Source organism: Actinotalea lenta (genome assembly GCF_030586465.1).
Taxonomy (GTDB): domain Bacteria; phylum Actinomycetota; class Actinomycetes; order Actinomycetales; family Cellulomonadaceae; genus Actinotalea; species Actinotalea lenta.
Genome location: NZ_JAUQYP010000001.1, coordinates 2,368,027 through 2,425,697 on the forward strand (window position 1 = coordinate 2,368,027; position 57,671 = coordinate 2,425,697).

At 71.4% G+C, this 57,671-nt stretch carries 52 protein-coding genes and 4 tRNA genes (2 of these 56 only partly in view); 10 read left to right on the top strand and 46 right to left on the bottom strand.

All coding sequences use genetic code 11. The features are described 5' to 3' along the window. The 20 genes from aroC to Q6348_RS11420 form a co-directional block, all read right to left on the bottom strand. Positions 1-800 carry the 5' portion of a chorismate synthase gene (aroC, locus tag Q6348_RS11325; RefSeq protein ID WP_304601396.1) on the bottom strand. The gene continues 394 nt to the left of window position 1, outside the view, so 800 of the gene's 1,194 nt are visible here — the first part of the coding sequence; its start codon is at positions 798-800; the stop codon falls past the left edge of the window. A gap of 129 nt (positions 801-929) precedes the next feature. Beyond that, on the bottom strand, positions 930-1,763 hold the full coding sequence (locus tag Q6348_RS11330; protein WP_304601397.1) for an MreC domain-containing protein: 834 nt from the start codon (positions 1,761-1,763) through the stop codon (positions 930-932). Next, complete coding sequence (locus tag Q6348_RS11335) at positions 1,763-2,458, bottom strand: fimbrial assembly protein (protein WP_304601398.1); 696 nt, start codon at positions 2,456-2,458, stop codon at positions 1,763-1,765. Before Q6348_RS11335 ends, Q6348_RS11330 begins: the two co-directional genes overlap by 1 nt. Further along, positions 2,455-3,531, bottom strand: coding sequence for a type IV pilus assembly protein PilM (gene pilM, locus Q6348_RS11340; protein ID WP_304601399.1), 1,077 nt, complete (start codon positions 3,529-3,531; stop codon positions 2,455-2,457). Before pilM ends, Q6348_RS11335 begins: the two co-directional genes overlap by 4 nt. 40 nt (positions 3,532-3,571) lie before the next feature. Beyond that, a complete protein-coding gene (locus Q6348_RS11345) occupies positions 3,572-4,366 on the bottom strand; it encodes a prepilin peptidase (protein WP_350339665.1) in 795 nt (264 codons plus the stop codon). After that, positions 4,359-5,840, bottom strand: coding sequence for a hypothetical protein (locus tag Q6348_RS11350; RefSeq protein ID WP_304601400.1), 1,482 nt, complete (start codon positions 5,838-5,840; stop codon positions 4,359-4,361). Before Q6348_RS11350 ends, Q6348_RS11345 begins: the two co-directional genes overlap by 8 nt. Positions 5,841-5,845: 5 nt before the next feature. Next, positions 5,846-6,421: a PulJ/GspJ family protein gene (locus tag Q6348_RS11355; protein ID WP_304601401.1), complete on the bottom strand. Its 576-nt coding sequence runs from the start codon at positions 6,419-6,421 to the stop codon at positions 5,846-5,848. Next, on the bottom strand, positions 6,421-8,046 hold the full coding sequence (locus Q6348_RS11360) for a prepilin-type N-terminal cleavage/methylation domain-containing protein (protein ID WP_304601402.1): 1,626 nt from the start codon (positions 8,044-8,046) through the stop codon (positions 6,421-6,423). Before Q6348_RS11360 ends, Q6348_RS11355 begins: the two co-directional genes overlap by 1 nt. Before the next feature lie 103 nt (positions 8,047-8,149). Beyond that, entirely contained in the window at positions 8,150-8,560 is a 411-nt protein-coding gene (locus Q6348_RS11365) for a prepilin-type N-terminal cleavage/methylation domain-containing protein (RefSeq protein ID WP_304601403.1), read from the bottom strand. A 154-nt stretch (positions 8,561-8,714) separates the two neighbouring features. Continuing rightward, positions 8,715-9,944, bottom strand: a complete 1,230-nt coding sequence (locus Q6348_RS11370; protein ID WP_304601404.1) for a type II secretion system F family protein — start codon at positions 9,942-9,944, stop codon at positions 8,715-8,717. Then, positions 9,944-11,461 carry a type IV pilus twitching motility protein PilT gene (locus tag Q6348_RS11375; RefSeq protein ID WP_304601405.1) on the bottom strand — a complete coding sequence of 506 codons (1,518 nt, stop codon included), beginning with the start codon at positions 11,459-11,461 and terminating at the stop codon, positions 9,944-9,946. The genes Q6348_RS11370 and Q6348_RS11375 overlap by 1 nt, the downstream gene beginning before the upstream one ends. 78 nt (positions 11,462-11,539) lie before the next feature. Then, on the bottom strand, positions 11,540-13,204 hold the full coding sequence (locus Q6348_RS11380; protein WP_304601406.1) for a GspE/PulE family protein: 1,665 nt from the start codon (positions 13,202-13,204) through the stop codon (positions 11,540-11,542). A gap of 132 nt (positions 13,205-13,336) precedes the next feature. Then, positions 13,337-14,245: a shikimate dehydrogenase gene (locus tag Q6348_RS11385; RefSeq protein ID WP_350339666.1), complete on the bottom strand. Its 909-nt coding sequence runs from the start codon at positions 14,243-14,245 to the stop codon at positions 13,337-13,339. Next, positions 14,212-15,375 carry an endolytic transglycosylase MltG gene (gene mltG, locus Q6348_RS11390; RefSeq protein ID WP_304601407.1) on the bottom strand — a complete coding sequence of 388 codons (1,164 nt, stop codon included), beginning with the start codon at positions 15,373-15,375 and terminating at the stop codon, positions 14,212-14,214. The genes Q6348_RS11385 and mltG overlap by 34 nt, the downstream gene beginning before the upstream one ends. Then, positions 15,372-15,881 carry a Holliday junction resolvase RuvX gene (gene ruvX, locus Q6348_RS11395; RefSeq protein WP_304601408.1) on the bottom strand — a complete coding sequence of 170 codons (510 nt, stop codon included), beginning with the start codon at positions 15,879-15,881 and terminating at the stop codon, positions 15,372-15,374. The genes mltG and ruvX overlap by 4 nt, the downstream gene beginning before the upstream one ends. After that, complete coding sequence (alaS, locus tag Q6348_RS11400) at positions 15,878-18,538, bottom strand: alanine--tRNA ligase (protein WP_304601970.1); 2,661 nt, start codon at positions 18,536-18,538, stop codon at positions 15,878-15,880. Before alaS ends, ruvX begins: the two co-directional genes overlap by 4 nt. 58 nt (positions 18,539-18,596) lie before the next feature. Continuing rightward, positions 18,597-18,941 (bottom strand): hypothetical protein, encoded by a 345-nt coding sequence (locus Q6348_RS11405; RefSeq protein WP_304601409.1) that lies wholly within the window; start codon positions 18,939-18,941, stop codon positions 18,597-18,599. Continuing rightward, complete coding sequence (locus Q6348_RS11410; RefSeq protein WP_304601410.1) at positions 18,941-19,318, bottom strand: DUF948 domain-containing protein; 378 nt, start codon at positions 19,316-19,318, stop codon at positions 18,941-18,943. Before Q6348_RS11410 ends, Q6348_RS11405 begins: the two co-directional genes overlap by 1 nt. A gap of 119 nt (positions 19,319-19,437) precedes the next feature. Further along, entirely contained in the window at positions 19,438-20,064 is a 627-nt protein-coding gene (gene rpsD / locus Q6348_RS11415; protein WP_304601411.1) for a 30S ribosomal protein S4, read from the bottom strand. A gap of 333 nt (positions 20,065-20,397) precedes the next feature. Further along, positions 20,398-21,768, bottom strand: a complete 1,371-nt coding sequence (locus Q6348_RS11420; protein ID WP_304601412.1) for a replication-associated recombination protein A — start codon at positions 21,766-21,768, stop codon at positions 20,398-20,400. Positions 21,769-21,874: 106 nt separating this feature from the next. Between Q6348_RS11420 and Q6348_RS11425 the strand changes: the two genes are divergently transcribed. Next, on the top strand, positions 21,875-24,115 hold the full coding sequence (locus Q6348_RS11425) for an MMPL family transporter (RefSeq protein WP_304601413.1): 2,241 nt from the start codon (positions 21,875-21,877) through the stop codon (positions 24,113-24,115). 53 nt (positions 24,116-24,168) lie between these two features. Here the strand turns inward: Q6348_RS11425 and Q6348_RS11430 are convergent, their stop codons facing one another. From Q6348_RS11430 to Q6348_RS11445, 4 genes are all read right to left on the bottom strand, one after another. After that, positions 24,169-25,023 (bottom strand): GNAT family N-acetyltransferase, encoded by an 855-nt coding sequence (locus Q6348_RS11430; RefSeq protein ID WP_304601414.1) that lies wholly within the window; start codon positions 25,021-25,023, stop codon positions 24,169-24,171. After that, on the bottom strand, positions 25,020-26,840 hold the full coding sequence (aspS, locus tag Q6348_RS11435) for an aspartate--tRNA ligase (protein ID WP_304601415.1): 1,821 nt from the start codon (positions 26,838-26,840) through the stop codon (positions 25,020-25,022). The genes Q6348_RS11430 and aspS overlap by 4 nt, the downstream gene beginning before the upstream one ends. A gap of 106 nt (positions 26,841-26,946) precedes the next feature. After that, positions 26,947-28,299, bottom strand: a complete 1,353-nt coding sequence (gene hisS / locus Q6348_RS11440) for a histidine--tRNA ligase (RefSeq protein ID WP_304601416.1) — start codon at positions 28,297-28,299, stop codon at positions 26,947-26,949. Between the two features lie 19 nt (positions 28,300-28,318). Beyond that, entirely contained in the window at positions 28,319-28,996 is a 678-nt protein-coding gene (locus tag Q6348_RS11445) for an MBL fold metallo-hydrolase (protein WP_304601417.1), read from the bottom strand. 335 nt (positions 28,997-29,331) lie between these two features. Between Q6348_RS11445 and Q6348_RS11450 the strand changes: the two genes are divergently transcribed. Beyond that, complete coding sequence (locus Q6348_RS11450) at positions 29,332-30,984, top strand: DUF349 domain-containing protein (protein WP_304601418.1); 1,653 nt, start codon at positions 29,332-29,334, stop codon at positions 30,982-30,984. Positions 30,985-31,035: 51 nt separating this feature from the next. Here Q6348_RS11450 and Q6348_RS11455 read toward each other — a convergent pair whose 3' ends face one another. From Q6348_RS11455 to pdxT, 10 genes are all read right to left on the bottom strand, one after another. Then, positions 31,036-33,351, bottom strand: coding sequence for a RelA/SpoT family protein (locus Q6348_RS11455; protein ID WP_304601419.1), 2,316 nt, complete (start codon positions 33,349-33,351; stop codon positions 31,036-31,038). A gap of 63 nt (positions 33,352-33,414) precedes the next feature. After that, positions 33,415-33,939, bottom strand: coding sequence for an adenine phosphoribosyltransferase (locus Q6348_RS11460; protein WP_304601420.1), 525 nt, complete (start codon positions 33,937-33,939; stop codon positions 33,415-33,417). Next, positions 33,936-35,057 carry a protein translocase subunit SecF gene (gene secF, locus Q6348_RS11465; protein ID WP_304601421.1) on the bottom strand — a complete coding sequence of 374 codons (1,122 nt, stop codon included), beginning with the start codon at positions 35,055-35,057 and terminating at the stop codon, positions 33,936-33,938. The genes Q6348_RS11460 and secF overlap by 4 nt, the downstream gene beginning before the upstream one ends. Further along, positions 35,057-36,733, bottom strand: a complete 1,677-nt coding sequence (secD, locus tag Q6348_RS11470) for a protein translocase subunit SecD (RefSeq protein ID WP_434061988.1) — start codon at positions 36,731-36,733, stop codon at positions 35,057-35,059. Before secD ends, secF begins: the two co-directional genes overlap by 1 nt. Before the next feature lie 34 nt (positions 36,734-36,767). Beyond that, complete coding sequence (yajC, locus tag Q6348_RS11475) at positions 36,768-37,307, bottom strand: preprotein translocase subunit YajC (protein ID WP_304601422.1); 540 nt, start codon at positions 37,305-37,307, stop codon at positions 36,768-36,770. A 110-nt stretch (positions 37,308-37,417) separates the two neighbouring features. Further along, positions 37,418-38,455 carry a Holliday junction branch migration DNA helicase RuvB gene (gene ruvB / locus Q6348_RS11480; protein ID WP_304601423.1) on the bottom strand — a complete coding sequence of 346 codons (1,038 nt, stop codon included), beginning with the start codon at positions 38,453-38,455 and terminating at the stop codon, positions 37,418-37,420. After that, complete coding sequence (gene ruvA, locus Q6348_RS11485; protein ID WP_304601424.1) at positions 38,448-39,044, bottom strand: Holliday junction branch migration protein RuvA; 597 nt, start codon at positions 39,042-39,044, stop codon at positions 38,448-38,450. The genes ruvB and ruvA overlap by 8 nt, the downstream gene beginning before the upstream one ends. Positions 39,045-39,117: 73 nt before the next feature. After that, the gene (gene ruvC / locus Q6348_RS11490; protein ID WP_304601425.1) at positions 39,118-39,684 is read right to left on the bottom strand and encodes a crossover junction endodeoxyribonuclease RuvC; all 567 of its coding nucleotides are present in this window, start codon (positions 39,682-39,684) and stop codon (positions 39,118-39,120) included. A gap of 148 nt (positions 39,685-39,832) precedes the next feature. Then, a complete protein-coding gene (locus Q6348_RS11495) occupies positions 39,833-40,594 on the bottom strand; it encodes a YebC/PmpR family DNA-binding transcriptional regulator (protein ID WP_304601426.1) in 762 nt (253 codons plus the stop codon). Positions 40,595-40,596: 2 nt separating this feature from the next. Next, complete coding sequence (pdxT, locus tag Q6348_RS11500) at positions 40,597-41,202, bottom strand: pyridoxal 5'-phosphate synthase glutaminase subunit PdxT (RefSeq protein WP_304601427.1); 606 nt, start codon at positions 41,200-41,202, stop codon at positions 40,597-40,599. A gap of 138 nt (positions 41,203-41,340) precedes the next feature. On the opposite strand from pdxT, the gene Q6348_RS11505 reads away from it, so the two are divergent. From Q6348_RS11505 to Q6348_RS11515, 3 genes are read left to right on the top strand one after another with little or no spacing between them, the layout of a single operon-like run. Next, positions 41,341-42,708 carry a sugar porter family MFS transporter gene (locus tag Q6348_RS11505; RefSeq protein WP_304601428.1) on the top strand — a complete coding sequence of 456 codons (1,368 nt, stop codon included), beginning with the start codon at positions 41,341-41,343 and terminating at the stop codon, positions 42,706-42,708. Between the two features lie 9 nt (positions 42,709-42,717). Beyond that, positions 42,718-43,941 carry a kynureninase gene (gene kynU, locus Q6348_RS11510; RefSeq protein WP_304601429.1) on the top strand — a complete coding sequence of 408 codons (1,224 nt, stop codon included), beginning with the start codon at positions 42,718-42,720 and terminating at the stop codon, positions 43,939-43,941. Between the two features lie 14 nt (positions 43,942-43,955). Beyond that, complete coding sequence (locus Q6348_RS11515; protein WP_304601430.1) at positions 43,956-44,189, top strand: hypothetical protein; 234 nt, start codon at positions 43,956-43,958, stop codon at positions 44,187-44,189. A 9-nt stretch (positions 44,190-44,198) separates the two neighbouring features. Here Q6348_RS11515 and Q6348_RS11520 read toward each other — a convergent pair whose 3' ends face one another. The 9 genes from Q6348_RS11520 to Q6348_RS11560 all read right to left on the bottom strand — a co-directional run bounded on the left by Q6348_RS11520 (position 44,199) and on the right by Q6348_RS11560 (position 52,004). Then, positions 44,199-44,747 carry an NUDIX hydrolase gene (locus Q6348_RS11520; RefSeq protein WP_304601431.1) on the bottom strand — a complete coding sequence of 183 codons (549 nt, stop codon included), beginning with the start codon at positions 44,745-44,747 and terminating at the stop codon, positions 44,199-44,201. Beyond that, positions 44,744-45,643, bottom strand: a complete 900-nt coding sequence (gene pdxS, locus Q6348_RS11525; RefSeq protein ID WP_304601432.1) for a pyridoxal 5'-phosphate synthase lyase subunit PdxS — start codon at positions 45,641-45,643, stop codon at positions 44,744-44,746. Before pdxS ends, Q6348_RS11520 begins: the two co-directional genes overlap by 4 nt. Positions 45,644-45,700: 57 nt before the next feature. Beyond that, positions 45,701-46,309 carry a hypothetical protein gene (locus Q6348_RS11530; RefSeq protein ID WP_304601433.1) on the bottom strand — a complete coding sequence of 203 codons (609 nt, stop codon included), beginning with the start codon at positions 46,307-46,309 and terminating at the stop codon, positions 45,701-45,703. Further along, positions 46,306-47,472 carry a glycosyltransferase family 4 protein gene (locus Q6348_RS11535; protein WP_304601434.1) on the bottom strand — a complete coding sequence of 389 codons (1,167 nt, stop codon included), beginning with the start codon at positions 47,470-47,472 and terminating at the stop codon, positions 46,306-46,308. The genes Q6348_RS11530 and Q6348_RS11535 overlap by 4 nt, the downstream gene beginning before the upstream one ends. After that, positions 47,469-48,425, bottom strand: coding sequence for a phosphatidylinositol mannoside acyltransferase (locus Q6348_RS11540; RefSeq protein ID WP_304601435.1), 957 nt, complete (start codon positions 48,423-48,425; stop codon positions 47,469-47,471). Before Q6348_RS11540 ends, Q6348_RS11535 begins: the two co-directional genes overlap by 4 nt. After that, a complete protein-coding gene (gene pgsA / locus Q6348_RS11545) occupies positions 48,422-49,048 on the bottom strand; it encodes a phosphatidylinositol phosphate synthase (RefSeq protein WP_304601436.1) in 627 nt (208 codons plus the stop codon). Before pgsA ends, Q6348_RS11540 begins: the two co-directional genes overlap by 4 nt. Before the next feature lie 4 nt (positions 49,049-49,052). Beyond that, entirely contained in the window at positions 49,053-49,616 is a 564-nt protein-coding gene (locus Q6348_RS11550) for an HIT family protein (protein ID WP_304601437.1), read from the bottom strand. Positions 49,617-49,618: 2 nt separating this feature from the next. Beyond that, positions 49,619-51,619: a threonine--tRNA ligase gene (gene thrS, locus Q6348_RS11555; RefSeq protein WP_304601438.1), complete on the bottom strand. Its 2,001-nt coding sequence runs from the start codon at positions 51,617-51,619 to the stop codon at positions 49,619-49,621. A gap of 313 nt (positions 51,620-51,932) precedes the next feature. Continuing rightward, positions 51,933-52,004, bottom strand: a tRNA-Val gene (locus Q6348_RS11560). 134 nt (positions 52,005-52,138) lie between these two features. Here Q6348_RS11560 and Q6348_RS11565 point away from each other — a divergent pair. Further along, positions 52,139-52,567, top strand: a complete 429-nt coding sequence (locus Q6348_RS11565; protein WP_304601439.1) for an SsgA family sporulation/cell division regulator — start codon at positions 52,139-52,141, stop codon at positions 52,565-52,567. A gap of 42 nt (positions 52,568-52,609) precedes the next feature. Here the strand turns inward: Q6348_RS11565 and Q6348_RS11570 are convergent, their stop codons facing one another. Together Q6348_RS11570 and Q6348_RS11575 are read right to left on the bottom strand one after the other, a co-directional pair. Next, positions 52,610-53,455 carry an aminotransferase class IV gene (locus Q6348_RS11570; RefSeq protein WP_304601440.1) on the bottom strand — a complete coding sequence of 282 codons (846 nt, stop codon included), beginning with the start codon at positions 53,453-53,455 and terminating at the stop codon, positions 52,610-52,612. Positions 53,456-53,490: 35 nt separating this feature from the next. Further along, positions 53,491-54,540 carry a chorismate-binding protein gene (locus Q6348_RS11575; protein ID WP_304601441.1) on the bottom strand — a complete coding sequence of 350 codons (1,050 nt, stop codon included), beginning with the start codon at positions 54,538-54,540 and terminating at the stop codon, positions 53,491-53,493. A gap of 90 nt (positions 54,541-54,630) precedes the next feature. Between Q6348_RS11575 and Q6348_RS11580 the strand changes: the two genes are divergently transcribed. From Q6348_RS11580 to Q6348_RS11590, 3 genes are all read left to right on the top strand, one after another. After that, positions 54,631-54,703 (top strand) — tRNA-Gly (locus tag Q6348_RS11580). 37 nt (positions 54,704-54,740) lie between these two features. Then, a tRNA-Cys gene (locus Q6348_RS11585) sits at positions 54,741-54,811 on the top strand. A gap of 26 nt (positions 54,812-54,837) precedes the next feature. Next, positions 54,838-54,912, top strand: a tRNA-Val gene (locus Q6348_RS11590). A gap of 166 nt (positions 54,913-55,078) precedes the next feature. Here Q6348_RS11590 and Q6348_RS11595 read toward each other — a convergent pair. Continuing rightward, on the bottom strand, positions 55,079-56,686 hold the full coding sequence (locus Q6348_RS11595) for a glycerol-3-phosphate dehydrogenase/oxidase (RefSeq protein WP_304601442.1): 1,608 nt from the start codon (positions 56,684-56,686) through the stop codon (positions 55,079-55,081). A 364-nt stretch (positions 56,687-57,050) separates the two neighbouring features. On the opposite strand from Q6348_RS11595, the gene Q6348_RS11600 reads away from it, so the two are divergent. Then, a protein-coding gene (locus tag Q6348_RS11600) for a MurR/RpiR family transcriptional regulator (protein WP_304601443.1) crosses the window boundary here: on the top strand, positions 57,051-57,671 show its 5' portion. The gene runs 99 nt beyond the window's last position; the window shows 621 of its 720 coding nt (coding positions 1-621); its start codon is at positions 57,051-57,053; its stop codon lies beyond the right edge, outside the window.

Below are 57,671 nucleotides of genomic sequence, written 5' to 3' on the forward strand. Positions count from 1 at the left end.
CCGTCGCCCACCTCGACGCCCTTGATCGCCTGGATACCCATGAGGGCCGCCGCGAGCCGGGCGTCCAGGCGTCGGTCCCAGTGCGTGTAGGTGCCCAGGCCGGACGGCACGTGGTACGCGAGCACCTCCACGACACCGCCCAGGGTGTCCCCGGCCTTCTGCGTGGCGTCGATCTCCGCCACCATCGCGGCCGACGTCGCCGCGTCGAAGCACCGGACGGGATCCTCGTCCAGGGCCGTGACGTGGTCGGGCGTCGGCGGAAGGGCGTCCTCGGGGACGCCCACCGTCCCGATCGCCACGGTGTGGGACACGAGGCGCACGCCCACGGCCTGCTCGAGGAAGGCTGCGGCGACCGTCCCGAGGGCGACCCGGGTGGCGGTCTCGCGCGCCGACGCCCGCTCCAGCACCGGCCGGGCGTCGGTGAACCCGTACTTGCGCATACCTACCAGGTCCGCATGCCCGGGGCGGGGGCGGGTCAGGGGCGCGTTGCGCGCGCGCTGGAGCTTGGCCGGGTCGTCCACCGGGTCGGCCGCCATGACGTCGACCCACTTGGGCCACTCGGAGTTGGCGATCTCCACCGCGAGCGGGCCGCCCTGCGTGACACCGTGCCGCAGCCCGGCCAGCACGCGGACCTCGTCCGCCTCGAACGCCATCCGTGCGCCGCGTCCGTACCCCAGCCTGCGCCGCGCCAGCGCAGCGCGCAGGTCGTCGGTGACGAGCGAGACGCCGGCGGGAAGCCCCTCGACGATCCCCACGAGCGCAGGGCCGTGCGACTCCCCGGACGTCAACCAGCGCAGCACAGTGCCCTCCCTGGGTGCGACCTCGGCGGTGCGCGCATCGCGCGTGCTGCGTCATCCTTCCACGGGCGGGACGGCATCCCCGCCCGCCGTCCGTGCTGCGGACCAGGACGTGGGTGCCCGGGTGAGCCCCTAGGTTCCCGGGAGCGGCACGAACGGGTTGCGAGCGCTCCCCGGAAGTGTCGGGGTACCCGTCGTATCAGGCGCCGGGGTGGCGTCACCTTGAGACTGCTCGTAGGTGAGGTAGTCCTGGCTCGGCGGCAGCACGTAGGCCCAACCGTCGACCGTCAGCTCGAGGTCGCCGTCCGCCGTCGCCGGGCGCCCCCCGGAGGCCACGGCCTGCGGCTGCCGGGAACCGTCGACCGAGACGGGCAGGAACAGCCTGTCGGTGCCGGTCTGGAGGCCCTGGAGGAAGGCGGTCGCGTTGGCGTACGTCCCGACCACGGTGATCGACATCGGCACCGCCGCCATACCGTCGAGCGGCTTTGACTGGGTGCCGTCGGCGGGCGTCGCCGTGGCGCCGGACGACCCGGGCTGGTCGGCGGTCGTCGTGCCGGCATCGCCGGACGCGCTCGGGTCCGGGGTCGGCGTCGCGGGCGCCGGCGGAGCCGGGGGCGTGACGGTCTGGGCCGTGGCCGGGTCGAGAGCCGTCAGAGTGACGCCTGCCTTGTCCGCCAGTGCCTGGACGGCGCGCGTGTAGGCACTGAGCTCAGCCGTCGCGGGGATCTGGGTGCGCAGCGTCGCGAGCTCTGCCCGGTAGTCGTCCAGCTTCGCGAAGTCGGCCTTGAGCTCGGCGACCTGAGCCTTGAGCTTGGCGTTCTGGACGCGGATGGACGCCGCCTGGTCGCGGGTCTGCGTCGCATCGTCGAAGCGCGGCTGCGCCGCCAGGAACCAGGTCCCCGCGAAGATCGCGATGACGAGGAAGATCGTTCCGGCGACCCAGCCGCCGGCGCGTGTCGACCGCATCAGTTCCCCTCCTCGAAACGCTGCGCATACGCATCGGACGTCAGGTTCACCGTCGCGGAGACCGTGTAGTAGACGGTCCCGTTGGCCTCGGTGACCTCTGCCGCGGTGAACCAGGCGTCCGACAGCCCGGGCAGCGCGTTGAGGGCGTCGATCCAGTCTGCGGTGTCCGGGACCGTGAGGGAGTCGGCCTCGAAGGTCAGCGAGCCGACGGACGGGCCGGCCAGCGGGTCGGTCGGGGTGCCGGGCTCCGTCGTCGGAGGTTCGACCGCAACCTGCACACTCTGGATCGCGATACCCGCGGGTGCCGTGGCGGAGATGGCGGCCAGGTACTTCGCGAGCTCGATCTCCGTCGACATGCCGAACGTCCGCGCCGCCGCCACGCGATCGATCTCGCCGCGCACGAGCGGGACCTCGATGTACTTCTGTCGCTCCGCCTGCAGACGGGTCGTGTCGGCCTGAGCTGTCGTGAGATCGGCCTGGGCTGCGCGCTGGGACTCCCACGCCAGCGCGACGACGCCGGCGGCGAGGACGACGGCGATCACGACGAGCACGCCGAGCCACCGTCGGACGATCCTGAGCCCACGGGCCGCCACGACCTCCGGCGGCAGCAGGTTCACCTGCGGGATGGCTGGCACGACGCTCGGTTCCCGCCGCGACCGCTTGGCCGGACGTCGCTTGACCTCGGTCTCCGTCACGCCGCCACCGCCTTCGCCAGACCGACCGGTACCGCGGCGACGCGGCCGTGGTCGCCGATGACAAGATGCTTGCCGCGCCGCACCGTGCTCAGCGCGTCCCCGACCGACACCGGGATACGGCTGGCACTGGCGAGGTACTGGCCGAGACCGGGCAGCATGGCCCCTCCGCCGGCCAGGACGACAAGGTCCACGGCCGCGCCAGGGTTGTTGCTCGCGTAGTACACGAAGGTGTTCCGGATGGACTCCACGAGCGGCCGGGCCGTCTCCAGAACGGCGTTACCGACCGCCTGGAGCTCGCCGGGCACCTCCATGCCGAGTCCGACCTTCCGCTTGAGGTCCTCGGCCTCCTGGAAGCTGACGCTCAGCTCCCGGGCCACGGCCTCGGTGGTGTGGTTGCCCCCGAACGGCAGGATGCGGACGAACCGCGGAGCCCCGGACGCCACGACCACGACCTGCGTGATCTGCGCACCGATCTCCACCACCGCGACGGTCTTCGTGGCCGCCTCGCCCCCGATCAAGGCCCGGAGCAGGGCGAACGAGCTGAGGTCCACCATCTGGGGGCGCAGACCTGCCGACTCGACGGCGAGGATGTTCGCGCGCACGGTGTCGCGCGTGGCCGCGACGAGCATGCCGTGCAGCATCCGGCCCTGCGGGCCGTCCACCTCGGCCGTCGGCAGGAAGTCGAGGAGGGCCTCGTCCGCCGGCATGGGGAGGAGCTCGCCCACCTGGAAGGGAAGCGACTGCTTGAGCTGCGCGAGGGGCAGCCACGGGAGGTCCAGCTCCCGGACGATCACGCGCTGGTTCCCGACGCCGATGTTCACGTCGCGGGTGGCGAACTTCCCGACGGACCAGAGCTGGCGGATGGCCGCGCTCACGGTCGCGGCGTCCTCGACCTCGCCGTCCCGCACCGTCCCCAAGGGGAGCGGGACCTCCGCGTATCGCGTCAGCGTCGCGGACCCGTTCGCGGATGACTTGCTCACCTCGGCAGCGCGCACGCAGGTGGCTCCGATGTCCAAACCGATCACACCAGCCTTGGCCACTGGCCGTCCCCTTTCGCGCGGTGTCCACGTCATCTATCGGCCCGGCCTGAGACAACCTTGAGGGCGAAGCGCGTTACGCCAGCACTCCGAGGTAGGCGCCCCAGAGTGCCTCGCCCCACGCGGCTCCGACGGCCGCGCCGAGGACCATCCATGGTCCGAACGGGATCGCGCTACGGCGTCCCGCGCGGCGCGACACGAGGAGCCCGAGCGAGAAGATCCCGCCCAGCAGGAACGCGGCGAACGCACCGACCACCCAGCTGCCCCAGCCGAGCCAGGCGAGCGCCCCGCCCAGGACGCCGGCGAGCTTCACGTCCCCGAAACCCATCCCCCCGGGACGCAGCACCATGAGGGCGAAGTACAGCGTGAAGAGGCCCACCGCACCCACGAGCCCGCGCAGCAACGCCCCGGGCCCTGTCGTCCCGCCGGGCGCCAGGCTGGCGATCACCAGCACGACGCCGACCACCGGGTAGGACGGCAGCACGAGCGCATCGGGGAGGCGATGGACGTCGAGGTCGATGAGCGCCAACGCGAGGCCCACCGCTGCGAGATACCCGAAGGCGAGCGTCTCCCAGGCGACGCCGAACCGGACCACGGTGAGCACGAAGAGCACCCCGGTCGCGGACTCGACCAGGACGTACCGCGCGCTGATCGCCGCGCCGCAGTCCCGGCACCGGCCGCGCAACGCCAGCCACGACACCACCGGGACGTTGTCCCACGGGCGGATCCGGTGCTCGCACGCCGGGCACGCGCTCGGCGGGCTCACGACGGACTCGCCCCGCGGCACGCGCCAGATCACGACGTTGAGGAAGGAGCCGACGAGAAGGCCGAGGACACCCGCCAGGACGAGGACCGGCGTCACGTCACCCACCCGAGTAGTCGAGCCACAGCGACGTCGTGATGATGCTCGAGAAGGGCGCGTCCGAGTTCGGGTCGAAGTACACCGACGGGTTCTTGACCTCGGACGAGTGGATAGGTCCGGGGTCCGGTGACGAGCACTGGTTGGCGGAGATGACCGAACCCACCGCACCGGCGCTCGATGTCTCGAGCTGGATGTCGTCACCCGCGACGAACATGCCGCTCACGACCGGCGGCCCCATGCTGCCCGCCTGCCAGTTGGAGTGCGTCACGAGATCGCCGTCGGCCATCATCCACAGGTTGTGGTACGCAGGCTGGCCGAGATCGTAGTGGTCCCAGTTGATGTTGCCGTACTCCTTGTTGGAGCAGCTCGTGGGGTCTTCCGCCGACGCGACGACCGTGAACCGGGGGATGACCCCGTTCCCGGTGCCCACGTCGACGTTGGCGTGATAGGCGAAGTACGTCCCGCTGAGCGTGTTGCCCGTGGCTATCCACGTGTGCGCGCCGTCCCACTTCCAACCGCGTACCTGGGTGCTGCCCGACGCCGTGCCGATCGTCGTGGGTGCCGTGCAGGGCCCCGCGGAGGAGTACGGGCGGACGGTCCCGTCCGTGCACAGGTCGTACCAGTCGACGATCGCGTTGGGGTCGTCCGTGCTGGCCCGCAGGTAGAACAGGCCGGCGTCGACGGAAGGGATCGCCTCCGCGCCCTTGGTCTCGACGCTGCTGCTGCCCCAGTTCGTGACGTTGTACGTGAAGTTGTTCGACGACGCGCTCGAGGGGTCGGTCGAGGTCACGGGGCCTGTCACGGTCGGGTTGCCGTTGGTCGAGATCGTGCCGTTGGAGTGGACGCTGGCCTGGTCGTCGAAGGCCCCGGCGGCGCCGGTGACGGTCGTGCTCGAGTCGAGCAGCAGGTCGCCGGCCGTGAGGATCGCGTGCAACGGCTTGTAGGGCATGAAGACGTACTCGGACTTGATGAGTCGGGTCTTCGTCGCGTCGGCGAAGGACGGGATCGCGGAGAGCGCATAGACCTTGCCGTACTTGACGTGCGCCGACGGCGGCTTCAGCACCACGTACTGCCCACCGTCGCCGGACTGCACGCACGTCCCGGCGGACACCATGGCCTCGAGCTGGGACCTGGCCCAGGTGCGCTCCGCGTCCTCTGTCGAGAAGACACCTCCGGCTCCGTCACCCGACGTGGGGAAGCCGATCTCGGCGCCCGGGCACCACGTGGACGTCGCGGCGGGGACCGGATAGTCCGAGTTCGTCGCCGAGTACGCGCCCTGGACCTCGGAGAGCGTCCGGTCGACGCCCGCCTCGGCCACGGCGAGCGACGTCTCGAACGTCTGGCGCTGGTGGCTCTGCGCCATCGCATTGACGGCGATCGCCACCGCGGTCGCCGCGATCGCGAACACGAAGACCGAGACCCCGATCACCAGGATGAGACCGACGCCCGCGTCGTCGGCCACTCGTCGGCGCCATCTCATCACCGTGGTCACCCCTTGTTCCGCAGCCGTGCGCTGAACACGGCGGTGCGTTCCCTGGACCCCAGGTCCAGCTTCGAGTCATAGGTCAACGAGATGTCGATCTCGTGGGCGGTGGCAGCGGACGCCGCGCCCCCGTCGTAGGAGAAGATGGCGTCCACGATCAGGGAGGACGCCTGGATGTGCGTGGTCTGCGGCGTCCCACCGGCACCGGACCCGACGATCCTGACGACGTCGTAGTGCTGGAGGTCGGCGTCCTGGACGAGCTGCCAGGTGATGATCTCCGTCGGCTCCTCGACGTAGTCGGAGTTGGCGTCGATCCACACCTGCAGGTGCGACGTGCACGTCGGGTCCCAGGCCGCCCCGTCGCACACCGCGGATCGAGCCTCGCGGATGTCCCGGCCCAGCCGGTCCATGACGACCTTGGCATCGGCAAGGCCCGTGGCCTCGTCGTCGGTGCGGATCAGGACTCGACCGGCCTGCGACACCGCACCCACGACCAGCGTCGAGACGACACCCATGAGCACCATCGTGATGAGCAGCTCGATGAGGGTGAGTCCGCTGTCCTCCCGCCTGGCGGGCTTCATCACTTCACCCCGATCTGGAACGCAGCCGGCATCTGGCCGGGGACGTCATACCCGAGGCGACCGTTCCCGCCGGCGACCGCGATGCGGACGCCGAAGACACCATTCCTCGCGATCTGCGGCTGGGGGACGTCCGGCAATGTCACGTAGACCTCCTGGAACCCGCTGCAGCCGGTGGGAAGGGAGATCGACGTGTCGGCGAGAACGCTCCGGGACCCGCTTGCGGTCGACGCCGAGTACAGCACCACCTCGGCCTGGGTGGGGGCCGTCCCGCCATCCGCGGCGATCCACAGACGCAGGACACCCGTGCCGTCGAGGCGGGTGTTCGACTCCGCCGTCATCTGCCAGTCCGCGTACTGGTGCGGATCGGTCAGCGCGAGCGTCCCTGCCGCGTCGGGCAGCGCACCGGAGGCCTGGATGACCCGCCCCGTCGTGGTGGGTGCCACGTCGGTGGAGTACTCCGGGAGGTAAGGCTCGTCGGGCCCGGTCGAGTTGAAGTACATCTGCGCCTGGGTCGTCGACGGCCCCACGCCGTCGTTGTGGAGCGCGTACTCGCGGACCGAGTAGTTCCCGTTCCCGACCCCGGTGACGCTGCCGACCGACGGCGCTGCGCACGTGGTCTCCGTGGTGGGCGGCGACGTCGACGGGGTGGGTGTGGGACCTGGGGTCGGACCGATCACGCCCGTGGTGATCGTCGACGTTGCCGTCACCGATGCGGACGCGCCCGTCGCGGACGGCTGGCCGACCGAGGTCGCGGTGACCGTCGTGTCGAACGTCCCGAGTGCGGCGCCGGTGGTCGTGGTGCGGGTCAGGAAGAAGCGGAAGGTGGTGCTGGGGTCGACACGACCCGTGTCCGGCTGACCGTTCATCGTGGTGTCCGCCAACGGCGTGTCACCCGCAGACAGGGTCCCGTCACCGTCGGTGTCGGCGACCAGTGACCAGCCGGTGGACCACCCGGACAGGGTGATGTCCCACCGGTCGGGTGCGCCCTGGTTGAGCAGCGTGACCTCGTAGGTGAGCGTGCCGCCGGGGTTCACGGCCATGCTCGTCACGGGCATCTCGAGCTTGAAGCGCGGCAGTGGCAGCCCTCGCTGCGTGAAGGCGATCATGCTCGAGATCGACCGCTCATGGGGCGTACTGCCGGTGGTCCAGTTGACGAACACCGTGGCGCGGACAGCCTGGTCGACCGGCTGGTCCGAGGCGGTGATGTAGCTCGACACGGTGAAGGTGGTCCCGTTGACCGTCTGGTTGGCCACGCCGGCCGCCGTGCCGTCGTCCACGGTCTTGATGTGCGGGGTCACGGCACCGCCGGTGCCGAGCACGAGCGTCTCCGGCGTCCCGTCGACCATGAGGCACGGGGTGCCGCTGCAGTTGAGGATCCGCGGGTCCCCCGCCAGGTCCGTGGAATCCATCGTCAGTGAACCGAAGTCCACAGCTCGCAGGCGTTCCAGCTCCGCCGTCATGGCGTCGGTCGCCTGCTGGTTCTGCCGGCCGTACAAGGAGGTGCGCAGCCCGGCCACGAGGGTTGTCGCGAGGGCACCGAAGACGACACCGGCGATCAGGAGGGCGACGACCATCTCGATCAGGCCGAAACCGTCGTCCGGGCGGGCGGTCCGCTGCGGCGCCATCCTCATACTCCCTTTCGGAGTCATCCGGGGCGTTCAGGGAAGCGGCGCTCTGCGGGGAGGGCGGGAGCCCCCGCCCTCCCCGCAGAGGCGCATCAAGCTCAGATCACGGGCAGGTAGTCGGCTTGGTGGTCGTCGGCACGCCCGCCGTCGAGTCGTAGTACCACACCGTGGTGGACTTGGAGGTCACCGACATGCAGTAGCCGTCGGCGCCGGTGGTTCCCAGGGCCGTGGCCGCCCAACCGCTGTTGTCGGCCGACTCGTTGAAGCCCACGCTCTGAAGATCTGCGACGTTGTTCGTGTACGCGTTGTTGTCGGTGAGCCAGGTCTCCTCGGCCGTGGCCATGTTCTTCAGGTCGGACTTGGCCTGGGCATCCCAGCCCTTCTTCCGCTGGTTGAGGAAGACCGGGATGGCGATCGCGGCCAGGATGCCGATGATGATGATGACGACGAGGAGCTCGATGAGGGTGAAGCCCTTGTCCTTCTCCGCGACGGACTTCCGGATACGAGCGATCATGGCGCTGCCCTTCGATGTCGATGTCAGGTCCCCGGTGACCGGGGGTCATGCTGGGTGCTACGGGTGATGCATCGGGGCTCGTCGCGGCCGACTTGAGCGATGCCTGGCGGTTTGTCGGCCAGGTTCACCCGGTCGGCGCATTCGCCGTTCGGTGTCAGCCGATGAGGTCGAAGATCTTGAAGATCGGCATGTACATGGCAATGATCATGGATCCGATGATCGAGCCGATGACCACGATCATCAGGGGCTCGATGAGCGACGTCAGCGCCTCGGTGGTCGCCTCGACCTCCTGGTCGTAGAACTCCGAGATCTTGTCGAGCATGGTGTCCAGCGCACCGGTGTCCTCACCGACCGCCATCATCTGCACCACCATGGGCGGGAAGACCTTGTGCTGCGCCAGCGGCCCGGTGAGGGCCTGACCGGAACGCACCGAGTCGGCGATGTCCCGCGAGGCCCGCTCGATGACGACGTTGCCGCTGGTCTCCCCCACGACGTTCAACGCCTGCAGGATGGGGACGCCCGCGCGCACCATGGTGCCGAAGTTGCGCGTGAACCGGCTCACCGCGATCTTTTGGAACAGCGGCCCGAACACGGGGATCTTCAGCTTCAGCGGGTCGAGCCTCTCGCGGACGCCGCGGTCGTTCTTGTGCCGCCCCCACCAGGCGGCGAAGGCGACCGCGCCGACCGCCAGGACGGGGGCGATCCACTTCATGACGCCCGAGAGGAACACGAGGACCCGGGTCGGGAGCGGGAGCTCGCCGCCCAGTCCCTCGAACATCGAGGCGAAGACCGGCACGATGAACAGCAGCATGCCGATCGTGGCCAGGATGGCGAACACGAAGACCACCACGGGATAGGTCATCGCGCTCTTGATCGTCGAGCGCAGCTTGACCTCGGCCTCGAAGTTCTCCGCGATGCGCAGCAGGACGGAGTCCAGGAAGCCGCCGACCTCGCCCGCCTTGACCATGTTGATCATCAGCGGCGGGAACACCTGCGGGTGCTTGGCGAGCGACGCGGACAACGCCGAGCCGCTCTCCACGTCGGTGCGCACCTGACCGACGACCTTCGCGAGCGCCTTGTTCTCGGTCTGCTCCGCGAGGATCGACAGCGCCCGGAGCAGGGTCAGGCCCGCGTTGATCATCGTCGCCAGCTGACGGGACAGGATCGCGATGTCCTTCAGCTTGATGCGGTCACCGAACCCCGGGATCTTCAGCTCCCGCTGCAGCCCCGCGTTCTGCACCTCGCTGATCGCGATCGGCGCGAGGCCCATGGTGCGCAGCCGGTTGGCGACCGCCGCCTGGTTGCTCGCCTCGATCCTGCCCTTGACGACCTTCCCGCCCCGGTCACGGACGGAGTACTCGAACGTCTTCGTGGCGGTCGCCATCAGTACATCCCTCCAGCGGGTGCACCGCCGGCGAGGGTCACCGCACTGAGCGGGTCACCACCCGTCATCGACCCGAGGGCGCTGCCCCCGCCGCCCGAGCCGATCCGGCCGGTCAGCCTGTTGAAGTCGGCGACGTTCTGGCACTTCTCCACGCCGGTCTCGTACGTGATCGCCTGGGCGCGGACCAGCTCGGCGAGGTGCTGGTCCATCGTGTGCATGCCCTGCTGGAGGCCGGCCTGCATCGCGGAGTAGATCTGGTGGGTCTTGCCCTCGCGGATCAGGTTCCGGATGGCCGGCGTGGCGAGCAGGATCTCGGTCGCCACGACGCGGCCCTTGCCGTTGGCCCGCTTGCACAGCGTCTGGCACACGACGCCTTGGATCGCGGCCGCGAGCTGCGTGCGGATCTGGTCCTGCTGGTGCGCCGGGAACACGTCGATGATGCGGTCGATCGTCTGGGCGGCGTCCTGGGTGTGCAGGGTCGCGAAGACCAGGTGACCGGTCTCGGCGGCCGTCAGCGCCACGGAGATCGTCTCGAGGTCACGCATCTCGCCGACCAGGATCACGTCGGGGTCCTGGCGCAGCACGTGCTTGAGCGCGTTGGCGAACGAGTGCGTGTCCGACCCGACCTCGCGCTGGTTGATGAGCGACCTCTTGTGCCGGTGCAGGAACTCGATCGGGTCCTCGACCGTCATGATGTGCTCGTTGCGGCTGCGGTTGGCGAGGTCGATCACCGCGGCGAGCGTCGTCGACTTGCCCGATCCGGTGGGACCGGTGACGAGCACCAGACCGCGCGGGAGGTTCGCGAAGTTGGCCACGACCGGCGGGACCCCGAGCTCCTCGAGCGGCTTGATCTCGTAGGGGATCATGCGGAACGCCGCCCCGACGGAGTCTCGCTGCCGGTAGAGGTTCACACGGAAGCGCGAGACGCCCCTGACCGCGTACGCGAAGTCGAGCTCCAGGTTCTCCTCGAAGGTCTCCCGCTGCTTCTGGGTGAGCACCGCATACAGGGTGCGCTGCAGCGAGTCGGGGTACATGGTCGGGAATCCGTCGAGGGGCCGTAGTCCCCCGTCCAACCGGATCATCGGCTGCGAACCGGACGTCAGGTGCAGGTCGGACGCGCCGGCGGCGACCATGGCACGCAACGCCGCGTCCAGGTCGACGTCCCCCTCCTGGCTCGCCTGGGGCATCCCGACCCGGCGCGCCGCGGGGGGCGCCGACCGTTCGGGCGTCGCCGACCGCTCGGGAGCTGCCGCACGCGCAGGACCCCCCGGCGACGTGGCGGGCCCAGGACCTGAGGTGGGCCGGACCGGCGGGGCTGCGGCGGCGCCACCCGCGACGCGCCCGGGAGCCGGGGCGCTCTGGCCCGTGGATGGTGCGCTCTGGGCACGCGCCGCGTCGGGCCCGTAGCCGGCCGGCACACCTGGCGCGGTCGGGATGTCGTGCCGCGGGGCGCCGGGCTGCCGCTCGGGCAGCGGGCTCCACCGCTCGGGTGCTCCGGGGTCGGGGGTCGTGTTCACGGTGGACCTCTCACATCGGCGGCGCGCTCGGGGCGCTCGGATGGTGTATCGACGGCGGGACGCTGCGGCTTGAGGCGGTCATGCCACCACCCGGAGCACCTCCTCCAGGGACGTCTGGCCGAGCATCACCTTTGCCCAGCCGTCGTCACGCAGAGTGGTCATTCCCTGCTCCCGCGCGGTGTGGCCGATCTCGGCCGACGACGCGTGACCCACGGCGAGCCGTTCGATCTCCTCGGTCACGCGCATCACCTCGTGGAGCGCCATCCGACCCTTGTAGCCGGTGTGGGAGCACGCCTGGCACCCGGTCGGCCGGTACAGCGTCGGCACGTCGTCTCCGGGACTCCACGGAAAGCGTGCGGCGATCAGCTCGACCTCGCTCGGCGTGTACGACTCCTTGCACTTCGAGCACAGCCGGCGTGCCAGGCGCTGGGCGACGACGCAGTCCAGCGCGGAACCGACGAGGAACGGCTCGATGCCCATCTCGACGAGCCGGGTCACCGCACTCGGCGCGTCATTGGTGTGCAGCGTGGACAGCACGAGGTGGCCCGTGAGCGCCGCCTCGATCGCGATCTGCGCCGTCTCGTGATCACGGATCTCGCCCAGGAGCACCACGTCCGGGTCGGAACGCAGGATCGAGCGCAGCGCCCCCGCGAACGTCAAGCCGGCCTTCGGGTTGACCTGGACCTGGTTGATCCCGGCGAGCCGGTACTCGACCGGGTCCTCCACGGTGATCACGTTGATCTCGGGCCGCGACACCGCGTTGAGCGTCGCGTACAGGGTGGTCGACTTGCCGGAACCGGTCGGCCCCGTGACCAAGATCATCCCGTACGGCTTCTGGTACGACTCCGCGTACACGTCGAGGTTCTCGTCCAGGAAGGACAGCTCGCGCAGGTCGAGGCTCGCGGTGGAGTTGTCCAGGATTCGCATGACGACCTTCTCGCCCCACACCGTCGGCAGCGTCGCGACCCGGAGATCGACCTTCCGCCCCTCGTGCACGACCGACATGCGGCCGTCCTGGGGCTTGCGTCGCTCGGCGATGTCGATGTCGCTCATGATCTTCAGGCGCGAGATGATGCCGGCCTGGATGTTCTTCGGCGCGTGCTGCATCTCGTGCAGGACCCCGTCGATCCGGTACCGCACCCGCATGTCGTCCTCGGCGGGCTCGATGTGGATGTCGGACGCCCGGTCGGTGATCGCCTGGGTCACCAGGAGGTTCACGAAGCGCACGATCGGGGCGTCGTCCTCGACCGCTTCGCCGACCGAGACGTCCTCGGCCTCGGCGGTGTCCTCGAACGAGGACGCCAGGTCGTCGATCTCCTCGTCCGCGCGACAGTAGCGAGCGATCGCCTGCTCGAGCTCGTCGCGCGTGGCCACCACGGTCTGGACGGGCATCCGCGACAACGTGCGCGCGTCGTCCACCGCGATCACGTTCCCCGGATCGGCCATCGCCAGGTACAGCACGCCCGCGTGGATGGTGATCGGCAGGATCGTGTACTTACGGCACACTGCCGCCGGAAGCGTCGCCACGGCCGCCCGGTCCACCGGGTACTCGGCGAGCTCGATGAACTCCATGTCCACCTGGGCGGCCAGCGCCTTGACCAGCTGCGCCTCGGTCACGGTGCCCATCTCCACCAGGACCCGGCCCAGCGACTGACCCCGGATCACCTGTTCGTCGAGGGCCGCCATCAGCTGCGCCTCGGTCAGCAGACCGTTGTCGAGGAGGATGTCGCCAAGCTGCTTCACGGGGGTCCTTCCGCCAGGCCGAGCACGTTGCCGCTGCTCGACCTATCGGCACGGGGAGCGCCGGGCTGTAGCCCTTTCGAGCGAACCCGCACCGTGGGGCCGGGGGCGGACGGCGCCGGGCCGTCACCCCGGTCAGCGCCCGCCGGGCTCCTTCGACGCGGTGCCGAGAGCCGCATGCAGGGCGCGGTCCATCGCGTCGAGCGGCGCCGGGTGCCCGGTCATCAGCCGCACCTGCTCCGCGGCCTGGTGCAGCAGCATCCGCTCCCCCGGCACGACCGTGCCGCCGCGGTCTCCCCACGCCCGACCGAGGGGCGTAGGTCGCGGGTCGTAGGCGCAGTCCAGCAGCACGCCGCCCGCCTCGGCGCCCGCGTCCCGCAGCGCATCGGCGAACGCGTCGCCCGCCCCCGGGGGCAAGGTCACGACGACGATGCCGGCCTCACGCCAGCTCGCCACCGCCCGCTCCGCGGTCCCGAGGGCGGCGACCCGCGGTGCCAGCCCCATCCGGTGCGCGGCGCGCACCGTCGCCCCGGCCCGCGCCGGGGACCGGACCTGCACGGTCGCCTCGGTCTGGCCGACCTGGGCCAGCGCCGCGAGCGCGGACGCCGCGGTCGCTCCCCCGCCGACCACGACGGCGGGACCGTCCAGGGGACGCTGCGACTCCCGGAGAGCGGCGAGGATCCCGGCGACGTCGGTGTTGGCACCGACCAGGGACACCGGCTCCCCGGGCTGCACCAGGACGGTGTTCACCACCCCGAGCAGCTCGGCGAGCGGCTCGACGTGGTGCAGGTGCGCGAGGATGGCCGTCTTGAGCGGCATCGTCACGCTCAGGCCAGCCCACTGCTGATCCACCGCCGCGACCACCTCGGGCAGTCGTTCGAGGGGCGTGTCGATCGCGTCGTAGCGCCAGCCGTCCAGGCCGAGGGCGGCGTAGGCGGCCCGGTGCAGCACAGGTGACAGCGAGTGTGCGATCGGGTGCCCGAGCACCGCCGCCCGGCGCGCCGCCCCCGTCATCCGCTGCTCGACGGGTGGTCGGCCTGCCACTGCCGCAGCTTCGCGATGTTCTTCTGCTGCTCCGGGTACGTCTCGGCGAACAGGGTCTCGCCCGTCTCCGGGTTGACCGTCACCCAGAAGAGCCACGGGCCGTCCGCAGGATTCAGCACGGCGTTGATCGAGTCCTCGCCCGGCGAGGCGATCGGCGTCGGCGGCAGGCCCGTGTGCAGGTAGGTGTTGTAGGGCGTGTCCTTGGCCAGGTCGGCCTTGGTGAGCTGCGTCCCGGAGATGCCCAGGCCGTACGCGACGGAGGCGTCGATGTCGAGCTTCATGTCGATGTCGAGCCGGTTCTGGATCGCACGCGCGACCTTGGCCCGGTCCTCGGAGGTCTTGGCCTCGCGCTCCACCAAGGACGCCATCGTCAGGATCCGCTCCCGGTCGGCGGGGGCGACGTCGTGGCTGTCGAGGACGCTCACCGTCTTGGCGACCATGGCCGCGATCATGTCGGTGGCGGTCTCGTCGGGCTGGAAGGTGTACGTGGCAGGGAACAGCCAGCCCTCGTACGTGCCGTCGGCCTCGGCGGGCAGGCCCGTCGCCGAGGTGTCCTGCATGGCTGCCTTGATGTCGTCCGTCGAGATCGTCGTGATCGAGGACAGGCGGTCCACGACCTGGTCGACCCGGAAGCCCTCCGGGATCGTCACCTTGGTCTGCACGCGGTTGGACGGGTCCAGCAGCGCGGTGACGGCGTCCGCGGCGGGCATCTCGAGGAGCATGCGGTACGTCCCCGGCTGGATGCCCGAGGCGCCCGGGTTGGCGGTGAAGGCCTTGCTGAAGGCGGTCGCGGTCCGGACCACTCCCTGCTCGGCCAGCAGCCGGCCCATCTGCGCGCCGGTCGCTCCCTTGGGGATCGTCACCTCGACGCTGCCGTGGCCGGGGCCGGGATAGTCCTCAGGGGCGGCCTGCGTGGGGCCCAGGTTGCCGAGCGCAGGCAGCACCCACTGCCACACGCCGATGCCGACGCCCCCGAGCACCAGCAACGAGATGACGAGAGCGGCCACCGTGCGGCGCCGGCGGGAGCGGCGTCGACGGTCCCGCTCCTTGCGACCGTCACGGCGGGTCCCCCGACGGGCGCCGTCGGCGCTCCCAGCGCCCACGATCTCGTCGAGGAAGTCGTCGTTCACCAAGAGTCCTCCGCTCGTTCCACGCCCCCGCTGCTGTCGTCCGTCTGCACCTGCTCGCCCACCCGTCGGCCCGCCGAACGCTCGGCGTCGAGGGCCGCCTGGAGGATCACCACGGCGGCGGCCTGGTCGACCACCGCACGATGGCGACGCCCCGGACGTCCCGACGCGTGCATCGAGCGGTGCGCCGAGACGGTGCTCATCCGCTCGTCGACGAGGTGGACGGGCACCGGGGCCACCGCACGGGCCAGACGGACACCATAGTTGCGCGCGGCCTCGGATGCCGAACCCTCGCGCCCGGACAGGTGTCGCGGTAGCCCCACGTACACGCATGCCACGTCCCGCTCTCGCGCGAGCTGTACCACCCTGCCCACGCCGGCGTCCGCGTACCGGTCGCACTGGACGGTCTCCACGGGTGTCGCGAGCAGGCCGTCCGGGTCGCTCGCGGCCACGCCGACCCGGACCGAGCCGACGTCCACGGCGAGCCGAGGCCCGCGCTGCACGGTCACCGGTCCGCGACCGCCGCCTGCAGCGCGCGCAGGGCGTCGGGCAGCCGGCTCGGGTCCGTGCCCCCGCCCTGGGCCACATCAGGCTTGCCGCCACCGCCGCCCCCGAGGGCGCCGGCAGCGGTCTTGGCCAGCGCCCCGGCCTGGAGCCCTCCGTCGCGCGCGGCGGCGTTCGTCACGACCACCACGACCGGACGTCCCCCGGCCACCCCACCGAGCGCCACGACCGCGGGCTGCTCACCGAGCCGTCCGCGGACCTCCAGGCTCAGCGTGCGCAGGTCGTCCGCACCGGACACCTCGCCGACGCTGTCGGCCACGAGGCGCACACCGCGCACGTCGGTGGCCGACGACGCCAGGTCACCGACCCGGCCGAGGAGTCGTTCGGTGCGGATCGCCGCGAGCTCCTTCTCGGCCTCCTTCAGACGCGCCGCCAGCCCGGCCACCCGCTCCGGGAGCTCCTCGGGCCGAGCCTTGAGACTCTCGCTGAGGGTCGCCACCAGGGCACGTTCCCGCGCGAGGTGGTGGAACGCCTCCAGCCCGACGAGCGCCTCGACACGGCGCGAACCCGAGCCCACCGACGACTCGCCCGTCAGGGCGACCAGCCCGATCTGGCTCGAGTGGTCCACGTGCGTGCCACCGCACAGCTCACGCGACCACGGCCCGCCGATCTCGACGACCCGGACCTCCTCGTCGTAGGTCTCGCCGAACAGCGCGATTGCGCCCCACGCCTTGGCCTCGGCGAGCGGCATGTACTGCCACCTCACACCGAGGTCCTCCCGGATGGCGCGGTTGGCGACGTCCTCGATCTCGGTGCGCGCGGACGCCGACAGGGCCTGGTTCCAGGAGAAGTCCAGCCGCAGGTAACCCGGCTTGTTGTAGGACCCGGACTGCAGGGCGTCGGGACCCAGGACCTCGCGCAGGGCGGCGTGCACGACGTGCGTCCCGGAGTGCGCCTGCCGAGCACCCAGCCGCCACTGCGGGTCGACCTGCGCGAGCACCTCCGCGCCCGACCGGATCTCCCCCTCGGCGACCCGCACGGTGTGCACGATCAGCCCCTTGACCGGGCGCTGCACGTCGAGCACCTCCAGGCGAGCGCCGTCGGAGGTGATGACCCCCGCGTCCGACTCCTGGCCGCCGGACTCCGCGTAGAACGGGGTCCGCTCGAGCACGACGTCGACGGTCTCGCCCTCGGCAGCGGCCGGCAGCAGCGTGCCGTCGCGCAGCAACGCTCGCACCGTGGAGTGCGTGGCGAGCTCGGAGTAGCCCGTGAAAGGCGTCGCACCGGCCTCCCGCAGACCGTGGAACACCGTCAGGTCGACGTGGCCGCCCTTCTTGGCCTTGGCGTCTGCCCGTGCCCGCTCGCGTTGGGTGCGCATGAGGTCCCGGAAGCCCTGCTCGTCGACCTTGAGCCCCTGCTCCGCGGCCATCTCCAGGGTCAGGTCGATCGGGAAGCCATAGGTGTCGTGCAGCGCGAACGCCTGCTCACCGGCCAGCATCGTGTCGCCGGCGTCCTTGGCCGTCCTGACGGCGGTGTCCAGGATCGTGGTGCCCGCAGCGAGGGTGCGCCGGAACGCCTCCTCCTCCGCGTACGCAGTGCGGCTGATCCGATCGAAGCCGCTCACCAGCTCGGGGTAGGACTGTCCCATCGCGTCGCGGGACACCGGCAGCAGGTGCGGCAGCGACGGCTCGTCGACCCCGAGCAGGCGCATCGCGCGCACCGAGCGCCGCAGCAGACGCCGCAGCACGTAGCCGCGACCCTCGTTCGACGGGGTGACACCGTCCCCGATGAGCATGAGCGCGCTACGCACGTGGTCCGCGACGACGCGCATGCGGACGTCGTCGTCGTGGTCCGCCCCGTACCGCCTCCCGGACAGCTCCTGGGCGGCACCGATCACGGGGAAGACCTCGTCGATCTCGTAGAGGTTGTCCACGCCCTGGAGCAGATAGGCGGTGCGCTCCAGGCCCATCCCGGTGTCGATGTTCTTCTTCGCCAGGTCCCCGACGATCCGGAACTGGTCCTTCGCGCTCACGTCCTCGATCGCGTACTGCATGAAGACGAGGTTCCAGATCTCCAGGAAGCGGTCCTCGTCGACCACCGGGCCGCCCTCCGGTCCGTAGGCCGGACCGCGGTCGATGTAGATCTCCGAGCAGGGACCAGCGGGGCCCGGCTGGCCGGTGTGCCAGTAGTTGTCCTTCTTGCCGCGCCGCTGGATGCGTCGCTCGGGCAGGCCTGCGACCTTGCGCCACAGCGCGGCGGCCTCGTCGTCCTCCTCGTAGACGGTCACCCAGACCTTGTCGGGGTCGAAGCCGTAGCACCCGTCGTCCTGGGAACCGGTGACCAGCTCCCAGGCGTACTCGATGGCGCCCTCCTTGAAGTAGTCGCCGAACGAGAAGTTGCCGTTCATCTGGAAGAACGTGCCGTGGCGCGTGGTCTTGCCGACCTCGTCGATGTCCAGCGTCCGCACGCACTTCTGCACGGACGTGGCGCGGTCCCACGGTGGGGTCTGCTGACCGAGCATGTAGGGGATGAAGGGGACCATGCCGGCGATGGTGAACAGCGTCGACGGGTCCGGGGAGATGAGCGAGGCCGACGGCACCACGGTGTGGCCGCGCTGCTCGAAGAAGGCAAGCCATCGACGCCGGATCTCGGAGGTGAGCATGGTGTCCTCGGTCTTCGTGCGGCACACGGCCGCGGTCGTGCGGGCGGGGGCCCAGGGGTCAGAAGTCGTAGAGCGGTTCGTCGTCGTCGACCCGGCCGGTCGGGCGAGCGCGCGTGGTCGGCGGGGCGCCCGGGCCCGGCGTCCGTCCACGGCGGAAGACGGCCGACGCGTCGCCGCCCTCGGGCTCGACCAGGAGCTGCGAGGTCAGGTCGCGCTCGCGGGTGCGGAAGGAGTCCGTGAAGGTGTCCACTGCGCTGCGCGCGGCCGCGACCAAGCCCAGGCTCGCCTGCTCCACCTGCTCCGCGACCCCCTCCGGGGTGTACTTGTGCCACGCCGTACGCAGTCGCTGGGCGACGACCACGGTCGCCGCGGCGCCGACACCCATCCAGAACAGACGTCGCATCAGCGCCGAACCTTCGCCGCGAGGTCGGCCATCGCCCGGCGCACGCCGTAGCTGAACGCAGCGACCTTGATCAGCGGTCCACCGACGGTGGCCGAGACGAGAGCGGTCAGTGCCGACACGTTCTGGCTGATCTCCGCCGCCGACGTGGTGACCTGATCCACCTTGCCGAGCTGCACGTTGGTCTGCGCGACCGTGCCGGCGGCCTCGTCGATCACCGGCAGGGTGTGCTCGGTGACATCGCGGATGGACTGCGTGGCGGCGTCGAACGTGCGGCCGAGCTTGACCAGCGGCACCGCGAGGAACCCGACGAGACCCGCGAAGACCACCGCTGCGATCAGACCGGCGATGGCACCGATCCACTGCACGACCTCGGACATGCGGCCTCCTGTGTCGACGACGTGACGACCCTACCCGTGCGGCGGCTCGGGCCGTACCCGCGTGCGAGGCACGAACGCCCCGCCACCCGAGGCGGGTGCGGGGCGTCCGTGAGGGTCGGTCAGCGCGAGTAGTACTCGACCACCAGCTGGACCTCGCAGGTCACCGGTACCTCGGCGCGCTTGGGCCGACGCGTGAGAACCGCGGTGAGCTTCTCGAGCTGGACGTCCAGGTAGCCCGGCACGGCAGGCAGCACGTCGCGGTGTGCGCCGGCGGCGGCCACCTGGAACGGCACCATCGTCTGGCTGCGGGGCTTGACCTGAAGGGTCTGCCCGACCTTGACCTGGGCCGACGGGCGGTCGACGATCTTGCCGTCGACCAGGATGTGGCGGTGCACCACGGCCTGGCGGGCCTGCAGGATCGTGCGGGCGAAGCCGGCGCGCAGCACGAGGGCGTCCAGGCGTGTCTCGAGGTTCTCGACGAGTGCCTCACCGGTCAGACCCGGGGTCTTGCGGGCCTCCTCGAACGCACGGGCGAGCTGCTTCTCCCGCAGCCCGTACTGGGCGCGCAGGCGCTGCTTCTCGCGCAGCCGCACGGCGTAGTCGGACTCGGTGCGGCGGCGGGCGCGGCCGTGCTCACCGGGCGGGTAGGGGCGCTTCTCGAAGTGCTTGACGGCCTTGGGCGTCAGGGCCAGGCCGAGAGCGCGGGACAGGCGCACCTGGCGGCGCGCACGGGTCACCTTGGTCATACGTGTGTTCGTCCTGTCGTTGTCGAGGCACAACCCGCGGCGGGCGGTTCCCGGCGGGCGTGGGACCGACCTTCATACTGCGGCTGAGGTCCCCAGGGCGTGCCCACCGCAGCGGGCAACCGCAACAGCGTACCGGATGTCACGGTGTCGCGAGTCCCGCCCGCTGCCGCACCGCCCCTGCACCGCCGACGTGGTCCCGGCGCCCCACGCGGCGAGGCGGCGCTCAGACACCCTTCCGTGCGGGGCGGTCCACCGTGTGGACGCTGATCCGTGGCTCCGACCCGCTTCGCCGCGTCGGCCGCCGCCACAGCGACGTCCTCACCCCTGCCGACCTCAGGTCCGGTCGAGGATCTCGCGGATCCGGGCCAGCCGTTCGGCGACCTGGCGCTCGAAGCCACGGTCGGAGGGCGTGTAGTAGCGCGCGTCACGGAGCTCGTCGGGCAGGTACTGCTGGGCTGCCACGCCGTGCGCCTCGTCGTGCGCATACCGGTAACCCTGTCCGTGCCCGACGCGCTCCGCCCCGGAGTAGTGGGCGTCGCGCAGATGCGCCGGGACGGTACCGACCCGGCCCGCCCGCACGTCGGCGATCGCCGCGTCGACCGCGGCGTACGAGGCGTTCGACTTCGGGGCCGTCGCCACATGCACCACCGCCTCCGCGAGCACGATTCGCCCCTCCGGCATGCCGATCAGCTGTACGGCCTGGGCTGCGGCGACCGCCGTCTGGAGGGCGGACGGGTCCGCCATCCCGACCTCCTCCGCCGCTGCGATGACGATCCGGCGCGCGATGAACCGCGGGTCCTCCCCCGCGACCACCATCCGGGCCAGGTAGTGCAGGGCCGCGTCCACGTCCGACCCGCGCATCGACTTGATGAACGCGCTCGCCACGTCGTAGTGCTGGTCCCCCGCGCGGTCGTACCGGACGGCGGCGACGTCGACCGCACGCTCCACCGCCGCCAGGTCGACCTCTGCGACGCGCGGGTCACCCGGTCCACGTGCATCGAGCAGCGATCCCGCCGCGGCCTCGAGGATCGTCAGGGCCTTGCGCGCGTCGCCGCCCGCCAGGCGCAGCAGGTGTTCCTCGGCGTCCTGGTGCAACGAGACCGCGCCGGCCAGGCCCCTCTCGTCGCTCACCGCGCGCCGCACCAGCACGCGCACGTCGTCGTCGGTGAGCGGCCGCAGGGTCAGGAGCAAGGATCGCGACAGCAGCGGGGAGACCACGGAGAAGCTCGGGTTCTCCGTGGTCGCCGCGACCAGGGTGACCCACCGGTTCTCCACGCTCGGGAGCAGCGCGTCCTGCTGGGTCGAGGAGAACCGGTGCACCTCGTCGATGAAGAGCACCGTCTCCGGGCCTCCGGTCGCGAGGAGCCTGCGGGCCTCCTCGACCACGGCGCGGACCTCCTTGACGCCCGAGGTCACGCCGGACAGCTCGACGAAGCGGCGCCCTGCCGCCGCGGCCACCAGGTAGGCGAGGGTGGTCTTCCCGGTGCCCGGGGGGCCCCACAGGACCACGGACGACGGCGCGGTCCGGCGGGCCTCCTCGCCCGGCGCGACCAGTCGCCGCAGGGGCGAGCCCGGCGCCAGCAGGTGATCCTGCCCGGCGACCTCGTCGAGCGAGCTCGGCCGCATCCGCACGGCCAACGGCGCACCGGCCCGCACGCCCGGCCGACCGTCAGGGGTCGTCACCGCGGCGTCGAACAAGTCCACGGAGCCAGCCTACGGCCGTCCAACCACACGCCGGTCCCGCCAACTGCTCCACGACGTTCGCCGGATAGATGTGCACCCAGCGGCGCTGACCTGGAAGGATGATCAGGTGTTCGACCACCTGGGACGGCGGATCGCTGAGCATCCGCGCACCACGATCCTGGTGTGGGTCCTGCTCGCCGGTGCCGCCTTCGTCATGACGCTCAGCGGTGCCACCGGGCAGACCCTGTTCGACCGGCTCAGCACCGGGGCGCCGGGGGTTCCGGGCTCGCAGAGCCAGGTCGGCTCGGACATCATCGCCGAGCAGTCCACCACCGGCCCGTCCCTGACGCTCGCGGTCAACGGCGTCGACCCCACCGACTCCTCGATCCCCCGCGTCGTGACACCGGCACGCCGGGACCTGTCCGCGATCGCCGGGGTCGCCTCGGTGATCGACCCGTACGTGGTGCCCGACGGACCGGCCAACCCCGCGGTGTCCGGCCTGCTGGCCCGCAACGGTCGCGGTTTCCTCATGGTCGTCGAGCTCCAGCACGGCCTCTCATCCGCTGCCGAGGACGTGGCGCTTGCCAAGGTGCAGGCCAGGCTCGAGGCGGTGCCCCCCGCGCTCACCGCCGCTGTCGGCTCCACGGTGACGGGGCAGGTCGGCGGCACGACCCTGATCGTCAAGGAGATCACCGACCAGGTCGAGAAGGACCTGCAGACCGGCGAGGCGATCGCGCTCCCCGTCGCCCTGGTGGTCATGGTGCTGGTCTTCGGGGGGCTGCTCAGCGCCGGCATGCCGCTCGCCGCCGCCGTCGCATCGATCGCCGGGGGGCTGGGCAGCGTCCTAGGGCTGTCCTACCTGCTCGAGATGGACGCCTCCGTCGTCAACGTCGTGACGGTGCTCGGGCTCGGCCTGTCGATCGACTACGGCCTGCTGATCGTCTCCCGGTTCCGCGAGGAGCTGCACGCCCTCGTCGACGCCGACGGCGGGCAACGCGTGCGCCGTCGCCGTGGCGACGGCGCCGTGCAGATCGCGCTGGAGCGCACCATGCACACCGCCGGCCGCACTGTCCTGTTCTCCGCACTGACAGTGGCGATCTCGATCGCGGGCCTCATGGTCTTCCGGCCGTCGATCCTGCGGGCGTTCGGCAGTGCCGGCGTCGCAGTGATCCTCATCGCCGTGGCCACCGCCACGACGCTCGTCCCGGCGCTCCTCGCCCTCGCCGGACGTCGGCTCATCAAGCCAGGCCTGGTCGGGCGCATCCCGGGCCTCGCCTGGCTCATCCGCCGGACCGGCGACGTCACGACCGAGGACGGCGTGTTCTCCCGCCTCGCCCAACGGGTGCAGCGGCGTCCGTGGCTCGTGATGCTGGGCGCGATCGCCGTGCTCGCGGTGCTCGCCTCGCCCGTGCTGCAGCTCCAGCTGCGCAACTCGACGGTCGAGCTGCTACCACTGCACTCGGGCCAACGGGCCTACCTGACCACGATCGCCGAGCAGTACCCGGCATCGGAGTCGGCGACAGGCTGGGTCGTGGCCGAGGGTTCGCTCGACGAGGTGACCGCCTGGAGCACTCAGCTCATCGACCTCCCCGAGGTCGCCTCGATCGACCCGCCGCAGCAGCTGGGGACGTCCTACGTCGTCGTCCCCTACCGGGTGGACACGGCGGACCCCGGCGGCCCGAAGGCTGTTGACGCGGTTCGGGCGGTCCGGGGCCTCGACGCACCCTTCGACACCTGGGTCACCGGACAGGCCGCCAACCAGCTCGACTTCCTCGACGCCCTCGCCGCGCGGATGTGGTGGGCGGTGGGCATCGTCGTCGCGGCGACGTTCGTGCTGCTGTTCCTCATGACCAGGTCGCTGGTGATCCCGCTCAAGGCCCTCCTGACCAACGCGCTGTCGCTGTCCGCGTCGCTCGGCGTGCTGGTCTGGGTGTTCCAGGACGGCCACCTCGAGGGAATTCTGAGCTTCCGGCCGACGGGCGGGATCGAGACCTACGTGATCGCGCTGGTCGTGGCGTTCGGGTTCGGGCTCGCCATGGACTACGAGGTCTTCCTGCTCTCCCGGATCAAGGAGCAGTGGGATGCGGGGGCCACCAACGACGAAGCCGTCCGCCGTGGGCTCCAGCGCTCGGGCCGGATCATCACCTCAGCCGCCCTGATCGTGATCGTGGTGTTCACGGGCTTCGTGTTCGGCAAGCTCTTGATCATCAAGGAGGTCGGGTTCTCCCTGGCGGTCGCCGTGCTGGTCGATGCGACGCTGGTCCGGATGCTCCTGGTGCCCGCGACGATGACGATCCTCGGCAGGGCGAACTGGTGGGCCCCGAGGTGGCTGCTGCGCGTCACGCGCCGCGCGACGATCCAGCACTGAGGCGCGCCAGGAGGGATCGACCGTGCCGCCGCGGCCCTCGTGACCAGGTGGCGTCAGCGGCGGGCGCCCGGGTGGGTCGCGGTCACCGCCCGATAGGAGGTGAAGCGCCCCTCCACCACGAAGCCGAGGCGGTCGTACAGTCGCCGCGCCGGGGCGTTGGCGGCGTACATCCCCAGGGAGACCCAGTCGGCACCGGCGGCGAAGCCGGCCACGGTCGCGGCGCTCGTCAGGGCCGCACCCAGCCCGGCACCGCGGGCGCCCGGGAGCACCCCGAGCCCGTGCAGGTGCCACGAGAGGTCCGCGCCCAAGGGGTCTCCCGCGCGCCGGGACGCGCCGATCACCCCCACGAGCCCGTCCGTGCCTGTCACACCGAACCAGGCCGCCTCGTCCGGCGCGACAGGGTCGGCTCGGGATCCCGGGTTCGCCGCGGCCAGGCACGCCCGGATCGCGTCGGCGTCCCCGATCGGGTCCAGGGCGTCCACGCGATCTCCGTGCGGCACGGCTCCGGGCGGGGTGGTCGTGGCGAACCAGTCCCATGCAGTGGCCGCCTCGATCCCCAGCGCTGTGCGGGTCGAGGCGGGAAGGTCGACTTCCGCCTCCAGCCACGGACCTTCGTGCTCGGGTGCCCCGGACACGCCAGCGGGGCCCGCCGCCAGCCGCGGCAGGGTTGCCCACCGCACGGGCCCGAGACCGGTCGCGCGGACGCCCAGCAGCCGCCGCACGCGCGCAGGGTCGCCTCGGCCCAGGAGGGTGCTGCGGTCTGCGACCCGCACCATCAGGAGCAGGGCGTCCTCCTCCGCGACGACGGTGCGCGCCGTCCCGCGCCGCCGGTCGGCGAGCAGCATCCGGTCCGCTCGCCACCGCGCCGGCAGGTCGGCCCCGGTCGCCTGCTCGGACGGAGCGCTCACGCCGGATCGCGCGGCGCGCCACCAGCGCGCGCGGACGAGCCCGCGGTCTCGACGGTCCCCTCCGGCGCCGGGGTCGCGTCGACCCCGGTCTCCTTGCGCTGCTCGGCGCTGATGGGTGCCGGTGCGCCGGTCAGCGGGTCGTACCCGCCGCCCGACTTGGGGAACGCGATGACGTCGCGGATCGAGTCGCTGCCGGTCAGCAGCATGACGATCCGGTCCCACCCGAACGCGATCCCGCCGTGCGGCGGGGCGCCGAACGCGAATGCGTCCAGGAGGAAGCCGAACTTCTCCCTGGCCTCGTCCGGCCCGATGCCCATGACCGCGAACACCCGCTCCTGGACGTCGCGCCGATGGATACGGATCGAGCCGCCGCCGATCTCGTTGCCGTTGCACACGATGTCGTAGGCGTACGCGAGGGCGTTCGCCGGGTCGGACTCGAAGGTGTCGATCCAGTCCGGGTTGGGCGACGTGAAAGCGTGGTGCACGGCGGTCCACTGACCACCGCCCACCGCCACGTCGTCGTCCTCACCCACCGGCTTGAACAGGGGCGCGTCGACCACCCAGACGAACGACCAGGCCGACTCGTCGACGACGCCGACGCGCCGGGCGATCTCCTGGCGCGCAGCGCCGAGCAGCGCCCGGGACTCCGATGCCTTGCCCGCCGCGAAGAACACGCAGTCGCCAGGTTCAGCGCCGACGGCGGCCACGAGGCCCTCGCGCTCGGCGTCGGACAGGTTCTTGGCGACGGGGCCGCCGAGCTCGCCGTCCTCGGAGACCGTGACGTAGGCCAGGCCGCGGGCGCCGCGCTGCTTCGCCCACTCCTGCCAGGCGTCGAACGTGCGCCGCGGCTGGGAGCCGCCGCCGGGCATGACCACGGCGCCCACGTACGGCGCCTGGAACACCCGGAACGGCGTGTCGGCGAAGTAGTCCGTCAGCTCCACGAGCTCCAGGCCGTAGCGCAGGTCGGGCTTGTCCGTGCCGTACTTGCGCATCGCCTCGGCGTACGTGATCCGCGGGATGGGGGTCGGGATCGTGTACCCGATGAGCTCCCACAGCGCGACGAGGATCTCCTCGGACACGGCGATGACGTCGTCCTGCTCGACGAAGCTCATCTCGACGTCGAGCTGGGTGAACTCCGGCTGCCGGTCGGCCCGGAAGTCCTCGTCCCGGTAGCAGCGGGCGATCTGGTAGTACCGCTCCAGCCCGGCGACCATGAGCAGCTGCTTGAACAGCTGGGGACTCTGCGGGAGCGCGTACCAGGAGCCGGGGGCCAGCCGCGCGGGCACCACGAAGTCCCGCGCACCCTCCGGCGTCGACCGGGTCAGGGTCGGGGTCTCGGTCTCGACGAATCCGTGCGCGTCCAGGACCCGGCGTGCCGCAGCATTGGCCCGCGCACGCAGGCGGAGCGCGGCCGCGGGCCCGGGACGGCGCAGGTCCAGGTAGCGGTGCCGCAGCCGCGCCTCCTCGCCCACCTGCTCGTCGAGCGCGGAGGACACCTGGAACGGCAGCGGTGCGGCCTCGTTGAGCACCACGACGTCGCTCGCGGTCACCTCGATCTCGCCCGTGGCCAGCTGCGGGTTCTCGTTGCCCTCCGGGCGGCGCCCGACCGCGCCGGTGACCTGGAGCACGTACTCGTTTCGCAGGCCGTGCGCGACGTCCTCGTCGCGGATCACCACCTGCGCGACACCCGAGGCGTCTCGCAGGTCGATGAACGCCACGCCGCCGTGATCACGCCGCCGGTCCACCCAGCCGGTGAGCGTGACGGTCTGGCCGGAGTGCTCGGCCCGCAGGGAGCCGGCGTCGTGGGTGCGGAGCACGGTCGATCCTTCGCTTGGGGGTGCTGCGCCCGATCGGACGCCGCAGGCGATCTTAGTTGGCCCGCGAGCCCCCTCGCGCGGCCGGCCCGGCGCGGGGGCTGAGCGGTCAGGAGGCGGCGATCACGCGTGGCATCAGGTCGTCCTCGCCCGGCCACCAGGAGCCGGGGTCGGCCGCGACCTGCTCGCCCGACCTGATGTCCTTGACCTCTCCGGCGTCGGGGAACCACACGTACGGGATGCCGCGCCGGTCGGCATGCCGGATCTGCTTGCCGAACTTGGCTGCGGTCGGGGCGACCTCGACCGGGATCCCCCGGGCGCGCAGCGCCTGCGCGACGCGGTCGGACTCCGCGCGCGACGTCTCGTCCGTCACCGCGACCAGGACCGCGCTGGGCACCGCGCGAGTGACCGTCACCAGGCCCGCCGACAGCAGGCGCGCCACCAGGCGGGAGACCCCGACGGAGATCCCGACGCCCGGGTACGTGGTTGCCCCGTCGCTGGCCAGGGAGTCGTACCGCCCGCCCGAGCAGATCGATCCGAGGTTCTCGTGGCCCACCAGCACCGTCTCGTAGACGGACCCGGTGTAGTAGTCCAGACCACGGGCGATCTTCAGGTCGGCCACCAGGGTGCCCGGCGCGGTCGCGGCGGCCGCCTCGAGGAGCTGCGCGAGCTCGGTGAGGCCGCTCTCGAGCAGCGCGTTGTCGGCACCGTGGTGCGCAGCGAGCTGTCGGACCTGGTCGACCACGACGACATCGGAGCCACGCAGCTCGGCCAGCGCCAGGAGCGCGACCGCCTGGTCGCCGGTCGCGCCGGCCTCCGAGACGAGCTGCTCGGTCACGGCCTCAGGGCCCACCTTGTCGAGCTTGTCGATCGAGCGCAGCACGGCCTCGACGTCCGTCAGGCCCAGCCCCGTGGCGAACCCCTCGACCACCTTGCGGTTGTTCACCAGGACCTGGACGGCAGGCATGCCGATCTCACGCAGCCGGGCGAAGGCCTCCGCGACGACGAGTGCCACCTCGACCTCGTAGTGGAAGGGCAGCTCGCCGGCGCCGACCACGTCGATGTCGGCCTGGCAGAACTCCCGGAACCGGCCGTCCTGCGGCCGCTCTCCGCGCCACACCTTCTGGATCTGATAGCGCTTGAAGGGAAACGTCAGCCGGCCGGCGTTCTCCAGAACGTACCGGGCGAACGGCACCGTGAGGTCGAAGTGCAGGCCGAGGCCCTGCTCCGGGTGGTCGGCTGCGGCGGCCTCGTCGTCCTGGAGCCGACGCAGGACGTACACCTCCTTGGAGGTCTCCCCCTTGCGCAGCAGCTGGTCGAGCGGCTCCACGGCACGGGTCTCGATCCCTGCGTACCCGTACAGCTCGAAGGTGTGGCGCAGCGTGTCCAGAACGTGCTGCTCCACGATCCGGCCGGCAGGCAACCACTCCGGGAAACCGGACAGGGGGGTGGGGCGGGCCATCTCGAGGTCCTTCCTGACGTCAGTGCGCAGCGCGCAGGAACGGGTTGCTGCGCAGCTCGGCAGCGATGCTGGTGCGGGGCCCGTGGCCGGGGACGACCTGGACCTCCCCGGGGAGCATGGCGAGACGACGCAGACTGTCCGCCATCGCTCGTTCGTCGCCGCCGGGAAGATCCGTCCGCCCGATGGTCCCGGCGAACAGGACGTCACCGGTCAGCACCGTCCGGACACCGTCCACGTGCACCAGGTAGGCGGTGGAGCCTTCCGTGTGGCCGGGCAGGTGCCAGGCCTCGAGCTGGTCGGTCATGCCCACGTCCAACGGCCTCGGCGCGTCCGGCTCGGCCGTGAACGTGGCGACCCGGGGCGGCTCGACGGGTCCGGGCAGGTCCGACATCGCACGGAGCTGCCCGCCGAGCGGGCCCAGCGTCCCGAAGGGCTCCGCGAGACGGTAGGCGTCGGCCTCGTGCACATGCAGCGGCACGGCCCACTCGCGGCACAGGCGGCCGGAGTCCCAGGTGTGGTCGACGTGCCCGTGGGTGGCCAGCACCCCGACCGGTGTCCAGCCCTCCCGGTCCACGATCCGCAGGATGCGTTCCGCCACGCCGCCTCCGGCGTCGACAACCGCGACCCGGGCGTCGGAGTCGACGACCAGGACGCAGGTCGCGCCGAGCAACGGCGCCTCCACGGTCCTCAGGAGCACCACCGCAGCCTAGTGGCGTCACCACGCGGACCCGTCGAGGGCGGCTGCCTAGACTGTGGGCTGCCCGCACCGTCGCGGGTCGGGCGGAAGGGGACCACTCGTGGCCAGCGGGCACGAACGGCAGGCCGCTCGCCGCGGGCGCGCGACACGGCTCCCACGCCGGCAGGCCCCGCGGCCACCCGGCGCCACCGCGCGCGCGAAGCAAGCCGGTACGGTGTCCGTGGCAGGAAGCGAGTGCGACGTGCAGGTCTCGGTCCACCCCGTCGGGGTGGCGGTGGCCGGCGCGACGCCGACCACCCGGTGATCCGGGCAACGATGGAGAAGGTGGAGACCCAGTGAGCGAGACCGACCCCGAGGCCACGCAGGCCGCGCCGGAGCCGGCCGCCCCGGCCGGGGAGACGACCGAGGCGACGTCCGCGCAGGAGACCACCGCCGAGACCGTCGAGGAACCCGAAGCGGCCCAGCCGCCCGAGACCGTCGAGGAACCCGAAGCGGCCCAGCCGCCGGTGGCCGCCGATGCGACTCCGGCAAGCCCAGCGCCGACGGGCACGGTCCGGCCGGCTGACGACCCCGTCGCCGCACCCGAGGCCCCGCCCGTGACGGCCGCGCCCGCACCCGAGGCCCGACCGGTACCGCGGCCGCCGCTGCCCACACCACGGCCCGGCCGTCCCACGCCCAAGACCGTCGCAGCCCCCACGCCCAGCGTCCCGGCACCCCCGGACCTGACACCCGCCGAGGAGGCGGAGGCGGCCGCGTTCGGCCGTGTCGACGCCGACGGCACGGTGTGGGTGCGCGAGTCCGCCGGTGAGCGGACCGTGGGCCAGTACCCCGGCGCGGACGCCGACGAGGCCCTCGCGCTGTACGTGCGGCGGTACGCCGACCTGCGAGCCTCGGTCCTGCTCTTCGAGGCGCGCCTGTCGACCGACCTGTCCGCGCGGGAGATCGACTCGACACTGGAGCACCTGACTGCCGAGCTCGCCGAGCCCGCAGCGGTCGGCGACCTCGACGGGCTGCGCGCTGAGCTCGAGCGGCTGCGCAGCCTGGCGGCGGAGCGCAAGGCGGCCGCAGAGGCCGAGCGCGCGGCGGCCAAGGCCCGCGCCGTCGAGGCGCGCACCGAGCTCGTCGAGGCTGCGGAGAAGATCGCCGCGACCGACCCGGCGAAGATGCAGTGGCGCCCCGCCGGGGACCAGCTGCGCTCGCTGCTCGACCAGTGGAAGGACGCCCAGCGCAACGGGCCGCGCATCGACCGTCCCACCGAGGACGCCCTCTGGAAGCGGTTCAGCCACGCACGTTCGACGTTCGACCGCGAGCGTCGCCGGTTCTTCAGCGAGCTGGAGAAGTCGAACGCGCAGGCCAAGGAGGTCAAGGCAGCGCTCGTGGCCGAGGCCGAGGCCCTCGCGGGCAGCACCGACTGGGGGCCGACGTCCGGGGCGTTCCGGGACCTCATGGCGCGCTGGAAGGCGGCAGGACGCGCCGGGCGCAAGGACGACGACGCCCTGTGGGCACGGTTCCGCGCGGCCCAGGACACGTTCTTCGCTGCGCGCGACGCTGCCAACCGCGCGACGGACGCCGAGTTCCAGGCGAACCTCGAGGTCAAGCTCGGGCTCCTCGAGCAGGCGGAGGCCCTCCTGCCGATCACCGACCTCACCTCCGCGAAGGCCACCCTGCGCGACATCCAGGCCAAGTGGGACGCCGCGGGCAAGGTGCCGCGGGGGGATCTGCAACGTGTCGAGGGTCGGCTGCGCGCCGTCGAGCAGGCCGTCCGGGACGCGGACCAGGCGCACTGGCGTCGCACCAACCCGGAGACCCGGGCTCGTGCCGAGGGCGCCGCCGCGCAGCTGTACGCCGCCATCGCAGCGCTCGAGGACGACCTCGAGAAGGCCCGCCGGACCAACGACGCGCGCCGCATCAAGGAGGCGACCCAGGCGCTCGAGGCCCGGCGTTCCTGGCTGGAGCAGGTGGAGCGAGCGGCCGCCGAGTCGCGCTGACACCCGCCTGCCGGCACGTCGGCGCACCGCGGGCGCCGGCGGGCCGCGCGACTACTCGGGCAGGTGTGCCGCGCCCGTGATCCGGTACACGTCGTAGACCCCGTCGACCTTGCGGACCGCGGCAAGCACCGAGTTCAGGTGGGTCGTCTCGGCCATCTCGAAGACGAACCGGGAGATGGCCACCCGGTCGCGGCTCGTCGACACCGTCGCGGACAGGATGTTGACGTGGTGGTCGGACAGGACCCGCGTCACGTCGGACAGCAGGCGGCTGCGGTCGATCGCCTCGACCTGGATCTGGACCAGGAACACCGTCCCGGCGCCCGGGGCCCACTCGACCTCGACGATCCGCTCGGGCTGGTCGCGCAGGCCCGCGAGGTTGCCGCAGTCGGCCCGGTGAACGCTCACGCCGGCACCACGGGTGATGAAGCCGATGATCTCGTCGCCGGGCACCGGGGTGCAGCACTTCGCGAGCTTGGTCCACACGTCGCCGACACCCTTGACGCTGACCCCGGACTCGCCGCCCCGCGAGGTGGTACGCGCCTGACCGGGGCGGGTGACCTCCGCCAGGTCCTCCTCGGCGGAGGACTCCCCGCCCAGCGACTGCACCAGCTTGTGCACCACGGTCTGGGCGGAGACCTGCTGCTCCCCTACCGCGGCGTACAGCGCCGACACGTCGGCGTAGCGCATCTCGTTGGCCAGCGTGACCAGTGCCTCGTGCGACAGGAGCCGTTGGATCGGCAGGTTCTGCTTGCGCATCGCCTTGGCGATCGCATCCTTGCCGTGCTCGATGGCCTCCTCGCGGCGCTCCTTGGAGAACCACTGCCGGATCTTGTTGCGCGCTCGGGGGCTCTTGACGAAGGTCAACCAGTCCTGGGACGGTCCCGCTGTCTCCGACTTCGAGGTCAGCACCTCGACGACGTCGCCGTTCTCCAGCTCGGAGTCCAGCGGCACCAGCCGGTTGTTGACCCTGGCGCCCATCGTCCGGTGGCCCACCTCGGTGTGTACCGCATAGGCGAAGTCCACCGGGGTGGACCCCGACGGGAGGGCGATGACCTCGCCCTTGGGCGTGAAGACGTAGACCTCCGACCCGCGGATCTCGAACCGCAGCGAGTCCAGGAACTCGTTGGGATCCGCGGTCTCCTGCTGCCAGTCCACCAGCTGGCGCAACCACGCCATGTCCGTCGCCGCGTCGGGCGCGCCGCCCTTGGGGTGCTTGGCCTGGTCCTTGTACTTCCAGTGCGCCGCGATGCCGTACTCCGCCCGGCGGTGCATGTCGTGCGTCCGGATCTGGATCTCGACGGGCTTGCCCCCCGGGCCGATCACCGTGGTGTGCAGCGACTGGTACATGTTGAACTTGGGCATCGCGATGTAGTCCTTGAACCGGCCGGGCACCGGGTTCCACCGCGCGTGCAGGGCGCCGAGGGCCGCATAGCAGTCCCTCACCGTGTCGACCAGCACACGGACACCCACCAGGTCGTAGATGTCGGAGAAGTCGCGACCCCGGACGATCATCTTCTGGTAGATCGAGTAGTAGTGCTTGGGCCGGCTGGTCACCGTCGCGCGGATCTTCGCGGTGCGCAGGTCGGCCGTGACCTGCTCACGCACCTGCGTGAGGTACTCGTCCCGGGCTGGGGCGCGCTCGGAGACCAGGCGCACGATCTCGTCGAACACCTTGGGGTACAGGGTGTGGAAGGACAGGTCCTCGAGCTCCCACTTGATCGTGTTCATCCCGAGGCGGTGCGCGAGCGGCGCATAGATCTCGAGCGTCTCGCGCGCCTTGCGCTCGGCGGACTCCGCGGACACGTACTTCCAGGTGCGTGCGTTGTGCAGCCGGTCGGCGAGCTTGATGACCAGGACCCGGATGTCGCGGGCCATCGCGACGACCATCTTGCGCACGGTCTCGGCCTGCGCCGCCTCGCCGTAGACCACCTTGTCGAGCTTGGTGACGCCGTCGACCAGCTTGGCGACCTCCTCGCCGAACTCGGACCGCAGGCGGTCCAGCGAGTAGTCGGTGTCCTCCACGGTGTCGTGCAGCAGCGCGGCCGCCAGAGTCGACGTCGTCATGCCGAGCTCGGCGAGGATCGTCGCCACCGCGACCGGGTGCGTGATGTACGGGTCGCCGCTCTTGCGCAGCTGACCCCGGTGCGCCGTCTCGGCGACCTCGTAGGCACGCAGGAGCACTCCGACGTCGGCCTTGGGGTGGTTGGCCCTCACGGCCTGCAGGACCGGCTCGAGTGCAGGCGGCGTCGGCGAGACGCTGCGGGCGACGAGCCGCTCCCAGCGCGTGCGGTTCCGCGACGCCGATGACGTCTCGGGGGCGGCTGCGGCCACCGGCACAGCGGGGCCGGCAACGTCCTGATCGCTCATCGGCCCTCCCCTCGCGCCCGGAACCTCGATTCTAGGTGCGCTACCTGGACGGGCCGCGACCGCTCAGTAGGTGAGCAGGGTCTGCACGACGTGGTCGGCCAGCCGGGAGCGCCCCTCCAGGAAGCTCAGCTCCATGAGGAACGACAGCGCCGCCACTTTGCTTCCCGCCTGCTCGAGGAGCTCCACCGTGGCCGCCGCGGTGCCTCCGGTGGCCAGCACGTCGTCGACCACGAGCACCCGTGCGCCGTGCGCCATCGCGTCCCGGTGCACCTCGAGCACGGCGCTGCCGTACTCCAGGTCGTAGGCACCGGACAGGGTCTCGCGAGGCAGCTTCCCAGCCTTGCGGACCGGCACGAAGCCCACCCCCAGGGCCACCGCGACCGGCGCTCCGAGGATGAAGCCACGTGCCTCCATGCCGACCACCAGGTCGACCTCGGGTGCCTGCTGCGCGAGGTGACCGATCACCGCAGCGAACGTCGGCCCGTCGCCGAGCAGCGGCGTGATGTCCTTGAACACCACGCCGGGCGTCGGGTAGTCCGGGACGTCGCGCACCAACGCCGCGGCGCGCGACGCGATATCGCCGCTCACGAGGCGCGCCCCGCGCCCCGGCCGCCCTTGCGCCGCTTCGGCTGCGCGGCGATGCCGAGATGCTGACCCGGGACGGCCGCACCGACACGGACCTCCACGGTCCCGTCCTCGCCGAGGTCGCCGGCCTCAACCGCCGCGGCGCGCGCGTCGAGCACCGTCCTGGTGTGCTTCGCCACGGCGGGCTCCCGGTTGCGCAGGGACACCTCCACCGGGGTGGCGATGAAGATCGAGGAGAACGTCCCCGCGATGATTCCGATGAACAGCGCCAGCGCGATGTCTCGCAGCGTGCCGGCACCCAGGAGGAACGCACCGATGAACAGGATGCCGCTGACCGGGAGCAGCGCCACGACCGAGGTGTTGATCGAGCGCACCAGGGTCTGGTTCAGCGCCAGGTTGGACAGCTCGGCGTGCGTGTACCGCTTCTGGTCGAGCAGCCGCGCGTTGTTCTCCCGGACCTTGTCGAACACCACGACGGTGTCGTAGATCGAGTAGCCGAGGATCGTGAGGAACCCGATCACGGTAGCCGGGCTGACCTCCCAGCCGACGCCCGCGTACATGCCGACCGTGATGATCATGTCGTGCACGAGGGCAACGAGAGCCGCCACCGCCATCCGCCAGTTGCGGAAGTAGATCGTCATCACGAGGGAGACGAGCACGAGGAACACCAGCAGACCCCGGACGGCCTTGTTCGTGACGTCGGCGCCCCAGCTCGGACCGATGAACTGGGAGGAGACGTTCGCTCCGTCGTAGGCCTTGGACAACGCGTCCGCCGCCTGGGTGGTCTGGTCCGAGCTCAGCTTCGAAGTCTGCACACGCAGCGACGGGCTCGACGACGCCACCCCCACGACGGAGACCCGAACCTGCTCGTCGGGCTTCACCGAGTGGACGGCGTCGATCGCCGGCTGCTGCTCCGTGCTGGAGACGCCCGAGATGATGAACTCCGAACCACCCCGGAAGTCGATGCTCGGGGTGATGCCCTTGAAGATCAGGAGCAGGGCGGACACGACGATGATCACGCCGGAGAGCGTGTACCACCAGCGGCGACGCTGGACGATCGGGTACGACTTGCGGCCGGTGTAGAGGTCGGCGCCCCAGCGGCTCATGCGGGTGCTGGCCATCAGGCGTCCTTCCCCTCGGTGGAACCGGAGCCGGCGTTCGCCGCGGCCCGTCGCTCGGCGATGGTCAGTCTCCGCTCGGGCTCGCCGCCCTCGGCGGGCTCGTCGGGGCCGACCACACGTCCACGGCCGACGTACCGGGTCCTCGCGCCCAGCGCCGACGGGTCGAGGCCGGAGAACCGGTGGCCCTCGGCGAAGAACCGCGTCTTCGCGAGCAGGGCGAGCACCGGGTGCGTGAGCATGAACACCACCGCCAGGTCCACGATCGTCGTCAGGCCCAGCGTGAACGCGAAGCCCCGGACGCCGCCGACGGCCAGGAAGTACAGCACCAGGGCTGCGAGGAAGTTCACCGTGTCGGACGCCAGGATGGTGCGCTTGGCTCGGGACCAGCCCTGGCTCACCGCCGCTGGGAGCGTCCGACCGTCCCGCAGCTCGTCGCGCACGCGCTCGAAGTACACGATGAAGGAGTCGGCGGTGATACCGATCGCCACGATCAGACCCGCGACGCCGGGCAGGCTGAGCCGATAGCCCTGCGTCCAGGACAGCAGCCCGATCAGGGCATAGGTGGCTCCGGCGGCGACCGCCAGGCTCAGGATCGTCACGAAGCCCAGGGCCCGGTACTGGAAGATCGAGTACACCACGACGAGCGCGAGGCCGATCAGGCCCGCGAGGATCCCGCGCTGCAGCTGCTCGGACCCGAGCGTCGCGGAGATCTGCTGCTCGCTCTGCACGGTGAAGGTCAGCGGCAGCGCTCCGAAGTTCAGCTGGCGAGCCAGCGTCGCCGCCGACTCACGCGTGAAGGACCCGGAGATCTCTGCCTGACCGTTCGGGATGATCGAGTCCATCCGCGGCGCGGAGATCACCAACCCGTCGAGCACGATCGCGAACTGGTTGCGCGGCGAGGTGAGGTCGACGAGCCGGGTGCTGGCGTCCCGGAACGCCGTGGTTCCGGAGGCGTTGAGCTTGAGGTTCACGACCCACTCGTTGGTGAGCTGCCCGGTCTGGGTGGTCTTCAGGCCCGAGTTCGCCGAGCTCAGGTCCTTGCCGTACACGTCCACCGGGCCCAGCACGTACTTGGTCGTGCCGTCCTTGCTGCAGGTCACCAACGGCTTGGCCGGGTCACCGCTCTGGTTGCCCGTGCCCGAGAGGTTCTTGGGATCGGTGCAGTCCAGGGTGGCGAACGTGTCCAGGACGTCCTGCGTCAGCCACGCCGGGTCGGAGTTGTTTGCCGGCGTGCCGAGGTTCGCTGCTGCCTTGTCCGGCGTGCCGGCGGCCGGGGCGCCGATCTTGAGGACAGGACGGAAGAACATCTGCGCGGACTGGCGCACCAGGTCCAGCGTCTCCTTGCTCGGAGTGCCCGGGAGCGCGACCACGATGTTGCGGTTCTGACCCGACCCCTGGGACGTGATCTGCGCCTCGGACACACCTGAGGCGTCGACCCGCTGCCGCATGATGTCGATCGCCTGTGTGATGTCCTGGTCGGTGATCTGCTGGTTGCCTCGGGTGACCGGCTGCAGGATCAGCTGAGTGCCGCCCTCGAGGTCCAGGGCGAGCTTGGGGACCAGCGTGCCGTTGGACCACTTCGCTCCGGCGAACAGTGCGCCGAACATCGCGATGATCACGACACCCAGGATGACCAGGGTGCGCGCAGGGCGTTCTCGGCGGGTCGATGTGGCCAACGGTCAGTCTTCTCTCGTGTGTTCTGGTGCTACGTCAGCGGCGCTTGCCGGGGGCGGCGTCGCCCTCGTCGCGCGTCTCGTCCTCGGTCTCGTGGGCGTCGTCGTCCGCACCCTCGGACTCGTCGACCTCCGCGAGGTCCTCGTCTTCGAGCTCGTCGTCCGCGACGTACTCGTCGTCCTCAGACTCCTCGTCCTCGAACTCTTCGTCCTCGAGGTCGTCGTCCGACGCCTCCTCCTCGGAGCGCTCCCAGTCCTGGCCGTCCCAGTCGAAGTCCTCGTCGAACTCCTCCTCGGCGCCCTCGGGCTCCTCGGGCTCCTCCTCGACCGGAGGCTCGACGAGCTTGGCGATGGCCGGCTTGTACCAGCGGCTCGTGACACCCGGGGCTGTCTCGAGCGTCACGGCATCGCCGTGCACCTCGACGACGGTTCCGTACATCCCCGAGCCGGTCATCACCTCCTGCCCGGGCTCGAGGTTGTCCCGGAAGGCGGACTGCGCCTTCTGCTGCTTGCGGTTACGGCTCGAGAGCCAGAACATCGCCGCGACCATGATCGCAAGGATGATGACGAGTTCCATGGGGTGTTCTCACGTCCTGTCTGAGGTAAGCCGCGCCGCAGTCTAGGTGACGGGCGCTCCCCCGCCCTAACGCCACGGCGGCGCCGCTGGTTCCGACCCTCCCACGGAGGTCAGTCGAACAGGGTCTGCCCAGCGTCGGGAGTCGCAAGGCCCAGGTGCTCGTACGCCCGCGGGGTCGCCACGCGCCCGCGCGGCGTCCGACCCATGAGGCCCTCGCGGACGAGGAACGGCTCGGCCACGGTCTCCACGGTCTCCGGCTCTTCACCGACCGCCACGGCCAACGTCGTCAGGCCGACCGGACCACCGCCGAACCGTTCGCAGAGCGCACCGAGGACGGCACGGTCGAGCCGGTCCAGCCCCAGGACGTCGACCTCGTAGACCTCGAGCGCCGCACGTGCCGCGTCGAGGTCGAGCCGCCCGTCCCCGCGAACCTGCGCCCAGTCGCGGACGCGGCGCAGCAGCCGGTTGGCGATCCGCGGGGTTCCTCGCGATCGCCCGGCGATCTCCACGGCCGCCGCGACCTCGAGCTCCACGCCGAGCAGCCCGGCGGACCGGACGAGCACCTGGCGCAGCTCGTCCGGGTCGTAGAACTCCAGGTGCCCGGTGAACCCGAACCGGTCCCGCAGCGGCGCGGGCAGCAGGCCGGCACGCGTCGTGGCACCCACCACCGTGAACGGAGGCAACGTCAGGCCGATCGCGTTCGCCCCGGGTCCCTTGCCGACCACCACGTCGACCCGGAAGTCCTCCATGGCCACGTAGAGCAGCTCCTCGGCCGGGCGCGCGAGCCGGTGGATCTCGTCGAGGAAGAGCACCTCGCCCTCCTCGAGCGAGGACAGCACCGCAGCCAGGTCTCCGGCGTGCTGGATCGCGGGACCGGATGTCACACGCACGGACGTCCCGAGCTCTGCTGCGATGATCATCGCCAGCGTCGTCTTGCCCAGGCCGGGCGGCCCGGACAGCAGGAGGTGGTCCGGCGCGCGCCCCCGGCCGATGGCGGCGTGCAGCACGAGCTCGAGCTGGTCGCGCACCACGCGTTGGCCGACGAACTCCGCGAGTCGCCGCGGCCGCAGCGCAGCCTCAGCCGCGCGCTCGACGTCGTCGGCCCCAGAGGCGACGACCCGTTCCGGGGCGACGTCCTCGTCAGGCACGGCTGCCACCAAGGCCGCGCAGGGCCGCGCGCAGCACGCCGGCGACGTCGGTCACCGGCTCGGAGTCGGGCACCGCCGTGTCGACCGCCAGCTGCGCGACCTTCTGCGGCCAGCCCAGGCCGACGAGGGCCTCCACGACCTCGCCGCGGCGGTCCTGCCGGGCGGGCTCGGGGACGGTGGCCGGGCCGGGCGGGCCGAGCCGGTCGGCGAGCTCGAGGACGAGGCGCTGGGCTCCCTTGCGGCCGATGCCCGGGACGCGCTGCAGCGCCGCGAGGTCCTCGCCGGCCACCGCAGCGCGCAACGCCTCAGGGCTGTGCACGGCGAGCATGGCCAGGGCGAGCCGCGGACCGATCCCGCTGACGGTCTGGACCTGCTCGAACACGTCGCGCTCGTCGTCGTCGGCGAACCCGAAGAGCGTGAGCGAGTCCTCCCGCACCACCATGGACGTCGCCAGCCGGGCCGGCTCCCCGTGCCGCAGGGTGGCCAGGGTCGCCGGGGTGGCCTGGACGAGCAGCCCGAGGCCTCCCACCTCGATCACGGCAGCATCCAGGCGCAGCGCCGCGACCCGGCCGCTCACCGTCGCGATCACCGCACACCTCCGTGAATCCTCGGACCCGCGCCGAGCCGAACACCTGTACGACGCACGCTAGCAAGCCTCAGGCTCAGCGGGCGCTCCGGCGCGCCGCAGCCTCGGCTGCTGCCCACGCGTGCTGGGCCGCCGTCCGCCCGCCCCCGCGCTGCGCGCCGACGCCCCCGCCCGCCGGACGCCACAGGTGGCAGATGGCCAACGCGAGGGCGTCCGCCGCGTCGGCCGGGGTCGGCCTGGCGTCCAGCTCGAGGATCCGGGTGACCATGGAGGTGACCTGCGCCTTGTCGGCGCGACCGCTACCGGTGACCGCTGCCTTGACCTCGGACGGGGTGTGCAGCGCGACCGGGACGCCCCGACGCGCGGCGGCGGCCATCACGACACCCGAGACCTGCGCCGTGCCCATCACGGTGCGGACGTTGTGCTGCGCGAAGACCCGCTCCACCGCGACCGCGTCGGGCGCATGCCGGTCCAGCCACGCCTCGACCTCTGCCTCGATCGCGACGAGCCGACGCGCGGGGTCCTCGCCCGCGTCGGACCGCGCGACCCCGACCTCCACGAGCCGCACCCGACGCCCGGGCATGGCGTCGACGACTCCGAGGCCGCACCGCGTCAGCCCCGGGTCGACTCCGAGCACTCTCACCGCGACAGTCTCCCCCGCAACCCCCGGGACCCCCGCGACCGACACCCCGACCCGCCCCACAACCCCGGTGGTCAAGGCACTCCGCCCCAGCCCAGGTGCGCGGTCCATTCAGGCCCGCGCCTCCCGTCGGCGGCCGGCCGGGGGTGGGTCAGTCCTCGTCGTCCAGGGCTGCCATGACGTCGTCCGAGGCGTCGAAGTTCGCGAAGACGTTCTGCACGTCGTCGCTGTCCTCCAGCGCATCGATGAGCCGCAGCACCTTGCGTGCGCCGTCGACGTCGACCTCGATCTGGGTGGCGGGCACGAACTGGGCCTCGGCCGAGTCGTAGTCGATCCCCGCGTCCTGCAGCGCGGTGCGCACCGCGACCACGTCGCCCGCCTCGCTCATCACCTCGAACACGTCACCGAGGTCGTTGACCTCGTCGGCCCCGGCGTCCAGCACGGCCGCGAGGATCTCGTCCTCGCCCACGCCGTCAGCCTTCGGGACGATGACCACGCCGCGCCGCGAGAACAGGTACGACACGGATCCCGGGTCCGCCATCTGGCCGCCGTTGCGCGTGAAGGCCACCCGGACATCCGACGCCGCCCGGTTGCGGTTGTCGGTGAGGCACTCGACCAGGACAGCGATGCCGCCGGGCGCGTAGCCCTCGTACATGATCGTCTGGTAGTCGGCCCCGCCGCCCTCGGCGCCCGAGCCCCGCTTGACCGCGCGGTCGATGTTGTCGTTGGGAACCGACGACTTCTTCGCCTTCTGGATCGCGTCGTAGAGCGTCGGGTTGCCGGCCGGGTCACCACCGCCCACCCGCGCGGCGACCTCGATGTTCTTGATGAGCTTGGCGAAGAGCTTGCCGCGGCGGGCGTCGATCACCGCCTTCTTGTGCTTGGTCGTGGCCCACTTGGAGTGACCGGACATGACTACCCCTCGACGATCTGGACGAACAGCCGGTGCAGGCGCAGGTCCCCGGTGATCTCCGGGTGGAAGGACGTGGCCAGCACGTCGCGCTCGCGCACCGCGACGATCCTACCGGCGGCGGGGCCCGCCTCGACCTGGGCGAGCACCTGGACCCCTGGACCGGCCTCCTCGACCCAGGGTGCCCGGATGAACACCGCGTGCACCGGATGATCGGCGCTGTCCGGCACCCCCGCGACCACGAGGTCGGTCTCGAAGGAGTCGACCTGGCGACCGAACGCGTTGCGCCGCACCGTCACGTCCAGCCCCCCGAGGGTCTGCTGGTCGGCGGTGCCGCCAACGATCCGGTCGGCCAGGAGGATCATGCCCGCGCACGAGCCGAACGCCGGCATGCCCGCAGCGATACGGGCCCGCAGCGGTTCGAAGAGGTCGAAGGCCCGCAGCAGCTTGTCGATCGTGGTCGACTCCCCACCGGGGATCACCAGCCCGTCGACACGCTCCAGCTCCGCCGGACGACGCACCGACGTGCTCGTGGCTCCGCAGGTCTCCAGCATCGCCAGGTGCTCACGGACATCGCCCTGCAGGGCCAGGACGCCGACGGTCGGTCTCACGGGGCGCGAGTCTACGGAACCCCGGACCGGTCCATGCCGTTGGGCCGGCTGCGCGGTCGCAGCCCTCTCTCTCGGGCCATACCGTGACAATTCGGGTTGCGTGTCCGCGCGCCCGTCGCTCGACGGAAGGGGGCCCTCATGTCGAGCTTCACCTCCGAGGCGTTCAGCGGGAAGAACCGCTTCCTGCTCCGCATCGCCCTGATCGCTGCCGTGGGCGGCTTCCTGTTCGGCTACGACACCGGGATCATCTCCGGCGCGCAGCTCTACATCACCAAGTCGCTCACGGTGAGCGACTCCCAGAAGCAGTGGATCGTGGGATCCCTCCTCGTCGGTGCGGTGATCGGTGCGTGGGTCTCGTCGTACCTGGCCGAGCGCATCGGCCGGAAGTGGACGAAGGTCTGGAGCGGCACGACCTACGTGGTCGGGGGCGTCGTGTCGGCCTTCGCACCGAACATCGCGGTCCTCCTGGGCGCACGGTTCGTGCTGGGCCTCGCCGTGGGCACGGCGTCCTTCGTCTCCGTCGAGTACATCTCCGAGCAGGTCCCGGCCCGGATCCGCGGCGGCGTGACGAGCTTCAACCAGCTGATGGTCACCAGCGGGATCCTGGTCGCATACCTGGTGGCAGCCGCGTTCCAGAACGTGTCCGGGACGTGGCGCTGGATGCTGGGGCTGTCCGTGGTCCCCGGTCTGGTGCTCGCCCTGGGCATGCTCACCGTCCCGCGGTCGCCGCGCTGGCTGATCGCGCACGGTCACGAGGACGAGGCGCGCGAGGTGCTGAGCCGTTCCCGCAGCGAGCAGGAGGTCGAGGACGAGGTCCAGCAGATGCAGGAGGCCGCCGGCAGGTCCCGCGACATCCGGTTGCGCTCGCTCTTCACGGGCCGGCTGCGCCCGCTGATGCTCGTCGGGCTCGCGCTCGCGGTCTTCCAGCAGCTGATCGGCGTCAACACCGTCGTCTACTACTCCGCCACGATCCTCAACGACACCGGGCTGAGCATCTCGGGTTCCGTCCTGCGCGCCGTGACGGTCGGCATCACGAACGTGGCGTTCACGATCCTGGCCATCGCACTCCTGGACAAGGTCGGCAGGCGTGCCCTGCTCCTGGTGGGAACCGTCGGCGCCACGATCTCGCTCGTGGGGCTCGGGCTGTGGTTCCAGCTCTCCTCGTGGCAGTCGGCGACCTGGCTCGCCCTCGTGTTCCTCTTGACGTTCATGGCGTCGTTCGCCGTCGGCCTTGGCCCGGTGTTCTGGCTCATGATCAGCGAGATCTACCCGCTGGGGGTCCGCAGTCGGGCGATGAGCGTGGCGACGATCGCGAACTGGGCCGCGAACTTCGTGATCTCGTTCTACTTCCTTGCCCTGGTGAAGTCGATCGGGGAGCCTGCGACCTTCTGGCTCTACGCCGGGTTCGGGGTCATCGCCACCGCGTTCTTCCTGGCCAAGGTGCCCGAGACCAAGGACAAGACCCTCGAGCAGATCGAGGCGGAGCTCGGGGCCGACAGCCGATAGCGTCGGGCCGTGGATCTCACCAGCCGGGCAGCGGCCCTGGACACCGAGCACCGCGACACGGACCTGCGGCACCTGTTCCGTCTGCCACCGGGGGTCTACCTGGACGGGAACTCGCTCGGCGCCCTGCCCGCCGCCGTACCGGGCGCTGTGCACGAGGTCGTCGACCGGCACTGGGGACAGGACCTCATCGCGTCCTGGAACCGGCACGGCTGGTGGTCGGCGCCGCAGCGGGTCGGCGACCGGATCGGTCGGCTCGTCGGCGCCGCCCCCGGCCAGGTCGTGGTGGGTGACACCACCTCTGTGGCGCTGTTCCAGGCGGTCTCGGCGGCCCTCACGCTACGGCCCGACAGGCGCGCGATCGTGATCGACCCCGCCTCGTTCCCGACCGATCTGTACGTCGTGGCGGGGCTCGCCGAGCTCACGGGCCACCACGTCGTGACCGCGTCGCCCGACGGGATCCCCGCCCTGCTCGACAGCCGTAGCGACGTCGCCGTCGTGGTGGCCTCGCACGTGGACTTCCGCACCGGCCGGTTGTGGGACCTCCCCACCGTCACGCGGGCGGCGCACCGGGCCGGCGCGATCACGGTGTGGGACCTCTCGCACAGCGCCGGGGCCGTCCCGGTCGAGCTCGACCGCCACGAGGTCGACCTCGCCGTGGGCTGTGGCTACAAGTACCTCAACGGCGGTCCCGGTGCCCCGGCGTTCACGTACGTCGGCCACCGCCACCAGGCCGGCTACGTCCCCGCGATCCGCGCGTGGCACGGTCATGCGGAGCCGTTCGCGATGGAACCGACCCACCGGTTCGCCGACGACGTGGCGCGGGCCCGCGGAGGCACCCCGCCGATGCTGTCGCTGCTCGCACTCGAGGCCGCGCTGGGCGTGTTCGACGGGCTCGACATCGACGACGTCCGACGGCGGTCGTCGTCGCTGACAGGGTTCCTCATCGAGGCGCTCGACGAGCTGGCACCCGAGGTCGAGGTGGTGACGCCACGCGATCCGGAGGCGCGCGGCTCGCACGTGTCAGTCGCGCACCCCCAGGCCTACGGCATGAGCCAGGCGCTGATCGCACGTGGCGTGACGGGCGACTTCCGTGCGCCCGACCTGCTGCGCCTCGGGGTCGGTGCGCCGTACCTCACGCACCGTGACGTCCTGCACGCCGTACGCCAGCTCCGTGCGGTCCTCGACGGCGGCGAGGCCGAGGCGCTCGACGGGCCGCGCCGGACCGTCACGTGACGGCGCGGTGGTGGGTGCCTGCAGCGGCGCTGCTGGTGGCCGGTCTCGCCCTGGTGACGGCGGCGGCTGTGCTGCTCGGCACCGGGGTGCGGGCGTTGGCCGCCGCCCAGGATGCCTCCTCGAGCGGGATGGGCGGGATCGCCCTCACGCTCGTGGCACTCGCCGTGCTCCTCCTGGGGGTCCTCAGCGGGGCCGCAGGGATCTTCTGGTGGTGGATCGCCTGGCGACGGCGCCGCCGAGCCGGTTGACCGCGGCCGTCAGGCCCCGTCCGGCAGCGTGCGCAGCACCCCGTCCCAGCCGTTCAGCAGTCCACGGACCACGGCCGGCAACCGTGCTGGGAACACCTCCAGATGCTGGGCCTCGAGGTCGTCGAGGTCCCACCACGCCAGCTCGTCCATGAAGTCCCGCTCGATGGCGGTCCAGCCGTCGGCAACCAGCTCGGGCGCGTCGGCGATCCGGGCGAGGAAGAACACCTCGTCCTGACGCACCGGGAGCGCCCAGAAGTCGAACACGGCGGCGCGGCGCAGCACCGGGCCCACGAGCCGTTCGGCGTCCAGGCGCAGGCCCGTCTCCTCGAAGAGCTCGCGAGCGGCGGCCTGCCGGGCCGACTCCCCCTCGTCGATACCGCCACCGACCGTGAACCACCACGAGCGCTCCGGGCGGTCCGCATCATGACCCCTGGCCAGGAGGAGCCGATCCTGCTCGTCCAGCAGCAGCACGCGCGCACCGCGACGGTGCCAACGGCCGTCCGCCCCGAGCGTCCAGTCCGGGCCCAGGAAGCCGGGCCGGCCCGCAGCCGCCGTCACCAGCCGCGCTCGGCCAGCCGGTGCGGCTCGGGAACCTCCTCGACGTTGATGCCGACCATCGCCTCTCCGAGGCCCCGCGACACGTCGGCGATCACGGCGGGGTCGTCGTAGAAGGTCGTGGCCTTGACGATGGCCGCGGCGCGACGTGCGGGGTCCCCGGACTTGAAGATGCCGGAGCCGACGAACACCCCCTCGGCGCCGAGCTGCATCATCATCGCGGCGTCCGCAGGCGTCGCGATGCCACCCGCGGTGAACAGCACCACCGGGAGCTTCCCGGTGCGTGCGACCTCTGCCACCAGCTCGTACGGGGCCTGCAGCTCCTTGGCGGCCACGAACAGCTCGTCCTCGGGCATCGACGTCAGCCGCTTGATCTCGGCCCGGATCTGCCGCATGTGCGTCGTCGCGTTCGACACGTCGCCGGTCCCGGCCTCGCCCTTGGAGCGGATCATCGCGGCGCCCTCGGTGATACGGCGCAACGCCTCGCCCAGGTTGGTGGCACCGCACACGAACGGCACGGTGAACGCCCACTTGTCGATGTGGTTGGCGTAGTCCGCCGGGGTCAGCACCTCCGACTCGTCCACGTAGTCCACTCCGAGGCTCTGCAGGACCTGCGCCTCGACGAAGTGCCCGATGCGCGCCTTGGCCATCACCGGGATCGACACCGTGTCCACGATCCCCTGGATCAGGTCTGGGTCGCTCATCCTGGCGACACCGCCCTGGGCACGGATGTCGGCAGGAACGCGTTCCAGGGCCATCACGGCCACGGCACCGGCGTCCTCGGCGATCTTCGCCTGCTCGGGGGTGACCACGTCCATGATCACGCCGCCCTTGAGCATCTCCGCCATGCCGCGCTTGACCTTGGCGGTGCCGATCAGCTGGCCGTTGTCGTCGCTCATGAGACCTCGATGTGAAAGGGATGGGGAGCCCGACGGCTCCGCTCGGGCCCTGCCATCCTAGCGATGCTCGCCGAGGGCGTCGGGCATCGCATCGTCGATCTCCACGGTCGCCGGGAGGGGTGCGCGGCCCTGGAGGCGCAGGACCCGCACCACGACCTTGCGACGGACGCGCCGCGTCTGGGCGACCGCCTCGTTGTGGAAGCGGCGCGCCAGCGTGACGCGGTACCAGGCTGCCTGCAGCGCGTCGAGGAGCTCCGCCCCGTAGGGTTCGGCCCGCAGCGCGGCGACCTCGTCCGGCTCCTCGAGGGCGGCGCGGACGGTCGCGGACAGCTCAGACTCCGCGAGGTCCCGTTCCGCGTGCTCCGCGTCGCCGAGGGGGACGTGCACGTCCAGACCACCGACCGGCGCGTCCGCGTCGACGGAACCGGCCAGCAGCGCGCGCCAGGCCGCCTCCCCGACGAGCACCGAGCTCACCGGGTCCATCAGCCCGCTCGCCGCGAGCTCCGCCGCCGCCGACGCCCGCCGGACCAGCTGGTTGTCGAGCGCGGCTCGCGAGGAGCCCACCTTGCGGTGCAGCCGGTCCAGCCGGCTGGCCTGCACCCAGACCAGCCACACCGTCACGAGGAGCGCGGCGGTGATGGCGACGGTGACCTCGGACCAGGTCACGTCGGTTCTCCGGGGCGACGCGACCGGGGATCCTCCGCGACCCTGGTGCCCGCCCCTGCGATCACCATCTCGTACACCGCGAGCACCTGGCCGGTGACCGTCGACCAGTCGTACCGGCGCACCGCCCGGGCGGCGTGGTCGACGGTCCGCGCCCGGAGCTCCGGGTCCCCCAGGACACGAAGGAGTGTCGCGGCGAGGTCGGTGGAGTCGCCGACCCGGAAGGTGACCCCTGCACGCCCGTCGTCGAGCACACGCCGGAACGCCCCCAGGTCGCTGGCCACCACCGCGGCACCTGCGCTCATGGCCTCGACCAGGACGATCCCGAAGCTCTCGCCACCCGTCTGCGGCGCCACGTACACGTCCACCGAGGACAGCAGCCGAGCCTTCTCCTCGTCACTGATGCCACCCAGGAACTCGACGGACCCGGCCAGGGGTCCGAGCGTCTGCCGTGCCTCCTGGGCCCCCGCGTCCCCGCGGCCTGCGACGAGGAACCGCGCCCCCGGGTACCGGTCGAGCACCGGCGCGACGGCGCCGGTCAGCACGGGCAGGCCCTTGCGCGGCTCGTCCAGGCGCCCGAGGAAGGCGATCGTCGGAGCGTCGGGGGTCCCGGTCCAGCGGGGGTCGGGAGCGGCGTCGGCGAACGTGTCGACATAGACCCCGTTCGGGATCACCACGGCGTCACCGCCGACGTGCTCGACGAGCGTGCGTCGGGCGTCCTCGGACACGGCGATCCGGGCCGAGATCTTCTCCAGGCTCGGTCGCACGATCGGGTGGGCCATCTGCAGCGCCCGGGATCGCAGCAGAGCCGTGTGGAACGTCGCGACGATGGGCCCCGACGCGATCCACAGGGCGAGCATCCCGAGACTCGGCGTCACGGGCTCGTGCAGGTGCAGAACGTCGAAGTCGCCTGCCGCGAGCCACCGGCGTACCCGGCGGGCACTGACCGGGCCGAACGTCATCCGGGCGACCGCGCCGTTATACCGGACGGGCACGGCCCGGCCGGCCGGCACCAGGTAGTCGGGCACAGGAGTCTCGTCGTCCGCCGGGGCGAGGACGGACACCTCGTGACCGAGCCGCTGCAGGGCCTCGGCGAGGTCGCGTACGTGGAACTGGACCCCGCCGGGCACGTCGAACGAGTACGGGCAGACGATCCCGATCTTCATCGCGCACCCCCGCCCGCGCCATCGACCGACGGGAGCCTGCTGGCGTCCAGGTCCGCGACGAAGACCCGCTGGAGCATGTGCCAGTGGCCGGGGTGTGCGGCGATGTCCGCTCCGAGCACATCGACCCACCCCTGGGTCAGCACCCGGACGAGCTCCGCCCGGGGCGTGCCGGCGGGCGCCTCCACGCGGGTGAACTCGATCCTCAGGCCCCAACGACTCCTCGCCGAGCGCCGCCGTGCACCGTGCAGACGCTCGTGCCGCAGGGCTGCCGCGTACAGCGGCACCCCCGTGGCGACGGACAACGCCGCAGGTCCGGCCGCGACCCGGGCGCGCCGGCCGCAGAGGTCGACCTCGACGCCGCGTTCGGTCAGGTCGCGGTCCGCCAGCAAGGGGATCAGGTACCCCCCGGCATGAGCGGTGCGGACCAGTTCCCGGAACACGTCGTGGCCGCTGTCCAAAGGCAGGATGCGGAGTCCGATCGCGCCGCGCAGCCCGTAGAACGCGTCGTAGACCTCCGGTGGCTCGAGCCGTTCGGCCACGGTGGTGATCGGCGCGAGGTTCCTCGTGGCCCAAGCTCCTGCCAGGTCCCAGTTGCCCTGGTGCGCCAGCGCCACGGCCACCGAGCGACCGGCGGCAGTCTCCGCGAGGATCCCCTCGGTGCCACTGACCCGGACGCGGGCATCGATCTGAGCCGGGGTGCGCCCGGCGAGAGTGAAGGCCTCGGCGTAGTAGCGCAGGTAGTTCTGCATGCCTGCCCGGCTGAGCGAGCGGATCTGCCGGGGGGACAGGTCGGGCCGCACCGTCGCGAGGTTGGCCTCGAGGCGCCGGACCCCGTGCCCGCGGCGCAGCCACGCGGCGTCCGCACCCGCCGCGGCCAGCGCACGGACCAAGGCTTCGGGGACGCGGGGGGCGAGGTGCACCGCTCCCACGAGCCCGCGGGCGGCCAGGTTCACGCTCGGCTCTCCGTCCCGCCCGAGCCCGCGGTCGCCTGCCGGTACACGGTCGCCATGCGCTGGACGACCGTGATCGCGCTCGCCAGTGCCAGGAGGACGAGTACGACGTCGAGCAGCACCGGCGTGACACCGAGTCCGACGAGGCCGGTGGCCACGAGCACCGACACGAGCCGGTCGGCCCGTTCGGCGATCCCGACCTGCGCCGTCATCCCCAGGCCCTCGGCCCGGGCCCGCGCGTAGGGGACGATCGAACCGAGCACCAGAGCTGCCAACGCGAAGGCAGCCCCGACGGTGTCACCCGTGCGCTCGAGGTGGACGAGCAGGCCGCAGAAGATCGCGGCGTCGGCGAACCGGTCCAGGGTCGAGTCCAGAAAGGCCCCCCACCGTCCCGAGCGGCCGGCAGTGCGCGCCATGATGCCGTCCACCAGATCGGAGAACACGAACACCGTGATCACCATGGTCCCGCCGAACAGGTGCCCGGTCGGGAACAGCGTCAGGGCGGCCACGACCACCCCGAGCGTGCCGACCACCGTCACCACGTCGGGGGACACCCCCATCCGCAGCAGGAGCCGCGCGATCGGCCCGAGGACGGCCGTGAAGAACGAACGCAGCCTGCTCAGCACCGGATCACCGCCCCGGCCAGGCCGCCGCGAGACGGTCCCGCGTGTCGCCGAGCAGCTCGGGCAGCGCCTTGGTCCGGCCCACGATCGGTAGGAAGTTCGCGTCCCCCGTCCAGCGCGGCACCACGTGCTGGTGCAGGTGAGCCGCGATGCCCGCCCCGGCGACCTGGCCCAGGTTCATGCCCAGGTTGAAGCCCTGCGGCGCCATGACGTCGCGCAGCACCCCGATCGCCGTCCGCGTCATCGCGGACAGCTCGGCGGCCTCGTCCTCGGTGAGGTCGAGGGCGTCGGAGACGTGCCGCACCGGCACCACCATGAGGTGACCGGAGTTGTACGGGTACAGGTTGAGGAGCGCGAACACGGTCTCACCGCGCGCGACCACCAGCCCGTCGGTGTCCGCGGCGGCGGCCGCGCGGCAGAACGGGCACAGCTCCGCCTGGGGACCAGCCGGCTTGTCCTGACCCTGGATGTAGACCATGCGGTGCGGGGTCCAGAGCCGTTCGAAGCCGTCCGGCGTCCCGGCCAGGCCCTCGGCGGGGTCGGCCGGCTGCCCGCTGGAGTCGTCGACCACGGTCAGACCTGGGCCCGTGTGCGCACCGCCGCGACGATGCGCTGCACCGCCTCGTCGACCGGGACCTGGTTGTCCTGGCCGCCGTCGCGGTACCGGAAGGACACGGCGCCGGCCTCGACGTCCTCACCGCCCGCGATGAGGGTGAACGGCACCTTCTGCGTGGAGGCGTTGCGGATCTTCTTGCCGAACCGGTCGTCGGAGAGGTCGAGCTCGGCGCGGATCCCTTCTGCCCGCAGCCGTTCGACGACCGCGGCCAGGTAGTCGTTGAAGGGCTCGGCGACCGGCACGGCCACCACCTGCACTGGCGCGAGCCACGCCGGGAAGGCCCCCGCGTAGTGCTCCACGAGGATCGCGAAGAAGCGCTCGATCGACCCGAACAGCGCTCGGTGGATCATCACCGGCCGCTGGCGCGTCCCGTCCGGCGCGGTGTACTCCAGCTCGAAGAGCTCCGGCTCGAAGAAGTCGAGCTGGATCGTGGACAGCTGCCACGTTCGCCCGATGGCGTCCTTCGCCTGCACGGAGATCTTGGGGCCGTAGAACGCCGCGCCGCCCGGGTCGTCGACCAGGTCCAGCCCGGACGCCGTGGCCACCTCGCGCAGGGTCTCGGTCGCCTCCGCCCAGGTCGCATCGTCCCCCACGGACTTCTCCGGGTCGCGGGTGGACAGCTCGAGGTAGAACTCCTCCAGGCCGTAGTCGCGCAGCAGCTGGAGCACGAACGTGAGCAGCGAGCCGAGCTCGTCGCGCATCTGCTCACGCGTGCAGTAGATGTGCGCGTCGTCCTGCGTGAAGCCGCGGGCCCGGGTCATCCCGTGCACGACACCGGACTTCTCGTAGCGGTACACGGTCCCGAACTCGAACAGCCGCAACGGCAGCTCACGGTAGGACCGACCCCGTGAGGAGTAGACGAGGTTGTGCATCGGGCAGTTCATGGGCTTGAGGTAGTAGTCCTGGCCCGCCCGCCGCACCGTGCCGTCGGCGTCCCGCTCCTCGTCCAGGTGCATGGGCGGGTACATCCCGTCCGCGTACCACTCCAGGTGCTTGGACGTCTCGAAGAGCTTCGCCTTGGTGATGTGGGGGGTGTTGACGAACGAGTACCCGGCCTCGACGTGCCGGCGCCGCGCGTAGTCCTCCATCTCCATGCGCACGATGCCGCCGCGCGGGTGGAAGACCGCCAGGCCGGAACCGATCTCGTCCGGGAAGCTGAACAGGTCCAGCTCGTTGCCCAGCCGGCGGTGGTCTCGGCGCTCGGCCTCCGCGACCCGGTCCAGGTAGGCGCGCAGCTCGTCCTTGGTGGGCCACGCCGTGCCGTAGATGCGCTGGAGCTGGGGGTTCTTCTCCGATCCCCGCCAGTACGCCGCGGCCGACCTGGTGAGCTGGAAGCCGTTGCCGATCAGCCGGGTGGAGGGCAGGTGCGGGCCGCGGCACAGGTCCTGCCAGGCCACCGAGCCGTCCCGGCGCAGGTTCTGGTAGATCGAGAGTCCACCCAGCCCGACCTCGACCCCAGCGCCGTCCTCGTGACTTCCCGGGGTCCCCTTCAGGCCGATCAGCTCGAGCTTGTAGGGCTCCGCGGCGAGCTCGGCCCGCGCCTGGTCCTCCGAGAGGTCCCAGCGGCGAAAGGTCTGGCCCTCCTTGACGATGCGCTGCATCGCCTTCTCCAGGGCCTTGAGGTCCTCGGGCGTGAACGGGGTGCTCACGTCGAAGTCGTAGTAGAAGCCGTCGGTGACGGGCGGCCCGATGCCCAGCCGTGCGTCCGGGTTGACCTGCTGGACGGCCTGGGCGAGCACGTGCGCGGTCGAGTGCCGCAGCACCGCGAGCCCGTCGGGAGAGTCGATCGCCACACCCTCGACGGATGCACCGTCGGGAACCTCGGCCGCGAGGTCGCGCAGCTCGCCGTCCACACGGACGACCACGACGTCGCGACGGTCGGCGTACAGCGACGCGCCGGTGACCGGACCGTCGAGCCGCTGCTCGGCGCCGTCGACGGTCAGGGTGATCTGGGACACAGGACTCCTCCGGGTGATCGGGCGCTTCGATGCTACCGAGCGCCGGGGGCCCCGCGGTGCGACCGGCCGGGCATGCCGGGGGAACAGGGTCGAAAGGAGCTCTCGCGCGATGGCGTCCATGCCTGGACAGGCACCGCGGATCCGACGCGCGGGGTTTGCTCCGTCCGGGTGACCCCCTGCGCTACTTCACCCTGCTGCAATCGGGTGAGCCGAAAGTCCCATAATCACAGTCTGACCTGGGCCGATGAGGAACGAATGAGGTCCCGAATCGGGCAATTGCCCCCGTTCGGGGGATGGGTGGGATCCCCGTCGGTGGGCGATACTGGGTTCGAACCAGTGACCTCCTCGGTGTGAACGAGGCGCTCTACCACTGAGCCAATCGCCCATCGTGGCGGTCAGGGTTCAACCGCACGACGCGACCCGCATGTTACCCGGTACCCAACAGAATGCCGAAACCGAGATCCGGCTCCCCCGCCGCAGACCTCGGGTCCGCAGAAGCCACCCGAGAGGGGTGACAACATGGCCGACAGCCCCCACGCCGTCCATGACGCCGTCCCCATGCACCTGGTGCTCCCCGACGCCAGCGTGCTGCCCATCCGCGCCGATCTCACGTTCGACCCCGCGGACCCTTACACCGTGCGAGCCGACTTCGTCGGTTCCCACTCCACGTCGACCTGGCTGATCGGTCGCGAGCTCTTCGCGCACGGGATCCTGGCCGATGCGGCGTCCCCCGCCGGCACCGGCGATGTCCGGGTGTGGCGCGACGAGGACCCCACCTACCTGCTCATCTCGCTCAGCGGCGTCGAGGGCGACGCCCTCCTGGCAGGGCCGGCCGAGCCCTTCGTCCAGTTCATCTCCACGAGCGTCAAGCTCGTGCCCTTCGGCCAGGAGAGCTCGCACATGGAGGACGAGATCTCCCGCCTCATCACCTCGCTCCTGCAAGCCTGACCCCGCCCCGGGGCCCCCGACCGTCGACGGGCGCGCGGAAGGTCACGGGTCGATCTGCTCCGCGGCGCGCCGGGCGTACATCCTCGTGACCTCCGCGATCAGCGGGGTCGCGGCGAGCGGCACGCCGTCCAGCTCGACGACCGGCACGAAGGTGCGGATGGAGCCGCACAGCGCCAGTCCGGCCCGGCCCGCTGAGACCTCGTCCAGAACCTCCCAGGGCAGGGCCTCCTCGCCGACGGGCAAACCTTCCTGCGCCGCCCACTCCAGGACCAGCGCCCGCGTGATGCCCGCCAGGCAGCCACTCGACAGCGGCGGCGTGACCAGTCGCCCGTCGAGCTCGACGAACGCGTTGGAGCCGGTGCCCTCGCACAGCTCGCCTCGCGTGTTCGCCAGCCATGCCTCGTCGGCGCCGACCTTGGTCGCCTCAGCCACGGCGACGACGTTCTCCGCGTACGACGTGGTCTTGAGCCCCGCGACAGCGGAGCGCTCGTTGCGCACCCAGCGCGACCTGACGGTGCGGATCGGGTGCGGCGGCGGCACCGGGCCTGCCACCACCAGGACGGTCTGGGGGCCCGGGGTCCGCGTGGAGCCCAGCGGCCCGATCCCGGCCGTCACGGTGATCCGCAGGCGGCCCAGGTCAGGACGCTCCCCCAGGACCGCCGAGACCCCGGCACGGACCGCGTCCAGGTCGGGATCGTCCAGGCCGAGGCCGCGAGCAGAACGGGTAAGCCGCGCGAGGTGGCGCGTCAGTGCGAAGGCCTGCCCGTCCACCACCTGACAAGTCTCGAAGACCCCGTCGCCCACCGTGATCCCGTGGTCGACCGCGCTGAGCACGGGCTCCTCGGGGTCGCGCAGGCGCCCGTCCAGCCACACCACGATCTCGTCCATTGCTCTCCTTCCCCGAGTGCCATCCTCGCGCAGAGTCAGCGGCTGGCGAGGCCGACGAGCCGCGCGGCCTTGAGCTCGGTCTCGGCCCACTCCGCGTCCGGGTCCGAGTCCCAGGTGATCCCTGCTCCGGTACCGAACCGGAGGACCCCCCCACCCTCCGGGGCCCACCAGAACGTCCGGATGCCCACCGCGAGCTCAGCCCGGCGCTCGTCGGCGTCGATCCAGCCGACCGCACCGCAGTACGGGCCGCGCGGGACCGGCTCGAGGCTGGCGATGAGGTCGAGTGCGGCGTGCTTGGGAGCGCCGGACACCGAGGCCGGCGGGAACGTCGCCCTGAGCACGGCCGGCCAGGTCGCGTCCGTCAGCGCCCCACGCACCGTCGTGACCAGGTGCACCAGGCCGGGGTGCGGCTCCACCTCCAGCAGCCGGGTCACCTCCACCGTGCCGGGTAGGCACACCCGCTGCAGGTCGTTGCGCACCATGTCCGCGATCATCACGTTCTCCGCGGCGTCCTTGGCCGTCAACCCCTCGATCGTCGCGGCGGTGCCCTTGATCGGACCCGAGGTGATCCAGCCGTCCCCGATCCGCAGGAACAGCTCCGGCGACGCGGTGACGATCCACACCGCCGGGTGGTCGCCGCCGCCCGGCACGTGGAGCGCACCCGAGTACGGCGCAGGATTACCCGCGGACAGCCGGGCGGCGAGGGCGGCCGCGTCCGGCTCGCCGGCTGCGGGCGCCAGCGGAGCGCTCAGCACGCGACAGAGGTTCACCTGGTACACGTCCCCGTCCCGGATCGCGCGCCGGACCGCCCGCACACCTTCGACGTAGGCGGCCCGGTCGAGCGATGTGGTCCACTCCCCCGCCCGCGGGCCCCGCCACATGGGCGGGCCCCCCGGCGCGCGGTACCTCTCGACCTCCGCGAAGCGCCACGCACGGGCCGGACCCTCGAACTCCGCGACCACGGCCCAGAATCCCTCGGTCACCCGGTCGAGGCGCAGGTCGACGTGGTCCACCACCTGATGCGCCCGGCGCCCCCCGAACACCGCCCAGCCGTCGCCACCCGCCTCGAGCACCGTTCGGGTCATCGCCACACCGTAGCGAGCGCCGAGTTGGACTCCCGGCGAGGACGTCGACTACAGTTCCCGATGCGCACAACGCCCCAGGCGAGGTGCAGCGCGGACGTGGCTCAGTTGGTAGAGCATCACCTTGCCAAGGTGAGGGTCGCGGGTTCGAGTCCCGTCGTCCGCTCGGAGGCGACATCCACCTCGTGGACGCAGGCCTCATCGGTGGAGTGGCCGAGAGGCGAGGCAGCGGCCTGCAAAGCCGTATACACGGGTTCGAATCCCGTCTCCACCTCGCAGAGCAGTATCCTGCAGGTCCCCGGGCGATTGGCGCAGCGGGAGCGCGCTTCCCTGACACGGAAGAGGTCACTGGTTCGATCCCAGTATCGCCCACCAGCAAAGCCCCAGGTCAGCGGCCTGGGGCTTTCGTCATCGCGCCTGAAGACCGCACCCGGCCCTCTCGGTGCGGCGCGGCACCGTCCACCGGACCGCAGCCCCGCTGGCCCGTGCTGACGCCGATGCCTGGGGTCTCGGTGGGCCTACGTCACACGCAGCGGTCCACTCAGTCCGACGCTGCCCGCAGTTCACGGTGCTCGCGTTCCACGTCGTCGAGGAACTCGTCCACCTGCCGGGCGATCTCCTCGTCCGGGACACCCAGCTCGCTCGCAAGCAGTCGTCCTACCTCAGGGGCCGCAGCAGCGGCCGCAGCCGAGTTGAGCAGGCGCGCCGGGATCCGGCGCGAGAGCACGTCGAAGACTGTCGCGGCCATCTCATGACGCACGGCGAAGACCGCTTCCGCCCAGATGTAGGGCAACCCCCGGGCGATGGGCTCAGCCATGGCCGAATCCGCCGCGCTGATGTCCTGCACGAACCGGGCCTCGGTGCCGTAGCGCCCTGACAGGTGCGCGAAGACACCGCCGGTCGCCTCGACGGCCTCGGCGTCGAAGCCGGCCCCACCGACCAGCGATGAGTGCGAGGTCCGGCAAGGCCGACGGATCTCCAGGAGCGTGCAGGCCCGGTCGACGACCTGCTCGGCCATGGAGCGCGACGTCGTGAGCTTTCCACCGGCGACCGTGATGATGCCGTTCGCGACGACGATGTCGTGCTCGCGGCTGAGCTCAGCGGTGTCGCCCTTCCCGGTGTCGATGAGCGGCCGCAACCCTGCCCAGGTTCCCGTCACGTCGGCGAGGCTCAGGTCGGTGGTGAGCACCCCGTTGAGCGACTCGAGCAGAAGCTCTGCCTCGTGCCGCTCACATCGCGGATCGTCGAGATCGCCCTGGTAGGCGGTGTCCGTCGTGCCGAGGTAGGCGTAGTCCCCCCAACGGACGACGAACCCCCGCCCGCCCCTTCCTCGCAGCCCACCCAGCATCGGGAAGACGAGCCCGGACTGGCTCCGCACCCGTTCCCACGGGACAACCACGTGGACGCCCTTGGCGGGCCGGATCCGCTGCGGCCGGGCGCCGCCGCTGAGTGCGTTCACCTCGTCGCTCCACACGCCCGTCGCGTTCACCACCACGCGCGCGCGTGCCGTGCGCCGGCTGGTGCTGCCGTCGGCATGGCGCACCGTCAGGTGGACCACGCGCGGTCGGCTCGGCACGTAGTCCTCCAGCCCGGACACCTCGCAGTGGTTGGCGAGCATCGCACCCTCGTGTGCGGCGGTTCGGGCGACGCTCAGCGTCAGGCGGGCGTCGTCGGTCCGGGTGTCGAAGAACAGGAGGCCGCCGCGCAGTCCGTCGGGCTGCAACGTCGGACAGTGCGCGAGGGTCTCGTCCGGGCCGAGACGGCGGTGGAGCCGACCGATGCGCCAGCCGCCCGCCGCGTCGTAGGCGACCAGCAGCCCTTCGAACCCCTTCGCCATCCGGAGCCCGAGGGGGCCGGCCTCCCGGCGCACCGGGAACAGGAACGGCAACCGACGAACCAGGTGGGGAGCACGCTCGTACATCCGCTGTCGCTCGAGCAGGGAGTGGTAGACGATCCGGAACTCTCTCTGCTCGATGTAGCGCAAGCCACCATGGACCATCTTCGACGACGCGGACGACGTCCCGGACGCGAAGTCATCCCGTTCGACGAGTCCGACCCGAAGCCCTCGCATGGCGGCGTCCAGCGCCACACTGACCCCGGTGATCCCACCACCGATGACCAGGACGTCGAGCAGGGACGTGGAGATCATCTCCACAGCCGCGTCTCGTTGGAAGGGGACCGGTTCGGCGCGGCCCGCGACGGCCGCCCGTCTGCGGCGGGCAGATCGCCCCGTCACCCCGGACGGCCATCGGCCGGCGCGCTCATCCACCCCGGCACACCCGCGTCATGTGCCCAGTCTCCATCACACGGCAATCCGGTAACCCTGATATCAGCGGACTCGCGCCGGGTTTCGCACCGCGAACACGCCCACGGCGGGACCTCTATCCTGCTACTACGCCACGGCAGGATGAAGCCACGGTGCTCGATCTGCCACGGAACGAACGGCGAACGACTGGTAGCCGACAATCGCCGGTTCAAGGCGAATGGCAACGGCGGTGCTGACCGGAGGAGTCATGCTCAACCTCGACACGACGAAGCTGAACCCCGTGGACCAGCGGATCGTCGACCAGCTCCTGACCGAAGGGAAGCGCAATCCGTCGCTGCGGATCCGGGAGGCGGCGGAGATCTGCGGCTGCTCGATGTCTCAGGTCTCCAGGGCAGTGCGAAAAGCGGGGTTCAGCGGGTACAAGGATTTCCTGCACGTCCTCTCGACCGGGGAGCAGCCCCTCAAGCCGGCCCTCGCCGAGCTCGAGCGCCTCAAGAAGGTCATCGACGATTTCGACATCGCCGCGGTCGATGAGTTTGCCCGCCTGATCCAGCGGCACCAGAAGATCACCCTGTTCGGCTACGGGCCGTCCCTGATCTGTGCCCGCTACTTCGAGTACAAGCTGCATCTGTGCTCGAGCGCTTTCGTCACCACCGCTCCGGACGAGCAATCGGCGCGCAGCCTGCTGGACGCGACCAGCCTTCTCATCATCCTGACGACGACCGGCCAGTTCCGATCCTTCGGCGACCTTGCACTCGATGCCAGGGCCAACGGCGCAGACGTGGTGATCGTGTCCGAGGAGTTCAACCCCCAGCTCCTCGAGACGTCCAGCCATTACCTCGTCCTGAGCGACCACAAGCAGCCCGAC

Coding starts and splice junctions, on each gene's coding strand:
- Q6348_RS11330 (WP_304601397.1), bottom strand. CDS start 1,763: ATGCGGTCGACACGCGCCGGCGGCTGGGTCGCCGGAACGATCTTCCTC.
- pilM (WP_304601399.1), bottom strand. CDS start 3,531: ATGACGTGGACACCGCGCGAAAGGGGACGGCCAGTGGCCAAGGCTGGT.
- Q6348_RS11355 (WP_304601401.1), bottom strand. CDS start 6,421: ATGAAGCCCGCCAGGCGGGAGGACAGCGGACTCACCCTCATCGAGCTG.
- Q6348_RS11360 (WP_304601402.1), bottom strand. CDS start 8,046: ATGGCGCCGCAGCGGACCGCCCGCCCGGACGACGGTTTCGGCCTGATC.
- Q6348_RS11365 (WP_304601403.1), bottom strand. CDS start 8,560: ATGATCGCTCGTATCCGGAAGTCCGTCGCGGAGAAGGACAAGGGCTTC.
- Q6348_RS11370 (WP_304601404.1), bottom strand. CDS start 9,944: ATGGCGACCGCCACGAAGACGTTCGAGTACTCCGTCCGTGACCGGGGC.
- alaS (WP_304601970.1), bottom strand. CDS start 18,538: ATGCTCACCTCCGAGATCCGGCGTCGATGGCTTGCCTTCTTCGAGCAG.
- Q6348_RS11405 (WP_304601409.1), bottom strand. CDS start 18,941: ATGCGACGTCTGTTCTGGATGGGTGTCGGCGCCGCGGCGACCGTGGTC.
- Q6348_RS11410 (WP_304601410.1), bottom strand. CDS start 19,318: ATGTCCGAGGTCGTGCAGTGGATCGGTGCCATCGCCGGTCTGATCGCA.
- rpsD (WP_304601411.1), bottom strand. CDS start 20,064: ATGACCAAGGTGACCCGTGCGCGCCGCCAGGTGCGCCTGTCCCGCGCT.
- hisS (WP_304601416.1), bottom strand. CDS start 28,299: ATGGCCCGCCCCACCCCCCTGTCCGGTTTCCCGGAGTGGTTGCCTGCC.
- Q6348_RS11455 (WP_304601419.1), bottom strand. CDS start 33,351: ATGAGCGATCAGGACGTTGCCGGCCCCGCTGTGCCGGTGGCCGCAGCC.
- secF (WP_304601421.1), bottom strand. CDS start 35,057: ATGGCCAGCACCCGCATGAGCCGCTGGGGCGCCGACCTCTACACCGGC.
- yajC (WP_304601422.1), bottom strand. CDS start 37,307: ATGGAACTCGTCATCATCCTTGCGATCATGGTCGCGGCGATGTTCTGG.
- Q6348_RS11495 (WP_304601426.1), bottom strand. CDS start 40,594: ATGTCCGGTCACTCCAAGTGGGCCACGACCAAGCACAAGAAGGCGGTG.
- Q6348_RS11505 (WP_304601428.1), top strand. CDS start 41,341: ATGTCGAGCTTCACCTCCGAGGCGTTCAGCGGGAAGAACCGCTTCCTG.
- pdxS (WP_304601432.1), bottom strand. CDS start 45,643: ATGAGCGACGACAACGGCCAGCTGATCGGCACCGCCAAGGTCAAGCGC.
- Q6348_RS11535 (WP_304601434.1), bottom strand. CDS start 47,472: ATGAAGATCGGGATCGTCTGCCCGTACTCGTTCGACGTGCCCGGCGGG.
- Q6348_RS11565 (WP_304601439.1), top strand. CDS start 52,139: ATGGCCGACAGCCCCCACGCCGTCCATGACGCCGTCCCCATGCACCTG.
- Q6348_RS11570 (WP_304601440.1), bottom strand. CDS start 53,455: ATGGACGAGATCGTGGTGTGGCTGGACGGGCGCCTGCGCGACCCCGAG.
- Q6348_RS11575 (WP_304601441.1), bottom strand. CDS start 54,540: ATGACCCGAACGGTGCTCGAGGCGGGTGGCGACGGCTGGGCGGTGTTC.
- Q6348_RS11595 (WP_304601442.1), bottom strand. CDS start 56,686: ATGATCTCCACGTCCCTGCTCGACGTCCTGGTCATCGGTGGTGGGATC.